At 69.4% G+C, this 57,671-nt stretch carries 47 protein-coding genes (1 of these 47 running past the window's edge); 23 read left to right on the top strand and 24 right to left on the bottom strand.

Going from position 1 to position 57,671, the window contains the following annotated elements:
• Nucleotides 1–424, top strand: partial view of a class I SAM-dependent DNA methyltransferase gene (locus ASD90_RS06285; RefSeq protein WP_056752942.1) — the 3' end only. It extends 1,073 nt beyond the left edge of the window; 424 of the gene's 1,497 nt are visible here — the last part of the coding sequence; its start codon lies off the left edge, out of view; it ends in the stop codon at nucleotides 422–424.
• The gene (locus ASD90_RS06280) at nucleotides 424–1,545 is read left to right on the top strand and encodes a restriction endonuclease subunit S (RefSeq protein ID WP_056752939.1); all 1,122 of its coding nucleotides are present in this window, start codon (nucleotides 424–426) and stop codon (nucleotides 1,543–1,545) included. The genes ASD90_RS06285 and ASD90_RS06280 overlap by 1 nt, the downstream gene beginning before the upstream one ends.
• Here the strand turns inward: ASD90_RS06280 and ASD90_RS06275 are convergent.
• A complete protein-coding gene (locus tag ASD90_RS06275; protein ID WP_200958541.1) occupies nucleotides 1,538–2,194 on the bottom strand; it encodes a RadC family protein in 657 nt (218 codons plus the stop codon). The two genes, ASD90_RS06280 and ASD90_RS06275, sit on opposite strands and share 8 nt — an antisense overlap.
• Before the next feature lie 428 nt (nucleotides 2,195–2,622).
• Here ASD90_RS06275 and mobF point away from each other — a divergent pair, with 428 nt between their 5' ends.
• The 3 genes from mobF (at nucleotide 2,623) to ASD90_RS06260 (ending at nucleotide 6,714) form a co-directional block, all read left to right on the top strand.
• On the top strand, nucleotides 2,623–3,999 hold the full coding sequence (gene mobF / locus ASD90_RS23915) for a MobF family relaxase (RefSeq protein WP_200958540.1): 1,377 nt from the start codon (nucleotides 2,623–2,625) through the stop codon (nucleotides 3,997–3,999).
• 17 nt (nucleotides 4,000–4,016) lie between these two features.
• Nucleotides 4,017–5,306 carry an ATP-dependent RecD-like DNA helicase gene (locus tag ASD90_RS23910; RefSeq protein ID WP_056752935.1) on the top strand — a complete coding sequence of 430 codons (1,290 nt, stop codon included), beginning with the start codon at nucleotides 4,017–4,019 and terminating at the stop codon, nucleotides 5,304–5,306.
• A gap of 496 nt (nucleotides 5,307–5,802) precedes the next feature.
• Nucleotides 5,803–6,714 (top strand): tyrosine-type recombinase/integrase, encoded by a 912-nt coding sequence (locus ASD90_RS06260; RefSeq protein WP_235506400.1) that lies wholly within the window; start codon nucleotides 5,803–5,805, stop codon nucleotides 6,712–6,714.
• 225 nt (nucleotides 6,715–6,939) lie between these two features.
• On the opposite strand, the gene ASD90_RS06255 is transcribed toward ASD90_RS06260, so the two are convergent.
• The 7 genes from ASD90_RS06255 to ASD90_RS06225 form a co-directional block, all read right to left on the bottom strand.
• Nucleotides 6,940–7,989, bottom strand: coding sequence for an IS630 family transposase (locus ASD90_RS06255; protein WP_082588510.1), 1,050 nt, complete (start codon nucleotides 7,987–7,989; stop codon nucleotides 6,940–6,942).
• A gap of 264 nt (nucleotides 7,990–8,253) precedes the next feature.
• Nucleotides 8,254–8,469: a KTSC domain-containing protein gene (locus ASD90_RS06250; RefSeq protein WP_056752931.1), complete on the bottom strand. Its 216-nt coding sequence runs from the start codon at nucleotides 8,467–8,469 to the stop codon at nucleotides 8,254–8,256.
• A complete protein-coding gene (locus tag ASD90_RS06245) occupies nucleotides 8,466–10,121 on the bottom strand; it encodes an ATP-binding protein (RefSeq protein WP_200958539.1) in 1,656 nt (551 codons plus the stop codon). The genes ASD90_RS06250 and ASD90_RS06245 overlap by 4 nt, the downstream gene beginning before the upstream one ends.
• 134 nt (nucleotides 10,122–10,255) lie before the next feature.
• Nucleotides 10,256–11,362, bottom strand: a complete 1,107-nt coding sequence (locus ASD90_RS06240) for an SIR2 family protein (protein ID WP_162260180.1) — start codon at nucleotides 11,360–11,362, stop codon at nucleotides 10,256–10,258.
• 452 nt (nucleotides 11,363–11,814) lie between these two features.
• Nucleotides 11,815–12,900, bottom strand: coding sequence for a redox-regulated ATPase YchF (ychF, locus tag ASD90_RS06235; RefSeq protein WP_056752927.1), 1,086 nt, complete (start codon nucleotides 12,898–12,900; stop codon nucleotides 11,815–11,817).
• A 67-nt stretch (nucleotides 12,901–12,967) separates the two neighbouring features.
• Nucleotides 12,968–13,507 (bottom strand): histidine phosphatase family protein, encoded by a 540-nt coding sequence (locus ASD90_RS06230; RefSeq protein WP_056752926.1) that lies wholly within the window; start codon nucleotides 13,505–13,507, stop codon nucleotides 12,968–12,970.
• Entirely contained in the window at nucleotides 13,504–14,352 is an 849-nt protein-coding gene (locus tag ASD90_RS06225) for a thioesterase family protein (RefSeq protein WP_056752924.1), read from the bottom strand. Before ASD90_RS06225 ends, ASD90_RS06230 begins: the two co-directional genes overlap by 4 nt.
• 143 nt (nucleotides 14,353–14,495) lie before the next feature.
• Here ASD90_RS06225 and ASD90_RS06220 point away from each other — a divergent pair, with 143 nt between their 5' ends.
• Together ASD90_RS06220 and ASD90_RS06215 are read left to right on the top strand one after the other, a co-directional pair.
• The gene (locus ASD90_RS06220) at nucleotides 14,496–15,740 is read left to right on the top strand and encodes a DNA recombination protein RmuC (protein WP_056754537.1); all 1,245 of its coding nucleotides are present in this window, start codon (nucleotides 14,496–14,498) and stop codon (nucleotides 15,738–15,740) included.
• Between the two features lie 126 nt (nucleotides 15,741–15,866).
• A complete protein-coding gene (locus ASD90_RS06215; RefSeq protein ID WP_056752921.1) occupies nucleotides 15,867–17,573 on the top strand; it encodes a substrate-binding domain-containing protein in 1,707 nt (568 codons plus the stop codon).
• 29 nt (nucleotides 17,574–17,602) lie between these two features.
• Here ASD90_RS06215 and ASD90_RS06210 read toward each other — a convergent pair whose 3' ends face one another.
• Complete coding sequence (locus ASD90_RS06210) at nucleotides 17,603–18,637, bottom strand: 4-hydroxy-3-methylbut-2-enyl diphosphate reductase (RefSeq protein ID WP_056752919.1); 1,035 nt, start codon at nucleotides 18,635–18,637, stop codon at nucleotides 17,603–17,605.
• Complete coding sequence (locus tag ASD90_RS06205) at nucleotides 18,634–19,656, bottom strand: phosphotransferase (protein ID WP_162260179.1); 1,023 nt, start codon at nucleotides 19,654–19,656, stop codon at nucleotides 18,634–18,636. The genes ASD90_RS06210 and ASD90_RS06205 overlap by 4 nt, the downstream gene beginning before the upstream one ends.
• A 61-nt stretch (nucleotides 19,657–19,717) precedes the next feature.
• Between ASD90_RS06205 and xseA the strand changes: the two genes are divergently transcribed.
• Both xseA and ASD90_RS06195 read left to right on the top strand, forming a co-directional pair.
• On the top strand, nucleotides 19,718–21,103 hold the full coding sequence (xseA, locus tag ASD90_RS06200) for an exodeoxyribonuclease VII large subunit (RefSeq protein WP_056752915.1): 1,386 nt from the start codon (nucleotides 19,718–19,720) through the stop codon (nucleotides 21,101–21,103).
• 10 nt (nucleotides 21,104–21,113) lie between these two features.
• Nucleotides 21,114–21,395, top strand: a complete 282-nt coding sequence (locus ASD90_RS06195) for an exodeoxyribonuclease VII small subunit (protein WP_056754532.1) — start codon at nucleotides 21,114–21,116, stop codon at nucleotides 21,393–21,395.
• 39 nt (nucleotides 21,396–21,434) lie between these two features.
• Here ASD90_RS06195 and ASD90_RS06190 read toward each other — a convergent pair whose 3' ends face one another.
• Entirely contained in the window at nucleotides 21,435–22,157 is a 723-nt protein-coding gene (locus ASD90_RS06190; RefSeq protein WP_082588508.1) for a DUF4245 domain-containing protein, read from the bottom strand.
• A gap of 96 nt (nucleotides 22,158–22,253) precedes the next feature.
• On the opposite strand from ASD90_RS06190, the gene glpX reads away from it, so the two are divergent.
• From glpX to ASD90_RS23380, 10 genes are all read left to right on the top strand, one after another.
• Nucleotides 22,254–23,246: a class II fructose-bisphosphatase gene (gene glpX / locus ASD90_RS06185; RefSeq protein WP_056752912.1), complete on the top strand. Its 993-nt coding sequence runs from the start codon at nucleotides 22,254–22,256 to the stop codon at nucleotides 23,244–23,246.
• 11 nt (nucleotides 23,247–23,257) lie between these two features.
• On the top strand, nucleotides 23,258–24,193 hold the full coding sequence (locus ASD90_RS06180) for a carbohydrate kinase (protein WP_056752910.1): 936 nt from the start codon (nucleotides 23,258–23,260) through the stop codon (nucleotides 24,191–24,193).
• Nucleotides 24,194–24,320: 127 nt separating this feature from the next.
• Nucleotides 24,321–26,048: a substrate-binding domain-containing protein gene (locus ASD90_RS06175; protein ID WP_056752908.1), complete on the top strand. Its 1,728-nt coding sequence runs from the start codon at nucleotides 24,321–24,323 to the stop codon at nucleotides 26,046–26,048.
• 243 nt (nucleotides 26,049–26,291) lie between these two features.
• Nucleotides 26,292–27,653 (top strand): ABC transporter substrate-binding protein, encoded by a 1,362-nt coding sequence (locus ASD90_RS06170; protein ID WP_056752904.1) that lies wholly within the window; start codon nucleotides 26,292–26,294, stop codon nucleotides 27,651–27,653.
• Nucleotides 27,650–28,810 (top strand): carbohydrate ABC transporter permease, encoded by a 1,161-nt coding sequence (locus ASD90_RS06165; protein ID WP_369793570.1) that lies wholly within the window; start codon nucleotides 27,650–27,652, stop codon nucleotides 28,808–28,810. Before ASD90_RS06170 ends, ASD90_RS06165 begins: the two co-directional genes overlap by 4 nt.
• The gene (locus ASD90_RS06160) at nucleotides 28,807–29,670 is read left to right on the top strand and encodes a carbohydrate ABC transporter permease (protein ID WP_200958538.1); all 864 of its coding nucleotides are present in this window, start codon (nucleotides 28,807–28,809) and stop codon (nucleotides 29,668–29,670) included. Before ASD90_RS06165 ends, ASD90_RS06160 begins: the two co-directional genes overlap by 4 nt.
• 146 nt (nucleotides 29,671–29,816) lie before the next feature.
• Complete coding sequence (locus ASD90_RS06155) at nucleotides 29,817–31,529, top strand: fumarate hydratase (protein ID WP_056752897.1); 1,713 nt, start codon at nucleotides 29,817–29,819, stop codon at nucleotides 31,527–31,529.
• Between the two features lie 14 nt (nucleotides 31,530–31,543).
• Nucleotides 31,544–32,062, top strand: a complete 519-nt coding sequence (locus ASD90_RS06150) for a carbonic anhydrase (RefSeq protein WP_056752895.1) — start codon at nucleotides 31,544–31,546, stop codon at nucleotides 32,060–32,062.
• 563 nt (nucleotides 32,063–32,625) lie between these two features.
• Nucleotides 32,626–33,606 (top strand): hypothetical protein, encoded by a 981-nt coding sequence (locus ASD90_RS23385; protein WP_157623017.1) that lies wholly within the window; start codon nucleotides 32,626–32,628, stop codon nucleotides 33,604–33,606.
• A complete protein-coding gene (locus tag ASD90_RS23380) occupies nucleotides 33,603–34,295 on the top strand; it encodes a hypothetical protein (RefSeq protein WP_157623015.1) in 693 nt (230 codons plus the stop codon). The genes ASD90_RS23385 and ASD90_RS23380 overlap by 4 nt, the downstream gene beginning before the upstream one ends.
• A 452-nt stretch (nucleotides 34,296–34,747) precedes the next feature.
• Here the strand turns inward: ASD90_RS23380 and ASD90_RS06145 are convergent, their stop codons facing one another.
• The 3 genes from ASD90_RS06145 to glmM all read right to left on the bottom strand — a co-directional run bounded on the left by ASD90_RS06145 (nucleotide 34,748) and on the right by glmM (nucleotide 39,449).
• The gene (locus tag ASD90_RS06145; RefSeq protein WP_200958537.1) at nucleotides 34,748–35,917 is read right to left on the bottom strand and encodes a low temperature requirement protein A; all 1,170 of its coding nucleotides are present in this window, start codon (nucleotides 35,915–35,917) and stop codon (nucleotides 34,748–34,750) included.
• A 38-nt stretch (nucleotides 35,918–35,955) separates the two neighbouring features.
• A complete protein-coding gene (locus ASD90_RS06140) occupies nucleotides 35,956–38,004 on the bottom strand; it encodes a M3 family metallopeptidase (protein WP_056752892.1) in 2,049 nt (682 codons plus the stop codon).
• Between the two features lie 98 nt (nucleotides 38,005–38,102).
• Nucleotides 38,103–39,449, bottom strand: a complete 1,347-nt coding sequence (gene glmM / locus ASD90_RS06135) for a phosphoglucosamine mutase (protein WP_056752890.1) — start codon at nucleotides 39,447–39,449, stop codon at nucleotides 38,103–38,105.
• Nucleotides 39,450–39,730: 281 nt separating this feature from the next.
• Here glmM and ASD90_RS06130 point away from each other — a divergent pair, with 281 nt between their 5' ends.
• Nucleotides 39,731–40,879 carry a hypothetical protein gene (locus ASD90_RS06130; protein WP_056752888.1) on the top strand — a complete coding sequence of 383 codons (1,149 nt, stop codon included), beginning with the start codon at nucleotides 39,731–39,733 and terminating at the stop codon, nucleotides 40,877–40,879.
• A gap of 146 nt (nucleotides 40,880–41,025) precedes the next feature.
• Here ASD90_RS06130 and rpsI read toward each other — a convergent pair whose 3' ends face one another.
• Entirely contained in the window at nucleotides 41,026–41,529 is a 504-nt protein-coding gene (gene rpsI, locus ASD90_RS06125) for a 30S ribosomal protein S9 (RefSeq protein WP_056752885.1), read from the bottom strand.
• A gap of 35 nt (nucleotides 41,530–41,564) precedes the next feature.
• Nucleotides 41,565–42,008, bottom strand: coding sequence for a 50S ribosomal protein L13 (gene rplM / locus ASD90_RS06120; RefSeq protein ID WP_020143191.1), 444 nt, complete (start codon nucleotides 42,006–42,008; stop codon nucleotides 41,565–41,567).
• A gap of 265 nt (nucleotides 42,009–42,273) precedes the next feature.
• Between rplM and ASD90_RS06115 the strand changes: the two genes are divergently transcribed.
• Entirely contained in the window at nucleotides 42,274–42,915 is a 642-nt protein-coding gene (locus ASD90_RS06115; RefSeq protein ID WP_056752883.1) for a helix-turn-helix domain-containing protein, read from the top strand.
• Entirely contained in the window at nucleotides 42,912–44,231 is a 1,320-nt protein-coding gene (locus ASD90_RS06110; protein ID WP_056752880.1) for an MFS transporter, read from the top strand. Before ASD90_RS06115 ends, ASD90_RS06110 begins: the two co-directional genes overlap by 4 nt.
• 121 nt (nucleotides 44,232–44,352) lie before the next feature.
• Here the strand turns inward: ASD90_RS06110 and ASD90_RS06105 are convergent, their stop codons facing one another.
• From ASD90_RS06105 to ASD90_RS06095, 3 genes are all read right to left on the bottom strand, one after another.
• Entirely contained in the window at nucleotides 44,353–45,294 is a 942-nt protein-coding gene (locus ASD90_RS06105; RefSeq protein ID WP_056752876.1) for an aldo/keto reductase, read from the bottom strand.
• Between the two features lie 120 nt (nucleotides 45,295–45,414).
• Nucleotides 45,415–51,186 (bottom strand): pullulanase-type alpha-1,6-glucosidase, encoded by a 5,772-nt coding sequence (pulA, locus tag ASD90_RS06100; protein ID WP_056752873.1) that lies wholly within the window; start codon nucleotides 51,184–51,186, stop codon nucleotides 45,415–45,417.
• A 159-nt stretch (nucleotides 51,187–51,345) separates the two neighbouring features.
• Nucleotides 51,346–52,446, bottom strand: a complete 1,101-nt coding sequence (locus tag ASD90_RS06095) for a MerR family transcriptional regulator (RefSeq protein ID WP_056752869.1) — start codon at nucleotides 52,444–52,446, stop codon at nucleotides 51,346–51,348.
• A 175-nt stretch (nucleotides 52,447–52,621) separates the two neighbouring features.
• Between ASD90_RS06095 and ASD90_RS06090 the strand changes: the two genes are divergently transcribed.
• Nucleotides 52,622–52,903 (top strand): WhiB family transcriptional regulator, encoded by a 282-nt coding sequence (locus tag ASD90_RS06090; RefSeq protein ID WP_056752866.1) that lies wholly within the window; start codon nucleotides 52,622–52,624, stop codon nucleotides 52,901–52,903.
• 8 nt (nucleotides 52,904–52,911) lie between these two features.
• Here the strand turns inward: ASD90_RS06090 and ASD90_RS06085 are convergent, their stop codons facing one another.
• From ASD90_RS06085 to ASD90_RS06065, 5 genes are all read right to left on the bottom strand, one after another.
• Complete coding sequence (locus tag ASD90_RS06085; protein WP_056752863.1) at nucleotides 52,912–53,442, bottom strand: YbaK/EbsC family protein; 531 nt, start codon at nucleotides 53,440–53,442, stop codon at nucleotides 52,912–52,914.
• Nucleotides 53,443–53,513: 71 nt separating this feature from the next.
• A complete protein-coding gene (locus tag ASD90_RS06080) occupies nucleotides 53,514–54,563 on the bottom strand; it encodes a nitronate monooxygenase (RefSeq protein ID WP_056752860.1) in 1,050 nt (349 codons plus the stop codon).
• A 62-nt stretch (nucleotides 54,564–54,625) separates the two neighbouring features.
• Nucleotides 54,626–56,308 (bottom strand): ABC-F family ATP-binding cassette domain-containing protein, encoded by a 1,683-nt coding sequence (locus ASD90_RS06075; RefSeq protein ID WP_056752858.1) that lies wholly within the window; start codon nucleotides 56,306–56,308, stop codon nucleotides 54,626–54,628.
• 65 nt (nucleotides 56,309–56,373) lie between these two features.
• Entirely contained in the window at nucleotides 56,374–57,000 is a 627-nt protein-coding gene (locus ASD90_RS06070) for a hypothetical protein (protein WP_157623011.1), read from the bottom strand.
• Between the two features lie 15 nt (nucleotides 57,001–57,015).
• A complete protein-coding gene (locus tag ASD90_RS06065; RefSeq protein WP_056752852.1) occupies nucleotides 57,016–57,633 on the bottom strand; it encodes a hypothetical protein in 618 nt (205 codons plus the stop codon).
• Nucleotides 57,634–57,671 lie beyond the last annotated feature (38 nt).

Below are 57,671 nucleotides of genomic sequence, written 5' to 3'. Positions count from 1 at the left end.
CCTGCACACCGTGGTGCGGCTCCCCAATGGCGTCTTCGCGCCGTACACGCTCATTCCATCCAACCTGCTCTTCTTCGAGTACGGCGGACCGACGCAGCACATCTGGTTCTACGAGCACCCCCTCCCGGAGGGCCGGAAGAACTACACGAAGACCAAGCCGCTGCGCTACGAAGAGTTTGCCGACCTCACCGAGTGGTGGGGCGGTCGTGGCCGCGTCCGAAGAGTCGAGAACGAACACGCCTGGAGGGTGGACGCCGCGACGCTCGCGGAGGACGGCTACAACCTCGACCTCCGCAACCCGCATCGTGCCGACGACCTGGCGCTTCGCGCGCCCGAGGAGCTGGTCAAGGAACTCATCGCCGTGGAGGAGCAGGTCCTCGCGACTCTCCGGGACCTTCAAGATGAACTCGGGAGCGACGGCTGATGGTGGTGCATCAGGTGCGGCTAGGAGATGTCCTCGAGCTTCAGCGCCGCAGGGTCGCGCTCGACGCGGCCGAAGAGTATGTCGAGGTGGGACTCCGCTCGTTCGGCAAGGGCGTCTTCCACAAGCCCGCCGCCACTAGTGCTCAACTGGGCAGCAAGAAGGTCTACAGAATCGAGCCCGGCGATCTGGTGATCAGCAACGTCTTCGCTTGGGAAGGCGCGTTGGCGGTCGCTTCGGAATGCGAGCGAGGACTAATCGGCTCTCACCGATTCATGACCTGGACCCCTCGCAGAGCCAACCAAGTCGATGTTCGGTACCTGTGGCACTACTTCCTCTCCGAGCCAGGCTTGTCGCAACTCCGTACCGCCTCACCCGGTTCAGCGGGCAGAAACCGAACCCTTAGCATCTCTGCCCTCGAGAACATCGTGATCGGTCTGCCAGAACTCTCCGAGCAGCAGCGCGTAGCCGCTCACCTCGACCGCCTAGCCGCCATGCGCCCGTTCCCATCGACGACGGAGCAGCTGGACCTCTCCATCCACGCCCTACTGCGAGAGGGACCCGATGCGCCGCTGGCGGCAGCATTGGACCTCGAACTGGACGACTTCCCTGTCGATCGAGAAGCAGTCTACGAGCGCGCAGGCGTTCTCAGTTTCGGTCGGGGCCTCTTCACTCATGGTCTAATGCCGGGGTCGCAAACGAAGTACGCCAAGCTCCGCTACGTTCACACGGGCCAACTGGTCATGAGTCGCCTAAAGGCATTCGAGGGCGCGGTCGCTATAGCAACTCCGGGGTTTGAGGGGTCAGTCGTATCCCAGGAGTTTGTAACGTTCACGCCGAAGGCGGGCGTTGATCCCGATTGGGTGGACTCCCTCTGTCGATGGCCGAGATTCTGGGAGGCTCTCCGGGCGACTTCAACAGGCATTGGCGCGCGGCGTGAGCGCGTTAGCGCGGACGCGCTGCTATCTCTGCGAATCCCCTATCCGGACGCGGAATCTCAGCGGCGCATCGCCGCGCTGAACCGGAGCAGGCTGCGCGTGGCGGGCTTCGAGGCAGAGCGTGAACACCTACGGGCAGCAATCCTTCCCGCCGCCCGGAACAAGGCGTTCGCCAAACTCACCTGACGCTGCGCCAGGAGCTTCGCCCGACAACCACGTGGTCCAGGAACCGCAGTCCGACCGCATCGGCGGCTTGTTCAGCCGCAGCCGTCGCCTCACGATCTTGGACGCTCGGAGTCGGATCACCTGACGGGTGATTGTGGGCCAGCGCGAACGCGCGGCCGTCGTACCGCAGCACGGCGTGCAGCACCTCTCGGACAGGCAACGGACTCGAATCCGAGCCGCCACTCGCAACAGGCACTATGCGAAGCACGCGGTTGGCGGCGTCGGCAACCAGGACAACGACCTTCTCCCGCCGCTCACGGGCGAGCGCCGGCGAAACCAGCTCAGCGATCGCGGCTGCCGTGTCCACGACGCGGTTGGTCGGCGCATCTGTGGCCCGCCCCGCCAGTTCGAAGGCGGCGAGCAGGCGCGCCGCCTCAACCGGTCCGGTGCAGGGTGATCGCATCAACTCCTCGGGAAAGGCCATCGATAGACCACGCAGTCCACCACACTCCAGTATCAGCTGGTGGCCCACGGCAACGTCGTCGCATCCCTCAACTTCGGTGCCAGCGACCAGAGCAACGAGCTCGGCGTCGCTCAGCGCGCCAGCACCCAGCCGCAGGAGTCGCTGGCAGGGTTCATCGTCGGCGAGCACCCGCACCCTCAACGACATCCCGCAACGCTAGGTCACCTGGCGCACGGCCATGAGCGCACCGAGTACACCTGTGGATAACGGCAGTAGGTGTCAGCCCTTGGGGACGCAGGTTGGGTCGGTGTGGCACACGGTGCTCTGTGCACGTGATCCCGCACCTGGGGCGCCCATGCTTCTCGCATAACCGCCGAATCAGCCCGAGGTCGGCCACCACGACAGCCATAGAACCCCGCAGCAGACACGCCCCACCCCGCACCCCATGATCAGCCCTCCGCTACGAACCCTTTGATTGACAATCATCGATTATCGTCAACGCTCGGAATCTTCCTGCCCTTCAACGGACTTCGGCCCTTCAACGCCTTCCATCCATGCGGCACCCATGCTACGAAGGACGTAGATGGGCCGCCCGTAATCGGGCGGCCCACGCGGCATTTCTAGGGGTCCGTTGGTTGTCGACGGACATCGTGAAGGCGGGGGTCCGGGTGCACGGAGGGGTGAAGTTCTACCGCGGAGCGCCGAGAGCCGCGCGGGCCTACGTCGAGCGCGACCGGTCGCGGGCGGACGACTACTACCTGGCGGAAGGCAGCGGCGTCGCGATGCGGCTGATCGCCACCCCCGACGGCGTGCGAAGCCTGGGCGGCATGACCGGGGAGCTGTACGAGCAGTGGGTCGCCGGCATCGACCTTGACACGCTGACGGCCAAGGGCCACATACGAACCGACGACAACGCGATTCGCTTCGTCGAGGTCGTGGTCAACGGTCCCAAGACCTGGTCCCTTGCGGCCGCTCTGTACCCGGAAGTCTCCGCAGCCCTGGACCGAGCCCAGGACAAGGCGGCCATCGAGATAGTCAGCTGGATCGCAGCGCACGCGACCACCCGCGTCGGCCCTCGCGGGCGCCAGGTCCAGGTTCCCGTCGAGTCCATCGAGGCCGCGGTCATCCGCCACTACACGTCTCGCGCGGGCGACCCGCACCGCCACCTCCACCTGCAGATCAATGCCCGCGTCTGGGCGGCCAGCGCCTGGCGGGGCATCCACTCCGTCGGCGTCCGGGACAGCATCGAGGCGATCAACGGCATCGGCCACGCCGCCGTCGCGACCGACCCGGAGTTCCGGGCGGTGCCGGCTGCGCACGGACTGACCGTCGACCCCGAGACGAGCGAGATCCGGGAGCTCGCGCCGTACGTCGGCGCCTTCAGTGCCAGGGCCGCGCAGATCCGCCGCAACGTAGACCGGCTCGAGGCCGACTGGCGAGACGGGCATCCCGACCAAGAACCGGGTCCTCGGATGCGTGAGGTGTGGGACCGGCGGGCGTGGGCGGAGGCGCGACCCGACAAGGTTGTGCCCATGGACGGGCGCGAGTTCGTCGACCGATGGAACGGCGAGCTCCACGAGGTCGGCTACCGAGACTCGGCCAACGCCGTCCCCCTCCGGCGGACGCTGCCGGGGTGGATCGACCGCGACGCTGCCGCTGATCTGGTCGTCTCGATGCTCGGCGCCAGGCGGTCGGCCTGGAACACGGCTGACATTCGCGGGAAGACCGAGGTCCTGCTCGCCCAGACGGCGCTCGTCGCGGACCCCGCCGCCCGGATCGAGCTGGCGGAGGACGTCACTGCCCGGGCCGTCGCGCGCTGCACCCCGCTGCTGACCCGACGCGACGTCCCCGAACACGTCCGATCTCTCACCTCGCCTGGGGTCCTGGCCGTCGAGGTGACCTCATCGCCCGGATCGCCCGGCGCGCCGATCACTCCACCAATCTGCAACATTCCGACAGCCTCGCCCCGCATCAGGAAGAGCCCGTCCACGACGACGCCCTCGGCGCGCTGACGGGCACTGCGCCCCTCGTGGTCGTCGAGGGAGCCGCCGGAGCAGGCAAGACCACCGTTCTGCGCTCTGTCCGACAGCAGCTGGCGTACCACGGTCGGCGACTGGTCGTCGTGACCCCGACGATGAAGGCCGCCGACGTGGCCGCGCGTGAGACCGGCGCCGAGGGACACTCCGCCGCGTGGCTGATCTACCAACACGGCTGGCGCTGGGACGACGACGGGCACTGGTCCCGGCAGTCCGACCCCGGACCCTGCGAGTCGGCAGCCCTTCGACCCGGGGACCTGCTCGTGGTCGACGAGGCCGGGATGCTCGACCAGGAGACCGCCCGTGCGCTCCTCACCGTCGCCGACGAAGCCGGCGCCCGGGTCGCGTTCATCGGGGACCGCCACCAGCTCCCGGCCGTCGGCCGGGGCGGCGTCCTCGACCACGCTGTCGCCTACGCGGACCCGGCGGCGGTCGTGACCCTCGAGACCGTGCGCCGATTCACCGACGAGGCCTACGCCATCCTGAGCCTCCGGATGCGCGAGGGCTACCGAAGCGACGAAGTGTTCGACGCACTTCTCGCAAGCGGTCAGATCGTCGTGCACCCCTCTGATGTCGAGCGCACAGCGGCTCTCGCGCGCCTCGGTGCGGCCGGCGACCTCGTCATGGCCGACACCCGTGAGCAGGTCGCCGACCTCAACGCGGCCATCCGCGCGCAGCGCACGGACGTCGATCCCCTCTCCGGAGGCCGCCCGACGGTGACCACCAGCCGCGGCGAGACACTCACGGTCGGCGACCGAATCGCGACGCGCCGCAACGACCCCGACCTCCGCGTCGCGAACCGACAGACCTGGACCGTGACCGGCGTGGGCGGCGACGGCTCGGTGACCCTCCAGGATCGGGGACGAGACCAGGTCGTCCCCGCCCAGTACGCGCGAGGGCACGTCGAGCTCGCCTACGCCACGACCGTCCACGGAGCCCAGGGCGAGACCGTCCCCCGAGCCCACGTCGCCCTGACCGACTCCACCGGCGCCGCAGCGGCGTACGTCTCCATGACCCGCGGCCGAGCCGGCAACACGGCGCACCTGGTCGCCGAGACCCTCGAGGACGCCAAGCAGCAGTGGATCGACGCGTTCGCGCGCAACCGGTCCGACCTCGGCCCTGCCCGCGCCCGCGACGCCGCCCTCGAGGACATCGAACGGTACGGACCCGCGCTGCGACCGGAAGCGCCCCCACCGGCCCGGGAACGACGGCACCGAGAGCGAGAACAACGGCACGGCCCGTCACGTCAGTCGGGGCTCAAGGGCCTCTCGGTCGGGCGTTGACAACATTTTCTGAACTTTCGTGGGGACGTGCCCTGACCTGCGGCGATGCCAACGTCCCTCCCTTTGTACCTCCCACGCGAAGCTCCGGGCGGGTACGAAGGCGGGTACAACGCCCTCCCATGATGACCGGCGTGAGCCGACGCTCACTGTCGCCGATAACGAGGAGCGCCACGATGACCGCACAACACCACCCCACTCTCCGCCCAAAGAACGCCGGGGACGAGATGCTCACCCTCCAGGAGGCCTGTGCCTTCCTCCGGGTGCCTGAGGGCACCCTGCGCTACTGGCGCACCTCGGGTCCGGGCCGCGCAGCTTCGAGCTCGGCCGCCACGTCCGGTACTGGCGCGCCGACCTCATCCTCTGGCTCAGCGAGCAGACCAACCGTCCACAGAACCACCGCTGAGACTGTCCGCCGTCAGATCTCGGAGAGACGATGGAGCGATCTCGGAAGGAGCATCACCATGGCGGGAAACATCGCCAAGCGAGCCAACGGCAAGTGGCGGGCGCGGTACCGCGACGAGTCCGGAAGGAGCACTCGCGACACTTCGACCGCAAGATCGACGCCCAGCAGTGGCTCGACGCGGTCACCTCGGCCGTCGTCACGGGCACCTACGCCGACCCGAAGGCCGGCCGGATCACGTTCGCGGCGTTCTTCGGCGAGTGGTCAGCCCGCCAGGTCTGGGCACCCGGCACCAGGCTCGCGATGTCGCTGGCGGCCAGATCCGTGCCCTTCGCCGGGAAGCCGATGAAGGAGGTCCGGCGCTCGGACGTCGAGACGTGGATCAAGCAGATGGATGCCGCCGGGCTCGCCCCCGGGACGATCAAGACGCGGTATTTCAACGTCCGGTCGGTGTTCCGCGCCGCCGTCAACGACCGAGTGATCGGCTCCGACCCGACCGACACAGTGCGCCTCCCACGCGGCCGCCGTGCCGACGTCGCCATGTCGATCCCCACACCCGAAGACGTCGGACAGCTCATGGTCGTGGCCGACGAGCGGTTTCGGCCCTTCATCGCCCTGTGCGCCTTCGCCGGATTGCGGCTGGGCGAGGCGGCCGGCGTCCAGCTCGGCGACATCGACTTCCTCCGGAGATCGCTCAGGGTCTCCCGCCAGGTCCAGCGCGTCAACGGTGGAGCCATCGACGTCCGGGCGCCGAAGTACGGATCAGAGCGCGTTGTCTACCTCGCCGACAGCCTCGTCACCGTCCTCTCCGAGCACGTCGCCGCTCACGGCACCACCGGCAAGCAGCGGTGGCTCTTCGCCGGGGCCGGCGAAGAGCCACCGCACCAGAACACCGTCGCTTACTGGTGGCGCAAGACCCTGCGCGAGGCCGGCCTCGTCGGCATCAAACTCCACGACCTGCGCACTTCTACGCCTCGGGGCTCATCGCTGCCGGCTGCGACGTCGTGACCGTCCAACGCTCACTGGGCCACGCGAGAGCGACGACGACTCTCAACACCTACGCCCACCTCTGGCCAACGGCCGAAGACCGAACCCGCAGGGCCGCGGAGTCAATCATGGCGACAAGCCTCGGGCTTAGAGCAGCCCGCTCGCCCGAAGACGGCGTGGCTAGCGGCCTCCGCCCGTGAGCTCACGCCGCTAGTGGTGCGTGTTTGAAGTGATCTGACGGTTGGCCTAGTTGAGGATCTCGTCGGCGGTCTTGGTCCACACGAAGGGGTGGCAGCGGTCGTTCCAGCCGTCGACGAACGCACGGATCTTGGCGTTGAGGTCCTTGACGGAGCCGAAGGTCCCCCGGTGGATCGCCTGTCGTTCGATGATGCCGAACCAGACCTCGACCAGGTTGAGCCAGGACCCGGAGGTCGGGGTGAAGTGGACGTGGATCCGGGGGTTGGCGGCCAGCCAGTCGCGGATCTCGATGCGCTTGTGGGCGGCGTAGTTGTCCATCACCAGGTGCAGCTGCACGCCGTCGCCGGTGTCGGGGTAGGCGCGGGCGACCTGCTTGAGGAACGCGAGGAACTCCTGGTGGCGGTGGCGCGGCTTGCACGCGCCGGTGACCTTGCCGGTGGCGATCTCCAGCGCCGCGAACAGCGTCGTGGTGCCGTGCCGCTTGTAGTCGTGGGTGCGTCGTTCCGGCAGGCCCGGCTGCATCGGCAGCATCGGAGCGGTCCGGTCCAGCGCCTGGATCTGCGACTTCTCGTCGATGGAGAGCACGATCGCGTTCTCCGGCGGCGCGAGGTACAACCCGACGACGTCGACGACCTTGCCGACCAGCTCCGGGTCGGTGGAGAACTTGAACGTCTCGACCCGCCACGGCGCGACGCCGTAGTCACGCCACGCCTTCGCGACGGTTCCGTTGCTGATCCCCAGGTGCCGCCCCAGCAACCGCGAGGACCAGTGCGTCACACCGTACTTCTTCGGCGGTGGCCGCAGCGTCACCGCGACGATCCTCCGGTGGTCGATCGTGCGCGGCCGACCCGAGCGCGGATCATCGTCCAATCCCGAGATCCCCTGCGCGGCATACCGGTTGCGCCAGTCGATCACCGTCGGACGCGACACCCCGACCCTCGCCGCGATCGCCGTGTTCGACTCACCGTCCGCGGCCAGCAACACGATCCGCGCCCGCTGCGCCAGACCAGCCCGACCCGACGATGCCCGCGTCAACAGCGTCAGCGCCTCCCGGTCACCAGCACGCAACCCCAACGCCACCGCCGGACGATTCGCCATGCCCCATCGTCCCAGCCCACCAACTGTAAATCAACTAACTACACGCGCCACTAGGTCTGAACTTCCGTCGACCTCGTATTCCGTCGCTGCGGCACGTCTTGTCACCTTCGGCGCACGAAACCACAGGCAGTCATCGGCTACTGCAAGGGGTTGGCAACCAGGCGGGGCAGCGTCCCGATCTTGCGGCGAGGGACGCCCGGAATGGGAATGCCAAGACTCCGCGATTCGCTCTGAAGCAGCAGGCGCAAAGCCATCCAGACAACACTACAACGGCACCGGCGGGAAGTTCGGCTTGATATACCTGTTAACAAAGAGACCCTTTGACTCGGCCATCATCAGTTGATCGTAGAGGTGCTGGGGCACTCCTGAATAGAGGTACGTTGCACCCCCCTTGAACATGACCGCCAAGGCACTGTCGACCGGGTCATATCCGACCATTTCGATAGCGGTCGACTCCACGTACTGCATCTCAGGAATCACAGCACCTCCTCCTCCGCGGCCAAGGCAGCAGCTGTTGTCGAAGTGCGCCAGGCGACGACCGCCGACGTGTAGTGGGACGGGTCGGGGCGAGGATCCTTGCGCCAACCGGTCGCGAGGTCCGGGTCTGACCCGATCGGCTTGTGCCTAGCTTCCCGAATCCGGAACCTCGAGGGCACCTTCACGGCCTCACCCGTAACGATGGCCTCGCCGGTTCGCAAGGCCGGCAGGAGGGACACCAGATCGGTCAGTTCGTCCGGGAGGGCCGCGGCAACCCGGCTTCGATCTGCCTGATTCGTAAGCCGGAGCGCAAGCATCGTCCCGCATTGGCTGAGCGCGGTTGAGTCGAGGTCGGTGGGCCGTTGGGTTACGAGCATCAGACCCACGCCGTGCTTTCGGCCCTCCTTCGCAATCTTGTCCACGGCGCGGTGTGCAGCGGAAGAATCGCCTTCTCGCACGAAGAGGTGCGCTTCTTCGAGCACGATGAGAAGTGGCTGCGCGCGGCTTCCGATTGGAAGGTCCCCTGCCCAATAGAGTCCATCGGAAACGAGTCGGAGCACAGTGCCGATGACTAAGGGAAGGACGTCTGCGGCGGCGCCGGAAAGATCCAGGACGGTGACCGGCTTGTCATGGCCCACCCAGCTACTGAGTAGCTCGTCAAGGTCGGCGTTCGTTCGTCCGTCGGCGTCGGGCGTGTAGTCCACTCCCGGCTCGAGCAAGAAAGCGAACCGGGTGTCCCGAAGCCGGTGCCGCATCATGTCAAGCTGGCGCGCAATCAATCGAGACGTGCCCTTGAAGGGGGCCTTACTCCCAGGCTCGTATGGCAGGTACTCACTTGGAGTAAGGGTCTCCGGGTCGCCTAGCGAGATCACGGCGGGAGTTGTGAGCATCATGTCGTCGTAGGTGCGGATCTCGAACTCGTTCAGGTCGAACCACAAACCCTTGGCACTGAACGGGATCGGGGTGTCGGCGGTAACGTATGTAGGCTCCGGTGGGGTATTCAGGTGCCTTGCGGCATCCTGACGACGCCGTCTCACCATGTCTCTGATGTCAGCGGAGTTCTGCGGCGAGAGTTCTCCCATGGTCGCGGCGACGAACTCCTCGAACGGGAGCGCCCAATACGGGACGTAGAGCTGCTGATGGCGTGCCGCCGATGGCGACGCCGAGAACACGGCGCCGTTGTCCCCCACCGCGTCCGCATATTCACCATGTGGATCGATAACCAACACGCGTGCAGAGGAGTAACCCTGTTCGGCGATCGACTCCAAGAGAACGGCGACCAAGTTCGACTTGCCTGCGCCGGTAGACCCGACAACCACTGAGTGTCGCGAAACCAGGGTGGCGAGGTCGACTGTCGCGGGTATGGAGCGAGCTGCGGCCAAATGTCCAACCGCTAAGGCTGCTGCCGAACTCTCGCTGTAGATGACAGCGAGCTCTGGGGTGGTTGCAATGTGCACCTCGTCATCGATGGTCGGATATTGGCTCACACCGCGCTCGAACTCATCTCCGATAGCCTCCCCGAACAACGTCACGGTCATCCAGCGGCTGTCGATCTCCTTGCCCGGCTCCGAGACGACCGAGTTTGGAATGGCCGCGGCGCCAACCTGGGAGCAGATCCCGTAGAGGTGCGTGTATCCAAGCGGGATGCGCACCATCGAACCGACCTGACCGATCCTGTGGGATTCGCCTTCGACCATCACAAGGGACGTCTGGCCCCTTAGCAAGCGCACCGTCACGATCTTCCCAGTGACGGACTGAACACGCCCGATGAGTGTCGCTGGTGCCGGCATCAGGCACGCCCAGGTCGGCTGCTGGTCATAGATGCCAGGAACTCGGCGAACACGTTGAAGTCACCGAGGTTCACTCGTCCGGTGCTGGTGGACGATCCGGAGACTGGATCTGGCGTGAAGTACTTGACCAGCCGGCCAGCGGCGACCACGCCTGGGCCTGTGTCGACTTCCCAGTCGGCCAGCTGGCCGCGGATCACCCCTGAGTTCGGACCGATAACAGTGAGATTCCAATGCTTCTCCGCGCATCTCACGACATGACTGTCGGTGTGGATGTCGTCGTAGACCAGCGCGAAGATGGCACTGCTTGCTGTTGACTCCAGCCCCGAGAGAAGAGTCGCGTTGATGTGTTGGTCGCCCCAGCTGTAGCCGCACGTGACCAGCACCGAACTCACCCTCGAGACACACATCGCGAGTCGATCCATCAATGCCAGGTACGGCATTTTTCGAGACTCGTCGTACTTCAGGTGCGAAGGCAAAATCATCGACCCGTCCGGTACTCCCTCCCCTCGGACAGTGCCCTGACTCTCCGCTGCCCAGTTCACCGAGCCGTGGATCTTCCATACCCTCGTCCACTCGGCCGCCTCACGCGACGCCACCGCAGAGGGCAGGAAGTACGGCCTATGGCTGCCCACGAATCCGTCGAAAACCGGAACCCGTGCAAGCTCGAGCGAGCGCTCGATCAGCACGTCGTAGTTCGTCGTAAACACCTCCACCGGATGACCGCGTGACGCGTTTCGCACCCAATCGGCGAACTCCCGGTGAGGCAAATCCGCTGGAATGTCCTCCTCGCTTGGCGACGCGATCGTCGCGATCGACACCTGAATGGTTCTCTCCAACGTGCCCAAATCCGCGGAACTCAGTCCAAATCCGGTCGCGGTGGGGATCATCGCCGCAGTCGTCATCCGAAGCAGGCCGAGGAGGGACTCGATGTGTGGATCTTGCTTCCGTGCAACGCAGGCTTGGACCAGCTGCTCCCACGCGTCCTCGAAGCGCGGGTTTGCATCGACGCATGCTCTTCGCACCTGCTCAGTCAGCCCAGCAATCGCTGGAATCAGCGGCGTGTAAGAGCGAGCCCCACCACCTACAGGCATCGGTGCAATGTTCACCGCGCTAGAGGTGCCAGCACCCATTAGAAATGACAACGGAGCATCAGGTGCACACAGGTGGTCGCGGAGCCTACCAATGAGGTCGTACGGGTCATAACCAACCAACGGGATCCCCCTCTCACCCACGGAACTCGACTGATCGCTCATGATCGGCCGCAGTTGGTAGCGCCGAGCCTAAGTCACCGTATAGTCGCCCGCGGGAAGGCGCGACCCAAGCTCGCCCCTCTCCGTCGGCGGCACGTTCGACGGGGCGACGCGCCGCGAGGCATGCACCCGGCCTTCCCACGAACCGCTACCCGACGTCGCCGGCCCTATGGCGCTAGCAAGTCGGGCGGGTGGCCTCGTCCTCTCCCCGGCCAAGCAACGACTGGGCACCTCTAGCGCTACTTCTTGCGGACTGTCTGCGGACTGAGAGGTGTTGCAGCCCCTCTGAACTGGGAAAACGTGCTGATTCAGACGTTGAAGCGGAACTCCACGACGTCGCCGTCGGCCATGACGTAGTCCTTGCCCTCGATGCGGACCTTGCCGGCGGCCTTGGCGGCGTTCATGTTCCCGGCGGCGACGAGGTCGTGGAACGAGACGACCTCTGCCTTGATGAAGCCGCGCTGGAAGTCGGTGTGGATGACCCCGGCGGCCTGCGGGGCGGTCCAGCCCTTGCCGATCGTCCACGCACGCGACTCCTTGGGGCCGGCCGTGAGGTAGGTCTGTAGCCCGAGGGTGTGGAAGCCGGTCCGGGCGAGCTGGTCCATGCCGGACTCCTCGGCGCCGAAGCTCTGGAGCAGCTCGAGCGCCTCGTCGGGCTCCATCTCCATGAGGTCCATCTCGAGCTTCGCGTTGAGGAAGACGGCGTCGGCCGGGGCGGCGAGCTCGCGCAGCGACTCCTGCAGCTCGGCGTCGGCGAGCTGGTCCTCGTCGAGGTTGAAGACGTAGATGAACGGCTTGGTCGTCAGCAGACCGAGCTGCTTCGCCTCGGCCAGGTCGACCCCGGCGGACGGCCCGGCGGCATACAGCGTGTGGCCCTCCTCGAGGACCTTCTGCGCGGCGACCGCGAGGTCGACGGCGGCCTTCTTGTCCTTGTTGACCCGGGCCTCCTTCTCGAGGCGGGGCACGGCCTTCTCGAGCGTCTGGAGGTCGGCGAGGATGAGCTCGGTGTGGATCGTCTCGATGTCCCCGGCCGGGCTCACCTTGCCGTCGACGTGCACGACGTCGCCGTCCTCGAACGCGCGCACGACCTGGCAGATCGCGTCGGCCTCACGGATGTTCGCGAGGAACTTGTTGCCGAGCCCCTCCCCCTCCGAGGCGCCGCGGACGATGCCGGCGATGTCGACGAAGCTCACGGTGGCCGGGAGGATCTTCTCGGACCCGAAGATCTCGGCGAGCGCACCGAGGCGCGCGTCGGGCAGCGGGACGACGCCGACGTTCGGCTCGATCGTCGCGAACGGGTAGTTCGCTGCGAGCACGTTGTTCTTGGTCAGCGCGTTGAAGAGCGTCGACTTGCCGACGTTGGGGAGACCGACGATTCCGATGGTGAGTGCCACGAGGACAAGAGTTTAGTGGCGATCGGGCCCGGCTCCGACCACGAGGGCGTATGCCGTCCCGACCGGGTCACGTGATCGTCCACTCCCAGCCGGGCTGCCAGGCGAAGGGCGCGTCGACGAGCTGCTCGAGCGGGACTCCGTCGAGCAGGTGCTGCAGGGCCCACCGGTTGGCCGAGTGGGCGATGACGAGGACGCGCTCGCCGTCGTGGATGCGGCGCAGGTCGTCGAGGAGACCGGCTGTCGCGTCGACGACGTCGCGGTAGCTCTGGCCGCCGCCGGGGAACGGCGCGTCGACGTGCTCGAGGCGGAGGCGCTCGAGCTCGGCCACGGGCCTGCCGTTGAGCGTGCCGTAGTCGCACTCGCGCAGCCGGGCGTCCTGGCGCAGGCTCACCTCGCAGTCGCCGTAGGCCAGCTGTGCCGTCTCGACGGCACGGGCCAGGTCGGAGGACCAGACGGCGGCGAAGCCGCTGGCGGGGCGGCGCTCACCGAGCTCGGTGGCGAGGCGACAGCCCTCCTCCGACAGCCGACCGGGGAGCCAGCCTGTCGCGATGCCGGCCTCGTTGTCCTCGGTGATCGAGTGCGTCTCGTAGACGAGCTCGACGCTCATGCGCCCGCCCTGGGCAGCCGGACGCCACAGAGCTGGCGCGACTGGGCCACGAGGTTGCCGGCGGAGTCCCAGATCATGGCGTCCTCCTCCATCATCCCGCCGCCGAGGGTGTCGCTGCCGAGCGTGACCTGCAGCCAGCCCGGCTCGGGCCGGCGGCGCACGTGGCCGGTGAACTCGAGCGTGGGCGTCCAGCCGAAGAGCCCGAGGTCGAAGGCGACAGGCGGGAGCGCGTCGAGCGCCATCATGAGCATGGTCGTGTCGGGGTCGCGCCCGTCACGCAGCCGCAGCCAGCCGCGCATGACGCCACGCATCGAGGGCTTGCCGAGCGCCCACCCGGCGGTGCTCGGGTCGAGGCGCAGGTCGAGGCGCTCGAGGAACTTGGCGTTCGCGAGGAAGTCGGGCGGTGCCTGCTCCGCCGAGACGCACTGCTCGGGTGGGGGCATGTCGGGCGGGCTGGCCTGGCGCTGGACGTCGAGGTCGGTGAGGTTGCCGAACGAGCCGATGGCCCGCATCCGCTCGACCGGCCGGCCGTCGTCGTCGGTCTGGTGGATCGTCATCTGCCCGGTGGAGAGCTTGCGGCCGCAGCGCATCACCTCGGTCGTCACGGTGAACGGCCCCGGCTGCGAGGCGGTCATGAAGTAGGCCGACAGCACGACGGGGTCGACGTGCTCGGTCGTCTCGGTCGGGTCGGCGGCGAGGTGCTCGCCGAGGGCGCGCAACGCCGTCGTCATGACGAGCCCGCCGTTGACGGCGTTGCCGATCATCCACTCCTCGTGGAAGGTGCCGTGCCGCTGGCTGGGGTCCTGGCCGGTCTCGAGCCGGGTCGCGTCGTCGTACTCGCTCACGGACTAGGTGTAACAGACCTCCCGGACGCGCCGCCCACCCCGGGGCGTATGCCGTCCGCCACGTCCCACGGGTCGGGTGGCGCGTGCCGTCGGGTCGGGTGTGGCGTCCCCACGGTGTCGGCGGCATCTGGGACGGTGCTGGCATGGACCTCACCGCTCTGCTCGTCGGGCTCGTCATCGGGGCACTCGTCGGCGGGCTGCTCGCCTGGCTCTCAGCCCGCTCCGCCCTCCTCGCACGGTCGGCCGGCGCCGAGGCCGAGCGCGACGTGCTCCGCGAGCGGGTCTCGGACCTCGAGGCCGCGCGCGACCTCGACGACACGACGGCCACCCTGCTCGCCCCGCTGCGCGACACGATCGGCCGGGTCGAGCGACAGGTCGGGGCGCTCGAGCGCGACCGGTCGCTCCAGTTCGGCCAGCTCGGTGAGCGCCTGACCGAGGTGAGCCGCTCCACCGAGTCGCTCCGCTCCGAGACGGCGACCCTCGCGAGTGCCCTCAACGCCTCCACGGTCCGCGGCGCCTGGGGCGAGGTGCAGCTGCGGCGCGTGCTCGAGCTCGCGGGCCTCATTGCCCGCTGCGACTTCGACGAGCAGGTGACGCGCGTCAGCCGCCACGGCGCGACGGTGCGTCCCGACGCGGTCATCAACCTCCCCGGCGCGCGCCACGTCGTCGTCGACTCGAAGGCGCCGATGGCCCACTTCCTCCAGGCGCACGGCGACACGGTGTCCGAGGTCGAGCGCGCTGAGCTGCTGGCCGCCCACGCGACCTCGCTCCGTCGCCACGTCGAGGGCCTGGCCGCCAAGGCGTACTGGACGGCCTTCACGCGCTCCCCCGAGGTCGTCATCTGCTTCGTCCCCGGCGAGGCGATCCTCGCGACCGCGCTCTCCGACGACCCCGGGCTCTACGAGCACGCCCTGTCACGCAAGGTCGTGCTCGCCTCCCCCGGCACGCTGTTCGCCGTGCTGCGCACCATCGGGGCCATCTGGCAGCAGGACGCCCTCGAGCAGAACGCCCGCGAGCTGCTCGTCATCGGGCAGGACCTCTACGCGCGACTCGCGACCCTCGGCGGGCACGTGACCACCATGGGCCAGTCCCTGTCGCGCTCCGTCGAGCAGTACAACAAGTTCGTCGGCACCCTCGAGTCCCGAGTCCTCGTCACGGCCCGACGGATGCACGAGCTGCACCTGACCACCGAGGCGCCGCCCACGCTCGAGCCGCTCGAGGTGGCCCCGCGCTCGCTCAGCGCGGCCGAGCTGACCGACGACCTCGGGCGCACGGCCCGGGACGAGGCGTTCCTCGGACGGACCGTCGGACGTGGCAGCCAGGGCTCCGTCGGGAGCGACGACCCAGTTCGCGGCGCCGACGCGGACCCGCGCGAGCAGTCCGCCTGAGCGGTCCTTCGAGCGTGCCGGCGTGACCGGTTTCTCGGGGCGCCATCTTCAGGATGTCCGATTCATCCGGGAAGTGGACACCTGCTATGGCGCCACGGACAATACGCGCGTGGGATTGGGTAGATCGTGACCGGGGCGGGGGGCCCGGGTCCCGAGGACTCCAGAGCGCCGGGACGGCGCATCGGTCCGTACGAGCAGAGCCTGCGCGAGTCGCGCGAGCGTGTCGAGGCGGCCGCGCGCGAGCATGCCCGCCGGCGCCGGCGCACCCGTGTCGTTGCCGCCGTCGCGACCCTCGCCGTCGTGGCGGGAGTCGGCTACGGCGCCTTCCGCTACCTCGGACTGCGTGAGGTCCCGACCGCCCTGCCCACCACCGCTGCACAGCCGACGTCGTGCGCCGACCCGGTCAAGGTCCGGGTGTCCGTGGCCCCGGCCATCGCCCCTGCCGTCGCCGCCGCGGCCGAGTCGCTCGCCTCGCGCTCCGACGCGCCCTGCGCCGCCTACACCATCGACGCCGAGGAACCCTTCTCGGTCGCGGGTTCACTGGGCGGCGCCGGGCGCCCGGACGCGTGGATCACCGACTCGTCCGTCTGGATCGGCCGCGCCAACGCCGTGTCACGTGCCAGGGTCACGCCCGGCGAGCCGTTCGCGACGAGCGCGGTGCTCGTCGCGATGACGGACGAGAACGCGTCGAGGCTCGGCAGCCGCCTGCGCTGGGCCGACCTGCTCGGCGGCGCCGTCCCCCTGCGCATCCCCGACCCGAACCGGTCGGCCATCGCCCGCATCGCGCTCGGTGTCGCGGCGTCGTCGCTGACCGACGCCAGGCTCCGGGCCCTGGCGGTGGCCTCCGCCCCGACCGCCAGCGGCGGAGTGAGCCTCGACGGCATCGCGAAGGCCGACCAGGGCCTCGGGGCCGTCGTCTCGCAGGCACAGCTCGTGGCATGGAACGCGGCGCAGCCTGAGGAGTCGCTCGCCGCCGTCGCCCCGGCCGAGGGAGCGCCGGCCCTGGAGTACTCCCTCGTCTCGCTCACCACCGACACGGCCAAGGCCGGCCTCGTCACCGCGCTCGAGCACCACCTCACCTCCGCCGATACGCGAAAGGTGCTGCAGGACAGCGGTTTCCGAACGCCCGACGGCAACCCGACGGATCTCTCACCGCTGTACGGGGAGATCCGTGTCGCAGGCGATGCCGAGGGGGCGTCCCTGACGAAGGCGGCCGGCCTCTGGAACGCCGCGGCGCGGAAGACCCAGGCCCTGCTCGCCGTCGACGTGTCGGGCTCGATGCTCGAGCGCACCGACAACGGCACTCGTCTCGCGATCGTCCAGAAGTCGACGGCTCGGGCCGTGGCCGCGGTCTCGCCGACGACCGTCGCGTCGCTGTGGATCTACTCGCTCCACGTCGGCAGCCGCGCCGACGACTACCGGCAGCTCACCGGCTACGCCGGACTCGGCGTGAGCAAGAGCCTCGGCGCCCTCGACGACGCCGTCTCCGGACTCGACACGTATGTCGGCGGCGGCAGCGGCCTCTACGACACGATCGCCGCCGCCTACGACCGGGCCCGGTCGGCGTGGCGGCCCGGCTACGCCAACACCCTCATCGTCGTCGCCGACGGCCCGAACGAGGACGACTACGGCCTGACCCTCGAGCTGCTGAAGAAGCGCCTCGCGTCGGCCAAGGACCCCAAGCGGCCGGTGCGGGTCGTCATCCTGGGCATCGGAGGCCGTGCCGACGACGCCGCGATGCGTCAGGTCGTCAGCATCACCGGCGGGCAGTACGTCTCGACCGAGACCGTCGAGGAGCTCCAGCCGGTGCTGGCGAAGGCGCTCGGGGGCTGACCCTCGCGGCGGCGTGACCGCCGCCGGTGTCAGTGGAGCGAGCCGGAGTCCTCAAAGGCGGCGTCGTGCCGGAGCGTGCCGGCGTCCTCACCCTTGCGGGCCTTGAGGTCACGACGCAGCTCGTTGGGCAGCGAGAAGAGCAGCGACTCCTCCGCGGCGATGACCGCCTCGACCTCGCCGTAGCCCCGCTCGGCCAGCCAGGTCAGCACGTCGCGCACGAGTACCTCCGGCACGCTGGCGCCCGAGGTGACGCCGACCGTCGAGACGCCGTCGAGCCAGGCCTCCTCGATCTCGTCGGCGAAGTCGACGAGGTGGCCGTCGCGGGCACCGTGCTCGATCGCGACCTCGACGAGACGCACCGAGTTGGACGAGTTGCGCGACCCGACGACGATCATGAGGTCGGTGTCCTTGGCCATCTGCTTGACGGCGAGCTGGCGGTTCTGGGTGGCGTAGCAGATGTCGTCGGAGGGCGGGCTCTGCAGCGCCGGGAACTTCTCCTTGAGGCGGGCGACCGTCTCCATCGTCTCGTCGACCGACAGCGTGGTCTGGGACAGCCAGACGACCTTCTCGGGGTCGCGCACGCTGACGTTGTCGACGTCGTCGGGCCCGTCGACGAGCGTGATGTGCTCCGGCGCCTCGCCCGCCGTGCCCACGACCTCCTCGTGGCCCTCGTGCCCGATGAGCAGGATGTCGAAGTCGTCGTCGGCGAACCGCACGGCCTCGCGGTGCACTTTCGTCACGAGGGGGCACGTCGCGTCGATGGTCTTGAGGCTGCGGGCCCTGGCCTCCTCGTGGACGACGGGGGCCACGCCGTGCGCGGAGAAGATGACCGTGGCGCCCTCGGGCACCTCGTCGGTCTCGTCGACGAAGATCGCGCCGCGCTTCTCGAGCGTCGTGACGACGTGCCTGTTGTGCACGATCTGCTTGCGGACGTAGACCGGCGGACCGTAGAGCTCGAGGGCCTTCTCGACCGTCACGACCGCCCGGTCGACGCCGGCGCAGTAGCCACGTGGCGCCGCGAGGAGGACCTTCTTGGCGGACATCTGGTCGGCTGGCTCGCTCATGGCCCCATCGTAGGGGGGCGCACCCGCCGTTCCCGATTCGCCGTCCGGGCCGCGACCACCCCGCAGCGAACGAGGACGTCGTGTGCCGGAACGTCCTCGAGCAGGCCGCGTACCTTGGGCAGGGCGAACGCGCGGTGCTCGGGCTCTGCCTCCGCGTCGAGCAGCACCCCGACCTGACCGGCGAGGACGTTGAGCCACACCGCCACCCCGCTCGCGAAGAGCTCGGGCCCCTCGGGCAGCGGGGCCCCTCCCGCGGCGCCGTATGCCGCCGCCAGCAGCCCCAGCGCCGCCTCGTCGGGCACGTGGTGGAGCAGCACGGTGCCCACCTCCCGGGCCGGGTCGTGCGCGCCGACGTCGTCCCAGTCGAGCAGCCACCGCGTGCCGTCCCGCTCGACGAGGGTGTTGTTCGCCTTGAGGTCGCGGTGACAGAGCACCGGGCTCCGGAGCGGTACCGAGGTCGCCCGGGCGCCGAGCTCGCCGAACTCCGCTGCCCGGGCCCTCATTCGTGGCGCCCACTCCGTGCCGACGGCCACGGCCCGAGCGGCGAGCTCGGCCCAGTCGACCGTCGACGCGGTGTAGGGCGCGTGGACCGTGTCACCCGGGGCCGGGTCGAGCGCGAGCCCGTGGATGAGGGCGCCCTGCCCCAGCACCCAGCGCTGCGCGGCGAGGTCGGAGCGGTCCGGTACGACACCCGGGGCGAAGACGTGGACGCGCCACCCCGTCCCGGACGCGTCGCGCACGAGGACCGAGCCGTCGCGAGCGAGGACGGGCCTCGGCGCGAGCAGCCCGGCACCCAGGCACCTCTCGACGAAGGCGACCTCGTGACGCGCTCTGGACTCGACCACCCCGTCAGGGTCCTCTCGCCAGAAGGCCCGCTTGACGGCATACGCGCCCGTGTCGGTGACGAGGCGGTGGACCTCGCCCACGGCGCCTCGCGCCACCCACTCCATCGACCGGACCCGAACGAGCCCGAAGTTGTCGGCCACCCAGCGTGCGGTCTCGGCGGACCCGGCAGTCACCGCGCCGACGCCAGGTGTGCGGCACGGAACCCGCAACACCTTTAGGGTGACGCGGGTGAGCATGACGAGCCCGCTGCCCGACAAGGCCGCCGACACGACGGCCGAGCAGCCGTGGCCGGTGCGGGTCCTCAGCCTCAAGATCTCCGACTACGTCGACCGGATGAGCCAGCTGTGGGTCGAGGGTCAGGTCGTGCAGTTCAACCCTCGCGGCGGCACCGCGTTCCTCACGCTGCGTGACCCCGACGTCGACATGTCCCTGTCGGTCTCCGTGCCGATGAACGCCGTCAACGCCATGCCGATCCCCCTCGCCCAGGGCGCCCGGGTGGTGCTGCAGGCCAAACCGACCTTCTGGACCAAGCGCGGCACCCTCCAGCTCGAGGCGCGGCAGATCCGTCCCGTCGGCATCGGCGACCTCCTCGCGCGCGTCGAGATCCTCAAGCGCACGCTCGCTGCCGAGGGCGTCTTCGACGCGGGCCGCAAGCGACCGATCCCGTTCCTGCCCCACCGCGTCGGACTCATCACGGGCCGCAACTCCGCGGCCGAGAAGGACGTCGTCGAGAACGCCCGGCGCCGTTGGCCCGCAGTCGTTTTCGAGATCCGTGAGGTCGCCGTGCAGGGTGCGTCGGCCGTCACCGAGGTCGTCGATGCCCTGCGCGAGCTCGACGCGATGCCGTCCGTCGACGTCATCGTCATCGCCCGCGGCGGTGGGGCGCTCGAGGAGCTGCTCCCCTTCTCCAACGAGGCGATGGTCCGTGCCGTCGCCCAGGCGCGCACTCCCGTCATCAGCGCCATCGGGCACGACGTCGACACGCCGCTGCTCGACCTCGTCGCCGACTGGCGGGCATCCACGCCGACCGACGCCGGCAAGAAGGTCGTCCCCGACGCCGCCCACGAGCGCGCCCTCGTCGACGCCGCGCGCGACCGGGTGCGCCGGGCCCTCGTGCGACGGGTCGAGGCGGAGCGGTCGGGCCTGCGGTCCCTCGTCTCACGTCCGGTGATGGCCGACCCGGTCGCCCTGGTCCGCGTGCGCCGCCAGGAGGTCGCGGCCCTCCGGGCGCGGGCCACCGCCCGCATCGAGGCCCGGCTGCACCGGGCCGCCGACCAGGCCGAGCACCTGCGCCGCCAGGTCGTCGCGCTCTCGCCCCAGTCGACCCTCGAGCGCGGCTATGCCGTCGTGCAGCACCGGGACGGCCGGATCGTCATGGACCAGGACGACGTCGGCGTCGGCGAGCTGCTGCGGGTGCGTGTCGCGCGTGGCGACTTCGGCGTGCGGCCCGTCACGGCCGGCGCCGAGGATGCACCGCCGAAGGCCGCGACGCGCGGGACCGCGGCCCGGAAGGCGACGAGCAGCCCTGCCACGAAGGCGGCCTCGCCGCGCAAGCCCCGAGCCACCCGTCGAGCCGCCACCCCGAAGCCGGCGAGCGGCGACGACGGCGCGGCGTCGTAGGGTGGCGCCCATGGCTGACGCGACGACCACCGACGGCTTCCCCGACATCGCCGGGATGCGCTACGAGGACGCCCGCGAGGAGCTCATCGCGATCGTCGCCAAGCTCGAGGCCGGGCAGGCCCCGCTCGAGGACTCGATGCAGCTCTGGCGTCGGGGCGAGGCCCTCGCGGCGCACTGCGCGACCTGGCTCGACGGCGCGCAGGCCGAGATCGAGCGGGCGACCCGTCCCCCGGCTCCGGCCGGGGAGCTCCACGCCGACGACGAGATCTTCGACGAGGACGACGAGTCCTGAGCCCGGCGGGTCCTCGCGCCGCAGCCGGTGAGACGGTCGTCAGCCGGTCGTGGTCGAGGGAGTCGGCGTGACGCCCGCGGCCGGGGTCACGCGCGCCAGGGCCGCGACGAACGCCTTGAGCTCGTCCTCCGGTGCCGTGCCGCTCGCCACGAGGGTCAGCCCCCGCGCGCCCTCACCCCGGACGACGTAGGCGACCTGGCCCGCATCGCTCGCGACGAACCTCTCGAAGGCACGGCCCGACACCGTCACGGTCCCGGCTGCCTCCCCGTCGTCCACCGAGCGGGCGACCCAGCCCTGCGTCGCACCCACGGCCTGCTTGAGGGCGATGTCGGCCCCGCTCGGGGTCGTCCACACCGTCGTGAAGGTGGGCACCTTCTCCGTCCCGGGCGCGTACGTCGCCACGGTCGGCACCCAGCCCTCGCCGAGGCCCTGGGGCAGCTGGACCGGCCAGGCCGTCTGCGCCGCGACCTGGCTCGCCTTGCCCGCCGCGTCGACGGCCGGCCGCTGCACCTGGGTGATGCGCGGGACGACGGCGACGAGCGCGAGCACGAACAGGCCGATGACGAACATCGAGCGGAACATGTTGGGAAAGGTGCCCAGCGAGTAGCGGCTCGGTGGGGCCGCCTGCACGGGGGACTCGGTCGCCTCGGGCTGCTCGGTCGCCTCCGTCGTCTCGGGCTGCTCGGTCGCCTCGGGCTGCTCGGTGGCCGGCGCAGGGGTGCTCTCTGCCGAGGGTGTCGACGGCGTCGACGGGGTGCTCATGACCCCATGCTCCCCGACTCCCGGACGCGGTCCAAACCCGGGTACGGCCACCGATAGGCTGGCGCCGACTCGTTCTGCGCCGACGGAGGACCTTTGATGAAGCACAGCCAGCCGGATCGCAACCTCGCTCTCGAGCTGGTCCGGGTGACCGAGGCAGCGGCCATGGCCGGAGGCCGGTGGGTCGGTCGCGGCGAGAAGAACAAGGCCGACGGTGCCGCGGTCGAGGCGATGCGGGCCATGATCTCGACGGTCAGCATGCGCGGCGTCGTCGTCATCGGCGAGGGCGAGAAGGACAACGCCCCGATGCTCTTCAACGGCGAGCAGGTCGGTGACGGCACCGGTCCCGAGGTCGACGTCGCCGTCGACCCGATCGACGGCACGACGCTGACGGCCAAGGGTATGAACAACGCCGTCGCCGTCATGGCCGTCGCCAACCGGGGGGCGATGTACGACCCCTCCGCGGTGTTCTACATGGACAAGCTCGCGACCGGCCCCGACGCGGCCGACGTCGTCGACATCCGCCTCCCCGTCGCCGAGAACATCCGGCGCATCGCCAAGGCCAAGAGGGAGACGCCGGCCGACGTCACGGTGGTCATGCTCGACCGGCCGCGGCACGAGCACCTCGCCGAGCAGATCCGCGACACCGGCGCCCGTATCCGCTACATCGTCGACGGCGACGTCGCCGGAGCGGTCATGGCCGCCCGCCCGGGCACCGGTGTCGACCTGCTTCTCGGCATCGGCGGCACGCCCGAGGGCATCATCGCCGCGTGCGCCATCAAGTGCACCGGCGGCGTCATCCAGGGCAAGCTCTGGCCCAAGGACGACGACGAGCGCCAGAAGGCCCTCGACGCGGGCCACGACCTCGACCGCGTCCTGTCCACCGACGACCTCGTCGTCGGCGAGTGCTTCTTCGTCGCGACGGGCATCACCGACGGTGAGCTGCTCCGCGGCGTGCGCTACGGCGCGAAGTCGGCCCGCACCAACTCCCTCGTCATGCGCTCGCGCAGCGGCACCATCCGCACGATCGACAGCGAGCACCGCTTCGACCGTCCGGGCTGGTTCGGCAGCACCGACATGATCGACGAGTGAGGGGCGCCACGATGTCCGACACCACGCCCGTCCGCACCCTCGTCGTCGGCGAGGCCCTCGTCGACGCGGTCACGACCCCAGGCGGTGACACCGACGAGCACGTGGGTGGCAGCCCCGCCAACGTCGCCTTCGGCCTCGCCGCGCTCGAGCACCCCGTCGACCTCGCGACGTGGATCGCGACCGACGAGCGCGGCCGCCGCATCGAGGAGGTGTGCCGTGGGCGCGGGGTCGCCCTGACGGCGGGCTCGCAGGGCGCACCCTTCACCTCCGTCGCGCATGCCACGCTCGACGCCACCGGTGCCGCGAGCTACGTCTTCGACCTCGAGTGGCAGGTGGCCTCGGTCCCCGGCCTCACGGCATACGGCCACGTCCACACCGGCAGCATCGCCGCCGTGCTCGAGCCCGGCAGCGGCCAGGTGCGCGAGATCCTCGCCGCCGCCCGCGAGCTGGGTGCCACCGTGTCCTACGACCCGAACGCGCGACCGTCGCTCATGGGTCGACCCGAGCAGGCCCGGCGCACGATCGAGAGCTCCATCGCGCTGTCCGACGTCGTCAAGGTCAGCGACGAGGACATCGAGTGGCTCTGCCCCGGCGAGTCGGTCGACGACGTCATCCGCGCGTGGGGCGAGCTGGGCGCCGCGCTCGTCGTCGTCACCCATGGGGACCAGGGTGCGGTCGTTCGCGTCACGCGCACCGGGGAGCAGCAGTCACTCCCGGCGCCCTCCGTCACGGTCGTCGACACGGTCGGTGCCGGGGACTCCTTCATGGCCGGGCTCGTGTCCGGGCTGTTGGACGCCGGGCTGCTCGGCGGTCCGTCGGCGCGGACCCGCCTCCACTCGGCCTCCCTCGCCGAGGTCGTGCCCGCCGTGGAACGCGCGCTGCGCACCGGGGCGCTCACGGTCGAGCGCGCCGGAGCCCATGCTCCGGCGCGAAACGACCTGGCCTGAGAACAAATCGGGCATTCGACAAGAGCCCAAGGAGTCGGGCACCATTCTGCGCGACTCGCCGGATAGTTTTGGCCGGTGTTTCACCCTGACGCCCCGGTGCCGGGGCGTCCTCATGTGAGGAAACCTCGTGTCCAACCCCACCCCTCCACAACGCCCTGTCGGCCCGTACGAGCAGAGTCTCATCGAGAGCCGCGCCAACCGTAAGGCCCTCGAGGCCCGGATCGCCGCGGCTCGGCGCAACCGAGTCATTGCGGCCGTGCTGGGCGTCGTGCTGATCGCCGGTGCCGGTGCCGGCGGCTTCGTCTGGTGGAAGGGTCGGGAGGCGGCGCCCGTAGCCGCCCTCACGGTGGCCCCGGGCAAGTCCTGCCCCGACCGCACGCCCGTCTCGGTCTGGGCGTCCGAGGCGGCCCAGCCCGCGGTGCTCGCGCTCGCCAAGGAGTACCAGGCCGACCCGGCGTCCCCGTGCGTCGACTACGTCGTCAAGGGCAAGGCGCCCATCGAGGCGATGATCGGTCTGGGGCAGGGGCAGCCGGACCGGCCCGACGCCTGGATCCCCGACTCGCCGCGCTGGGTCGAGCGCGTCAACGAGACCGCCAAGCTCAACGCCAAGCCGGCCGGCGCCTTCGCGAAGAGCCCGCTCGTCATCGCCATGGACCCCGCCCAGGCCGCCAAGCTCGACGGCCAGCCGAAGTGGCTCGAGCTCGTCGCGTCCGACAGCCCGATCCGGATGAGCGACCCCCGATCGACGACCGCCGGCATGCTGACGCTGGCGTCGGCCCTGCCCGAGCTGTCCAAGGAGCAGGGACGCGTCGTCATCCCCAAGCTCGCCAAGGTCGCGGCACCATCGATCGACGACCTCTTCGGCGACTACAACGCCGACCCGACGACCGCAGCGGCGTTCCCCGTGTCCGAGGCGGACCTCATCGACCACAACCGCCTCTACCCCGACCACAAGATGGTGTCGGTGACGCCGAGCGAGGGCACGCCGGCGTTCGAGTTCTCCCTCGTCAACGTCGCGACGGACCCGGTCCGTGACCAGGCCGTCGAGCTGCTCCGCGCCTACCTCATGACGCCGACAGCGGCCAAGATCTTCGCGCAGTACGGCATCCGCTCGACCGCCGTCCCTGTCACCATGCCGACCCCGCAGGGCAGCGTCGGCGAGGTCAAGATCGGTCCGGGCCCCGACGCCGAGACCGTGACCGCGGCCACCAACGTGTGGCAGTCGGCCACCACCGACTTCTCGATCCTGTCCGTCTTCGACGTCTCCGGATCGATGAAGGAGAAGGTCGGCGACACGACCCGCGTCGCCATCACGCAGGAGGCGGCCGGCATCGCCCTGGCGGCCCTGCCGAAGACGACGAAGCTCGGGCTGTGGGTCTTCTCCATCGACAAGGGCGGCCCTGGCCAGGACTGGCGCGAGCTCGCCCCCATCGGACGGCTCGACGACGACTCCCACCGGGCCGTCGTCGCGACGGCCGCGAGCACCCTCGCCAAGAACGTCGGCGGCGGCACCGGCCTCTACGACACCATCTGGGCGGCCTACCAGAAGGTGAAGTCGCAGTACGACCCGAACCGGGTCAACGCCGTCGTCATCCTCACCGACGGCCGCAACGAGGACCCGAAGGGCATCTCGCTCGAGCAGCTCAAGGCCAACCTCACGGCGGCGAGCGACCCGTCCAAGCCGATCGCGATCACGACCATCGGCATCGGGCCCGACGTCGACCCGAAGGCCCTGTCGCAGATCTCGAGGATGACCTACTCCGACTTCTACGCCGCGCCCTCCCCGGCCGACATGACGACGGTGCTCGCGCGGGCCCTCTTCGACCACGAGTGCAAGAACGGTCGCTGCGTCTGACCGTACGGTCCAGACGGCGTCGTCGCCACACCTTTCACAGCAGAAACACGCACGACCCCCGGTCCGCCGGGGGTCGTCGTTGTTTCGGGGCCGTCCCAAGACGGCGTTTCGCGGGTAGGTCACGGGCAGGTCACCCCCACTAGACCCCGCCTGCGGCGACGCGGTAGGAATGAGGTGTTCCACGTGACCATGGTCACGTTGATCGGTGGGGATCGACGCACAACTCAACGACGAGGAGCGACCATGAGCGGTATCCCAAGACGTGCACTGAGGGCTGGCGGGGTGGTCGCAGCCGCTGCACTCGTGCTGACCGGCTGCCTGCAGAACCCCAACGCCACCGGTGGTTCCGGCGGCGCCGGAGGTACCGGTGGCGGGTTCGCCGACGGCGGATCGGCCGACGGCGACAAGGTCGTGACGATCCTGGGCGCGTTCGGCGGCGACGAGGAGAAGAACTTCAACGCCTCGCTCGCCGAGTTCGAGAAGGCCAGCGGCATCGACATCAAGTACACCTCCGACCAGGACTTCACGACGACGATCAAGCAGAAGGTCAGCTCCGGCGACTCACCCGACATCGGTCTCTTCCCGCAGCCCGGCGGCATGCTCGAGTTCGCAGCCCAGGGCAAGGTGCAGCCGATCGACACCTACCTCGACTACGACAAGCTGCAGGGCACCCTGCTCCCCGGCTTCCTCGACGCGGGCCGCTACAAGGGCCGTGTCTACGGCGCCCCGATGCGCAACGCGGTGAAGAGCATCGTGTGGTACCCCAAGGCCGCCTATGAAAAGGGCGGCTACAACCAGTCGCCAGACACGATCCAGCAGCTGCGCGCCGACGTCGCCGACAAGATCGCCGCCACCGGCATCACCCCCTGGTGCATCGGCTGGGAGTCCGACCAGGCCACCGGCTGGGTCGGCACCGACTGGGTGGAGGAGCTCATGTTGCGGATGTGGGGTCCGGATGTCTACGACGACTGGACCTCGCACCGCATGCCGTTCAACGACCCGAGGGTCGTCAAGGCCCTCGACGAGGCGGCCAAGTTCAACAAGGACCCGCAGATGGTCCTCGGTGGCACCAAGGGCGTGCTCAACACCGCCTTCGGCGACGCCATGACCCCGGCGTTCGCCAACCCGCCGAAGTGCATGCTGCACCGCCAGGGGAACTTCGCCACGACGTTCTACCCCAAGAACGTCCAGGCCGACCTCGACAACCAGGTGGGCATCTACGTCTTCCCGAAGTTCTCGGGCGGCTACGACGGTGCGGCGATTCTGGGCGGCGGTGACCTCGCATCGCTGTTCAACGGCAACGACCCGGACGCCCAGAAGGTCATGGCGTTCCTCACCTCCGACAAGTTCGGCGGCCCGTGGGCCAAGGCCGGCGGCTGGCTCTCGCCGCACAAGACCTTCGACCTCAGCAACTACCCCAACGAGACGACGAAGAAGATCGCTCTCATCGCCAACAAGGCGAGCGTGCTGCGCTTCGACGGCTCGGACCTGATGCCCAAGTCCATCGGCTCGGACGTCTTCTGGAAGGAAATGGTCAAGTGGGAGAACGGTCAGTCCTCGCAGCAGACGGCTGACAACATCGAAGCGGCTTGGCCGAAGTCATGACCGCCGACACCAGCGCGGCAGCGCCGCGACAGCGAATGCGCACCGGGGACGACCCTGACGCACACCTGCGGACCAACCCGCTGAAGCTCGTGATCGGCCTCGTGGGGATGCTCGCGATCGTCTGGGGCCTGGCAAACCTCTTCCTCGCCTTCGCCTACTACCCGCAGTGGTTCGGGAGCAACAAGTTCATCATCGGCGTCCTCGCCATCATCGGCGGTGTCGGTGGTGCAGCGCTGCTCTTCTACTTCCTCAACATGTTCGTCGAGGGGCTGCCGCGGCGGCTGTCCGAGGGCGCGATCCCCTACGCCTTCGTCCTGCCGGGTCTGTTCTTCGTCGCACTGATGCTCATCTACCCGACGTTCCAGACGATCAACTACTCCTTCGCGAACGCCGACAGCACGGCGTACGTCGGGCTGCAGAACTACAAGACGATCTTCGGCAGCAGCGAGTTCTGGCAGTCCGTCGTCAACAACGTCCTGTGGCTGCTCGTCGTACCGGCGGTCGTCGTCGGGTTCGGCGTCATCGTCGCCGTCCTCGCCGACAAGTTGTCCGCCTCGGGCGAGAAGGTCGCCAAGAGCATGATCTTCCTGCCGATGGCCATCTCGGCCGTCGGTGCGTCAGCCATATGGCTGCTCATCTACGCCTACAACAACCCGGGCCAGGCCCAGACGGGTCTGCTCAACGCCATCTGGGTGGGACTCGGCGGTCAGCCGCAGACCTGGCTCGCGATCTCCACGGCGAAGCTCAACTCGATCCTGCTCATGGTGATCCTCATCTGGCTGCAGGTCGGTTTCGCCATGGTGCTGCTCAGCTCCGCCATCAAGGGCGTGCCCGAGGACACCATCGAGGCCGCCCGCATCGACGGTGCGAGCGAGCTGCAGATCTTCTGGCGCGTCATCATCCCGCAGATCAAGGGCACGATCATCACGGTCTTCGTGACGGTCTTCATCATGGTGCTCAAGATCTTCGACATCGTCTACGTCACGACCAACGGCGCCTACGACACCAATGTCATCGCCAACCTCTTCTTCAACAAGCTGTTCGCGCAGAGCGAAGCGGGGCAGGCTACTGCCATCGTCGTCGTCCTGCTCCTCGCGGTGACACCGCTCATCTGGTACCAGATCAAGCACTTCCGCGACGAGGAGGCAAACCGATGAGCCGCTCACTCATGAAGGACGGGCGGCCCCGCAGCCCGTTCTCGATGGTCACCATGGCGATCCTGGCGCTGCTGTGGACGATCCCGACGCTGGGTCTGCTCGTCACCTCGTTCCGCTCGCGCGACGACGCCGCGACCTCCGGCTGGTGGACGGCCCTGCTCAACCCGTTCGGCTCCGACTGGACGACGAGCAACTACGCGGGCGCATGGACCGGGGCCGACCTCAGCTCGGGCTTCATCAACAGCATCGTCGTGGCGATCCCGGCCACGGTCATCCCGATCATGTTCGCGGCCTTCGCCGCCTACGCCTTCACCTTCATGGACTTCCGGTTCAAGGAGCTCATCTTCCTGCTCATCATCGCCGTCATGGTCGTCCCCATCCAGGTGGCGTTCCAGCCGATGCTCAACATCCTGGGCCCGCGCGGCCTCGGCATCAGCGGCGAGTACATCTCGGTGTGGCTGCTGCACACGGGTTTCGGCATGCCCTTGTGCATCTACACCCTGCGCAACTACATGAGCACGCTGCCGCGCAGTGTGGTCGAGTCGGCCAAGATCGACGGGTGCAGCCACTTCCAGACCTTCTGGAGGCTCGTCGCGCCGATGTCCATCCCGGCCATCGCGGCGTTCGCCACGCTCCAGTTCCTCTGGGTCTGGAACGACCTGCTCATCGCCAAGCTCTTCCTCAAGAGCGAGAACACCACCGTCATCGTCAAGCTGCAGCAGCTGCTCGGCACGCAGGGTCAGGGCGCGGAGCTGCTGACGGCCGGCGCGTTCATCTCGATCATCGTCCCGATGATCGTCTTCATCACGCTCCAGCGGTTCATGATCCGCGGCATGACCTCCGGCGCGGTCAAGGGCTGAGGCACCCGCCTCGGCGCCCCGCACCGACCTGCTCGCCAGTCCCCTCCCGGCCGTCACTAGGCTGGGAGGGGACTGTCGTATGCCGTGGGGCTCGGCGGCATACGCCCGAACAGCTCGAGCCCACCTGTGATCGCAAGGAGCGTTTCGTGGCCGACTTCGCCTACGAGGACCTGTTGCCGATCGGCGCCGACGAGACGCCTTACCGGCTGCTGACGACCGAGGGCGTGCGCGCCGTCGACGGGCCGGGAGGGCGCACGTTCCTCGAGGTCGACCCGGAGGCCCTGCGCCTGCTCACCGAGACGGCCATGCACGACATCGCGCACTACCTGCGCCCGGCGCACCTCCAGCAGCTGCGCACCATCCTCGACGACGAGGAGGCGAGCAACAACGACAAGTTCGTCGCGCTCGACCTGCTCAAGAACGCCAACATCGCGGCCGGCGGCGTCCTGCCGATGTGCCAGGACACTGGCACGGCGATCGTCATGGGCAAGCGCGGCCAGCACGTACTGACCGCGGGCACGGACGAGCAGGCGATCAGCGAGGGCGTCTACGACGCGTACACCCGCCTCAACCTGCGCTACTCGCAGATGGCGCCGATCACGACGTGGGAGGAGAAGAACACCGGCTCCAACCTGCCCGCCCAGGTCGAGCTCTACGCCGACACGCTGCCGGGCCACGCGGCGCAGTACAAGTTCCTCTTCATGGCCAAGGGCGGCGGCTCGGCCAACAAGAGCTATCTCTACCAGGAGACGAAGGCGATCCTCAACGAGGACGCGATGATGCGCTTCCTCGACGAGAAGCTCCGCTCGCTCGGCACGGCGGCGTGCCCGCCCTACCACCTCGCCATCGTCATCGGGGGCACGAGCGCCGAGTTCGCCCTGAAGACAGCGAAGTACGCCTCGGCCAAGTACCTCGACACCCTCCCGACGTCGGGCTCGATGACGGGGCACGGCTTCCGCGACACCGAGCTCGAGGAGAGGGTGCTCGAGCTGACCCGGCAGTTCGGCATCGGCGCCCAGTTCGGCGGCAAGTACTTCTGCCACGACGTCCGGGTCGTGCGCCTCCCCCGTCACGGCGCCTCACTGCCGGTCGCGATCGCCGTCTCGTGCTCGGCCGACCGCCAGGTGCTCGGCAAGATCACCGCCGACGGGGTCTTCATCGAGCAGCTCGAGACCGACCCGGCGCGCTTCCTGCCCGACGCGGGCGCCGTCGACCTCGGCGAGCACGAGGACGAGGCCGTGGGCGTCAGCTCGACCAGCCGCAACGTCGTCGTCAAGGTCGACCTGACCCAGCCGATGGACGAGATCCTCGCCGAGCTGAGCCGGCACCCGGTCAAGACCCGGCTCTCGCTCAGCGGCCCGCTCGTCGTGGCCCGCGACATCGCGCACGCCAAGATCAAGGAGCGCCTCGACGCCGGTGAGGAGATGCCGCAGTACCTCAAGGACCACCCGGTCTACTACGCCGGCCCCGCCAAGACGCCCGAGGGAATGCCGTCCGGCTCGTTCGGGCCGACCACCGCGGGCCGCATGGACTCCTACGTCGACCAGTTCCAGGCGGCCGGCGGGTCGAAGGTCATGCTCGCCAAGGGCAACCGGAGCAAGCAGGTCACCGACGCGTGCGACGCACACGGCGGCTTCTACCTCGGCTCGATCGGCGGTCCGGCCGCGCGGCTGGCGCAGGACTGCATCAAGCACGTGGAGGTGCTCGAGTACGAAGAGCTCGGCATGGAGGCGGTCTGGAAGATCGACGTCGAGGACTTCCCGGCCTTCATCGTCGTCGACGACAAGGGCAACGACTTCTTCGCCGAGGTGAGCAAGCCGATGGCCTTCACCATCTCCAAGAGACCGGGCCTCCAGTGACCGAAGGGAATGCGATGAGCGAGACCGCTTCTGCTGACAAGGGATTCGATGACCTGCTCGCCGCCAACCGCGAGTACGCTGAGCATTTCGATATGGCCGGCTTCGATGGCATCGCGCGCGCGGGCGTCGCGATCGTCACATGTATGGATTCGCGTATCGCTCCACTCCAGATGGTCGGGCTCAAGCCGGGGGATGCCAAAATCTTTCGTAACCCCGGAGGAAGGATTGGGACGGACGCACTCGAGGCGCTCATTCTGGCCACGCACCTCTTGGGAGTAGATCGTGTCGTGATTATCCCGCACACGCGTTGTGCGATGGCACTGAACACGGAGCCTGAACTTCAAGAGCTGGTCGCCAGCAAGTCTGGACATAACGCCGCTTGGCAAGAATTTCACACTATCGACGACCAGCAAGCGGCGCTTCGCGAGGATGTCGAGAAGGTCCGAACTCATCCCCTCATCGCATCCGGTACGCGCGTGGGCGGCTTCATGTATGACGTCGACACGGGACTTCTACACCCAGCCAGCCAATAATGTCGTGAACACCATTTGCTTCCGTCAACGCGGCGCCCCGAGTAGGACAATCGAGCGCTGTGCGACCGGCGGCGAGACCGAAACCAAGCCCTGGCCCCGTGCGGAGGCGGGTCGCCTTCCCCCGACCATCGTGGCACTTCACATGCGAAGTCCACCCTCACATGCGACGCCCCTTTCACGCCGATTCCCTCCGCACTAGGGCACGACGCATCATTTCCCGCTCATCGTCCAACTAGGCGGATCGACCCAATACAGTGGGATTCACACATCAGGCAACCCCACAGGCAGGCGTCCATGGAACATACTTTCGATCGCCCGAACAATGCTGACATTTCGCCCAAACCAATAGCATCTCCATGAGCACGGAAACGCAGCCTCTAACGGAACCTACTCCGACGCCAGCGTCATCTGACATCACGGGACCCAGCCCGGAGGAACATAGGGCCTTTCTGCAGCGAGGAGAGACGCGACTTTCGACTCTTCACCGCGTTGCGGGGAGCTTCATCAGTGGCGCAGGCCTCCTCACCCTGCTTCCGGTTCTCATCAACAATGTCTTTAGTGGCATGATCGCTGCGCTCCTATTTCGCAAGGCGACCGATTTGCCGCCACCAGCAAGCTTGGAGCGATGGCTCACGCTAGTGCCTGTTCTGGCATCCATGGGCCTTCCCCTAGTGGCCCTGTACCTACTCATCAGGGACTTGACGCAATTCTACTACACGCCCAGATCATTTGAAACGAACTCGAGCAATGCCGCATACCCCAGATTCATCTTGTCAGCCCTTCGAGTTCCAGGATCCGGCCCGAGACAGAGCCAGCCCATGAAGGATGCACGGGGTGAATCATACGTCAGCAACCTCATCGTTCCAGGGACCGCGTTCATGAGAGAGCGTCTGTTGCGCGAGGCAAAGACCGTTGGGGCATTGACTCACGTAGATATTCGCGGGAATCAGGGACAGTTAGTTAGGGAACTACGAGATTATCTATTCAAGGCAACGAGTGGTGATTTCAAATCGCTTGAGCAAGAGTCCGCCAAGATGGAGGCGTCGATCGTGCGTCACCAGCGCAAGATGCTTACCTTGGTCCTCCGATACTCCAAGGCCTTTCTTCTCACGATCGCCACAACTGTAGTGACTATTGTCTCTGCAGGCGTCCTGTCCCTGCTTAACGACTCCCCTACAGCTTCGGCACCCATTTCTGGCGTTAGGCCAGACTATGTATGGCTAACGATGCTAACAGCATATGCCTTATGGTGTTGCGTAGCAATCGTCATTGTACGACGACCCGTGGACTGGGTATTCGCAGAAGTAGAAAACTCGAAAAAGAGAGAGACGCCCCCATCGCTCAAGTCTTTCGAGCGAGCCACTCTTGTCACTACCGTCATATCGTCGATTGCCGTGGCGTGGTCATTGCTAGCCTTTGCCGCCGAGACGTCGTCAGTTACCAACCGCGTCTGGGCCATCTGCGCTTGCATCATATCCACTGGCCTCGTGCTCCTGTCTGCAGTGCGCATTCTTCTCATCGAGTCCAAGGAGCGCTCGGGATGACCGAACACGATGGAATAGCGCGGGAACTGGAGGAGTTTGACGCAAGGATCGCGGACCTGGACCGCCAGTTGGATCGTCTGCAAGCCAGGTACGAGAGCGCGGGAGCAGAAGTCGGCTCTCTTGCGCAGAACGACGTCGCGATCATTGCCTCGGCGCGGGTCGAGGCAGAGCGACTCCTGTCGGTCATCCGGGGTACGTCACTCTTTGGAAGGTATAGCGCGGATGCAGACGAACAAAGGCGGATGGCTAACAGGTGGCGGGCGTTTGCCACGGCGGTCATCGGCATCCTTGGGATCACTTACATATACTTAATTGCGGTAAATCGGGTGGCGGATTTGCCAAGCGGCAGCCTCATGGCCGCATCCATTCCGGCTCTCGCGCTATTCTTCTACTTCTCCTTGGAATCCTTCAACCATCGGCGAAGAGAGGCGGACCGGCGTCGGATCGCCCTGCGAATGGCTGCTGTAGAGGCGTACATGGAGCAACGGCTCGGCGACCCATCCACTCGCGCCCAAGCCATGAGCCTTATGGATGAATTCATTCGTCAACACTTTATCAAGCCTGAACTCGACCCTAATGAAATATCATACCTCGGCCCAGGCCCAAAGTTCAGCCTCGTTAGCATAGTTCGACGCGACAGACAATCACCAGGTTCGACAGCTTCGACCGTTGGTCCACCGGCTGAATAGGGAGATGGCTGCTATGCATCAGTCTTGACTGGGAGGTGCTTGCACGGCTTCTGGGAAACTCCGAGGCTCATTTGTTGGCCGATTCGATTTGGGAGAGATCGAGGTGCCTTTGTGAGTCTGGGATCAACAATGGGTGAGGACTGTTACGGCGGATCAGCCATCCTGATCGAGTGCAAGCCGAGTGATCAGGCTTCCCGCCCCTCCCGTGGCCCTGAACCACGGTCCTTCTCTTGCAGGATCGCCCAAGATGAAATGCCATGGGTGGTGCCTTCCATGCCCCGGACGCTGTGCGGCGTTGTGGTAAGGCGATTGACGACCCTCGCTACTCACCCATTGGCGCTGCAGCTCGCATGTACCCAAGCACAACTTAAGATCACCCGGTCATCTCGCTCAGCAACGCGGCCCCGAAGTCTTTCGTTACGTTGGCTGGATGGACAGCGAGCAGTCCACGCTCAGTCGGGTGGGCGGGTGGCCCAGACATGGTGCGCGACCGCGACGGCGAGCACACAACCGGTGACCAGCACCGTGACGCCGATGGGCGGGGCCACTGCGGCGACGGCCAGGACGACCAGCCCGACGGCCACACCGACGCGGGTCTCGGCGACCGGCGCACCCGCCATGGCGTGCATGGCGGTCAGGCACCACACGTAGACCGCCACGGCGCCGGTGAGCGCGAGCCCGATGATGCGCGCCGTCGTGTGCGCCTCGCTCTGCACGAGGTCGACGGCGGCCGCGAGGGCGGCGCCCGTGGCGGCCACCGAGGCGAAGACGAGGTAGTGCCCGTAGCCGGTGACGAACGTGCTCCGGATGCTGCCCTCGAACAGGGTCGCGTGCTCGCGCTTGAAGTAGAGCCACCACATGGAGAAGACCATGAGCAGCCCGCCGACGACGATGGCGAGCAGGCCGGCCTCGGCGCCCTGCTGCAGGGCCCCCTGGACCGCCTGCACCGAAGCGAGGATGACCTCGCCCAGCACGATGATGGTCAGCAGCGCGTAGCGCTCGGCGATGTGGTGGGGGTGGAACGGGGTGATGCCGTTCCGCTCGGCCACGATGGGCACGAGCAGCTCCAGGACGACGAGGGCGAAGAACGACACGAGGAGTGCCGTGTGGCCCTCGAGCAGGAGCCGGGCGATCCACAGCACCTGCACGATCGAGATGCCCGCGGCATACGTCAGCGCGGTGCGCCGGCCCTCCGGATGGCCGCCCGCCGCCCGCAGCCACATGGCCACCATCGCGAAGCGCATCATCGCGTAACCGCCGACGACGAGGCCTGACTGGCCGGTGGCGAAGAGGTCGGGGATCCCCGCGGCGAGCATCAGGGAGCCGGCCATGATCGTGAAGGTCAGCAGTCGGTAGGCCACGTCGTCGCAGTCGTAGGACGACGCGAACCACGTGTAGTTCATCCACGCCCACCAGATGGCGAAGAAGACCATGACGAAGTTGACGAGGGCGCCCAGGTGGCCCTCGGCCAGGCCGTGGTGCCACTGCGCGGCGGCGCTCGCGATGGCCACGACGAAGACGAGGTCGAAGAAGAGCTCGAGCGGGGTCGCGACGCGGTGCGCCTCGTGGGGGTCACGGGGCTGCATGCGCCGTGACAGGGGCACGACGTTGACGTGGCTCACGAGCCGAGTCTGCCAGCAGCCGGTCAGCGGGTCGCCCCTCAGCCGAGGCCGCGCCGCTCGAGCAGGTGACGGATGTCGGCCTCGGCGCCCCGGAACTCGCGGTAGGACTCGAGCGGGTCGGCCGCCCCGCCGATCCCCACGACGTGGCGTCGGTAGCGGTCGCCGTTGGCGCGGGTCAGGCCGCCGTTGTCGCGGAACCACGCCACCGTGTCGGCGTCGAGGACCTCGCTCCAGATGTATGCGTAGTACTGCGCGTCGTAGGCGTACGAGAAGGTGTGCGCGAAGTAGGTCGACCGATAGCGTGGCGGGACAAGGGGATTCGCGAGTCCGACGGCCGTCAGGGCGTCCGCCTCGAACGTCTGGACGTCCGTGACCGCCTCGGCCTCCTCGACACCCAGCGCGTGCCAGGCCTGGTCGAGCAGTGCCGCCGCGAGGTACTCACCCGTGCCGAACCCCTCTCCGAACGACTGCGCGGCGACGAGCCGGTCGACGAGCTCCGGGGGCAGGGGCTCGCCCGTCTCGTGGTGCACCGCGTAGTTCGCGAGGACCTCCGGCCAGAGCATCCACATCTCGTTCACCTGGCTCGGGTACTCGACGAAGTCCCGGAAGACGCGCGTCCCGGCGAAGTGCGGGTAGGTGACCCGGGCCAGCAGGCCGTGGATCGCGTGCCCGAACTCGTGGAAGAAGGTGCGCGTCTCGTCGTAGGTCAGCAGCGTCGGCTCGCCCGGGCCGGGCTTGGGCACGTTGAGGTTGTTGCACACGACGGCGCTCGTCTGGCCGAGCAGGGTGCTCTGGTGGACGAGGCTGTTCATCCACGCCCCGCCCTTCTTCGTGTCGCGGGTGTGGAGGTCGAGCAGGTAGAGCCCGAAGGGCGTCCCGTCGGCGTCGTGCACCTCGAAGACGCGGACGTCGGGGTGGTAGCCCTCGAGGTCGCCGCGCTCGTGGAAGGTCAGGCCGTAGAGCAGCTCGGCCGCGTGGAAGATGCCGTCCCGGAGCACCCGCTCCGCCTCGAAGTAGGGTCGCATCGCCGCGAGGTCCACGGCATACCTCGACGCACGCACCCGCCCGGCCCAGAAGGCCCAGTCGTGTGCCTCGACGGGGTGGCCGGCCTCCTCCTCGAGGAGCGCCCGCTCGGCCTCGATGTTGCGCGCTGCGGCCGGGGCGAGGCGTCCGAGGAGGTCCATGACGCGTTCGGGGGTGCGCGCCGTGGAGTCGGCGAGCGCCGCGGCGGCATGCGTGTCGTAGCCGAGCAGCCGGGCCCGCTCGGCCCGGAGCCGCACGGTCTGGAGCACGAGGTCCTTGGTGTCGTGGTCGTTGTCGCGGTTGCCCCGGGCGCCCTGCGCCTCGTGCAGGCGCCTGCGCAGGTCCCGGTCGGTCAGGGAGGCCAGGTGGGGGTGTCCCGTCGGCAGGACGAGCGTGACGAGCCACGCGCCCTCGTGGCCGTGCTCGGCCGCCGCAGCGGCGGCCGCCGAGATCTCTCCGGCGGTCAGGCCGTCGAGCTGCGCCACGTCGTCGACGAGGACGGCGAGGTCGTTGGTGTCGGCGAGGAGACGCTTCTCGAACTGCGTCCCGAGGCCGGCGAGCCGGCCGTTGAGCTCACGCAGGCGCTCCTTCGCGCTCTCGTCGAGCCCGGCTCCGGCGACGGTCATCTCGGTGAGGTGTCGCTCGACGAGACGTCGCGACTCCGGGTCGAGGGCGGCCATCGCCACGTCGTCGTCGTGGACGGCCCGGATCCTCGCGTAGAGGCGCGGGTCGAGCCGCACCGCGTCGCTGTGCGCCGTGAGCCGGGGTGCGTAGTCCTCCTCGATCGCCTGCATCGCGTCGGTGGCGAGCGCGCTCGACGTGCCGAAGAAGGCGAGGCGCGCACGCGAGAGCAGCTGCCCCGAGCGCTCGAGCGCCACGAGGGTGTTCTCGAACGTCGGCGGCTCGGGGTCGGTGGCGATCGCCTCGACCTCGGCGAGGTGCGCGGCCATCCCGAGGTCGAACGCCTCCCGGTAGTGCTCGTCGCGGATCAGCGCGAAGGGCGGCAGCGCGTGGGGCAGCGGGCTCGGCTCGAGGAGGGGGTTGGCGGGTGCGTCAGCGGGCATGCACGCACCCTACGCAGCGAACCACCGAACACGCCGACAGGGCGGCACGGCGCGGTTGCGGTGGAGCCCGACGGACGGGCGTATGCCGTCCGGCCGGCTCAGAGCGCCAGCTCGGCCCGGACGACCCCGACGAGCCGGTCGGCGAGGGTGCGGGCCTGGTCGCCGTCGGCGGCCTCGACCATGACGCGCACGACCGGCTCGGTGCCGGACTTGCGCAGCAGGACCCGCCCGCTCTCGCCGAGCTCCCCCTCGGCGGCGCGCACGGCGTCGGCGACGGCGGCGTTGGCCTCGAGAGCGGACTTGTCGACGTCCTTGACGTTGACGAGCACCTGCGGGAAGTGGGTCATGATGCCGGCGAGGTCGGCGAGGGTGCGGCCCGTGGCGGCGACCCGGGAGGCGAGCATCAGCCCGGTGAGGGTGCCGTCGCCCGTCGTGCCGTGGTCGAGCATGACGACGTGGCCGGACTGCTCGCCGCCGAGGGCGTAGCCGCCGGACTTCATGCCCTCGAGGACGTAGCGGTCACCGACCGCGGTCTGCAGGACCTTGATGCCGGCGCCGCCGAGGGCCTGGATCATGCCGAGGTTGGACATGACCGTCGCGACGAGCGTGTCGCCGCGCAGCACACCCTGCTCCTTCATCGCGAGCGCGAGGATCGCCATGATCTGGTCGCCGTCGACCTCGTGCCCGGCCGCGTCGACAGCGAGACAGCGGTCGGCGTCACCGTCGAGCGCGATCCCGAAGTCGGCACCGGACGCGACGACGGTCTCCTTGAGGTGCTCGAGGTGCGTCGAGCCGTAGCCGTCGTTGATGTTGAGCCCGTCAGGCTCCCCACCGATGACGGTGACCGTGGCCCCCGCCTCGCGGAACGCCCGGGGAGCCACCTCCGACGCGGCGCCGTGCGCGGTGTCGATGACGACGTGCAGGCCCTCGAGGCGGTGCGGCAGCACGGAGAGCAGGTGGGCGACATAGCGGTCGGCGCCGTCGACGAGAGGCATGATGCGGCCGACGTCGCCGCCGGTGGGGCGCTGCCACTCGTCCCGCAGGCGAGCCTCGATGCGGTCCTCGAGGTCGTCGGCGAGCTTGTGCCCGCCCCGGGCGAAGAACTTGATGCCGTTGTCGGGCATGGGGTTGTGCGACGCCGAGAGCATGGCACCGAGGTCGGCGTCCTGCTCGGCCACGAGGTAGGCGATCGCCGGGGTCGGCAGCACGCCTGCGTCCCGCACGTCGATGCCGGCCGAGGCGAGGCCGGCCACCGTGGCGGCGGCGAGGAACTCGCCCGAGGCGCGCGGGTCGCGCCCGACGACCGCGACGGGGCGGTGCCCGTTGAAGGCGCCCACCTCACCGAGGACGTGCGCCGCGGCGACGGAGAGGTCGAGCGCGAGCTCGGCGGTGATGTCCTTGTTCGCCACACCACGGACGCCGTCCGTGCCGAAGAGTCGAGCCACGCTTGTGTGCCTTCCGGGTGGGTCCGGCCCTGGGCCGGGTGATGTGCTCGCACGACGATACCGCCCCGGCGCCGAACGGCCATCCGGCCGGACCGAAATGGGGTGAACCGGGACACTCCCGCCAGACGATGCCGCGAAAGTGGCAGGGAACTGGCAGGTCGCACCCATCCACTTCCCAGACGCGCGCCGCGACGATGTGCCCACCCCCGGGAGCCGCCACCGACCGGCCTTCCGGATCCGTCCCAGAGAGGAACTCGATGAGCACTCGACGTTCACGGCGCGTGGCTGCAGCCACCGCCACGGCCGCCACGGTCCTGAGCCTGGCGACCGCGCTCGGCGCGTCCGCCGCCACCCCCGACGCGGCGCCGTCCGCGCCCGCACCTGCAGCGTCGGCGGGTGGGGTGACCAACCCGTACTCACCGGCCTACGGCCACCCCTACCGTCACGGCGCGGTGCCGACCCGCGAGCTCAACACCCAGATGCACCGCTGGGAGGCCCAGACCAAGGGCGCCAGGCCGACCCAGTCGAAGACCCTCTCCTACGGCGGCGGCGTCGACGGGATCGGCGTCACGAGCGGCGGCGCCGAGAAGGTCTACCTCGTCTTCTACGGCAGCCAGTGGGGCACCCAGGGGACCGACGCCGGTGGCAACCTCACCTTCACCGGAGATCCCAAGGCGGGCGCTCCCGTGGTCCAGAAGCTCTTCAAGGGCCTGGGCACGGGGGGCGAGGCCTGGTCAGGTGTCATGACGCAGTACTGCGACGGACCGCTCGTGGCCAAGGGCGCGACGTCCTGTCCCGCGGGCGCGGCCCACGTGCTGTACCCGACCGGTGGAGCGCTCGCAGGAGTCTGGTACGACCCGTCGGTCGCCGCGCCGGCGAACGCCACGGCCAAGCAGCTCGGCGACGAAGCCGTCCGCGCGGCAGCGCACTTCGGCAACACGACCGCGGCGAGCAACCGCGACGCGCAGTACGTCGTCCTGTCCCCCACCGGCACGCACCCGGACGGCTTCAACACCTCGTCCGGCCAGTTCTGCGCCTGGCACGACTACAACGGCGATCCCTACGTCGGGTCCGCCAGCCCCTACGGTGACATCGCCTTCACCAACATGCCCTACGTCATGGACATGGGCACGAGCTGCGGCCAGAACTTCGTCAACGCCGGCGCGGCCGGCACCGACGACGGCTACTCGATGGTCGAGGGCCACGAGTACGCCGAGACCATCACCGACCAGAACCCGGCCGGCGGCTGGACCAACACGACGTCGCGCACCTACTCCGGCCAGGAGAACGCCGACGAGTGCGCGTGGATCTCGCCCGGCAGCGCGGGCGGCGCCGGCAACGTCTCGACGACCTCCGGCAGCTTCGCGATGCAGGCGACGTGGTCCAACGACACCAACCGGTGCGACCTCAGCCACGTGACGGTGGGCTGACGCGTCACCGACCCGGCCCGACGGCATACGCCATCGGGGACGACGAAGGCCCCCGAGCAGTGCTCGGGGGCCTTCGTGTGCCCGGCTGGGTCAGCAGACTCGGCGCGACTGGAGCCAAGCGGTGATGCTCGGCGCCAGCCGAAGCATCAGCGCTTGGAGTACTGGGGCGCCTTGCGGGCCTTCTTGAGACCGGCCTTCTTGCGCTCCGGGACGCGGGGGTCACGGGTGAGGAAGCCGGCCTTCTTGAGAGCGGGACGGTTCAGCTCCTCGTCGACGCCGTTGAGCGAGCGGGCGACGCCGAGGCGCACCGCGCCGGCCTGGCCGGAGGGGCCACCGCCGTGCACGCGGACGAGCACGTCGTAGGAGCCGTCGAGCTCGAGCAGCGTCAGGGGCTCCTTGACGATCTGCTGGTGCACCTTGTTGGGGAAGTACGCGTCGAGCGTGCGGCCGTTGATCTTCCACTCGCCGGTGCCCGGGACGATCCGGACGCGGGCGATGGCCTGCTTGCGACGGCCGGTCGCAGCGCCGGGGGTCGAGACCTGGCGGGCGCGCTTCGGCTCGCCGGCAACGGTGCCGTCGGACTCCGAGGTGTACTCGGTCAGCTCGGGCTCGTCGGTGTCGAGGACTTCCTCGTTCACGATGTCAGTCACGTGTCTTGTCGCTTTCTACGCAGCAGCCGGAGGGCTTACTGCGCAACCTGGGTGATCTCGAAGGGGACGGGCTGCTGGGCCGCGTGCGGGTGCTCGGCACCGCGGTAGACCTTGAGCTTGGAGAGCTGCTGGCGGGCCAGCGAGTTCTTCGGGAGCATGCCGCGGATGGCCTTCTCGACGGCCTTCTCGGGGCTCTTGGCGAGCAGCTCGGTGTAGGAGGTCGACCGCAGACCGCCCGGGAAGCCCGAGTGGCGGTAGGCCTTCTTCTGCTCGAGCTTGGCACCGGTGAGGGCGACCTTGTCGGCGTTGATGATGATGACGAAGTCACCGGTGTCGACGTGCGGCGCGAACTGCGGCTTGTGCTTGCCCCGCAGCAGGACAGCGGCCTGGCTCGCGAGACGGCCGAGCACGACGTCGGTCGCGTCGATGACGTGCCACGTGCGAGTGACCTCGCCGGGCTTCGGGGTGTACGTGCGCAATGGAGTCTGCCTTCGCTTCTGAAAATGGTGGAGCAGTGAATGCCGCTGGGCTCGGTCCGCGTCGCCCACCCCGTCCACGTGGTGGGGATGGTGGGTTCGCCTGACGGCCCGGTGCACAACTTGATCCATGTTACGGGGTCGGGTCCTCGTGCCCAAATCAGGTGCATCGCGGCCGAAAACAAGGCCTGACCTGCACCGATGCCGTTCAGAACCCATCGTGCAGAGATCTTGTGCACATGAAGTGTGCACAGGTATTATGCACACTATGGCTGCACAGGACCGCGCGACGCCCCCCACTCCGGCAACGACCGGGCCCTCCGACGACGAGAACGTCTGGCTCACCCCAGAGAGCGTGCGCGTGCTCGCCCACCCGCTGCGCTCGCGCCTGCTCGGCGCCCTGCGCCGGCACGGCCCGTCCACCGCGACCGACCTCGCCACCCTCCTCGGCACCAACTCCGGCGCCACGAGCTACCACCTGCGCAAGCTCGAGTCGGTCGGCCTCGTCCACGACACCGAGGAGGGCGAGGGCAAGCGTCGCCTCTGGCGCGCGAGCTCGGAGTACCACTCGTGGCACCCGAGCGACTTCGAGGGCGACGAGGACTCCGAGACCGCCCTCAACTGGCTGACCCGCGACTACGCGCGCCACTTCAGCGAGCAGTACGACAAGTGGCTCGACGTCTCGACGACGTGGCCCAGCGCCTGGCAGGACGCGTGCGGGTCGAGCGACGCCGCGGTCCTCGTCACCGCCGAGTCGCTCGAGGCGATGCGCGAGGAGATGTGGGACCTCATCGAGCGCTACCGCCGCGTCGGGCAGGGCAACCCGCAGGCCCGACGCATCGCGGTCTACGCCTTCGCCTACCCCCTCGACCTCGACCGTCCGCCCACCACCCCGGAGTCGTCACGATGAGCACCCCACGCGCGTATGCCGTCCTCTCCCCCACCGCCGCACGCCGGGTCTTCCTCACGCTGACCTTCACCCGCTGGTTCCCGGTCGGCCTCGTGGTCGGCCTGCTCACGCTGTGGCAGCTCGAGCGCGGGCTCACCGTCGCCCAGGCGATGACGATCTCGTCCGCAGCCGGGCTGACGATCTTCGCCCTGGAGCTGCCGACGAGCGGGTTCGCCGACGCCTTCGGACGGCGGCCCGTCTTCGTCGTCTCCGCCGCCGTCAACGTCCTCGCGAGCGGCATCCTGCTCGTCGCGCACTCGTTCTGGGCCTTCTTCGTCGCCGCCGTGCTGACGGGCATCTTCCGAGCGCTCGACTCCGGTCCGCTCGAGGCGTGGTTCGTCGACACGGTCCACGCGACGACGCCGGGCGCCGACGTCGACGGCGCCCTTGCGGCGCAGGGCACGGTGCTGGGCGTCGGCATCGCGGCCGGGGCCCTGATCTCGGGCGGCCTCGTCTGGTGGCACCCGATCAGCGGAGCCTCTGCGCTGATGCTCCCCGTCGCCGTCTTCGTGACGCTCAACGTCGTGCACCTCGTCGCCGTCCTCGTCCTGCTGCGCGAGCCCCGCTCCGCCGAGCACCTCGACACCTCCGGTGCCCGTCGCGCCCTGGCGTCCGCCAAGGAGTCGCCCGCCGTCGTCCGTGAGGGACTGGGCATGCTGCGCCACAACGCGGTGCTCCGTGGCATCGTCACCGTCGAGCTCTTCTGGTCGGTCGCGATGATCGTCTTCGAGACCTTCCAGCCGATCCGCCTCGCCGAGCTCGTCGGCGGCGAGGAGCGCGCCGGCGCCATCATGGGTCCCGTCGCGGCAGCGGGCTGGGCCGTCTTCGCCGTCGGCGCAGCCCTCGGCGGGTGGACGAGCCGGCGCATCGGCGTGGCCCGCACCGCCATCCTCGCCCGCATCCTCAACGGCCTCGGTGCCGTCGTCATGGGACTCGTGGCCGGCCCCGCCGCACTCATCGCGGCCTACGGCGTGACCTACCTGCTGCACGGCTCGGCCGGCCCGATGCACTCGGCCCTGCTCCACCGTGAGGCCAAGGCGCGCAACCGCGCCACGGTGCTGTCGATGAACTCCATGGTCGCCTCGGTCGCGTTCGGCATCGCTGCGCCACTGCTCGGCCTGCTCGCCGAGCGCACGTCGACCCAGGTCGCCATGGTCTCGGCGGGCGCGTTCAGCATCCTCGGCGCCTGGTTCTACCGGCACGCCCTCCGCGCCGAGAAGGCCCGTGCCGCCTCCTCTGCGGCACCCGCCGGTCACCACCCCGCCACCGTCGAGTGAGCGCCCCCGCACCAGTCGAGTGAGCGCCCAACCACAGTCGACTGACTAGGCGGTCACACCAGTCCCACGATCGTGGGACGGGCGCTCCTCGAGTGGGGCCGGGCGCTCACTCGCCGGAGGGTCAGACGGCGGGGGTGGTGATCCAGTCGAGCTCGGCGAGGTCCTCGGCGGTGGGCTCCCAGAGCCCCGCCCGGACGTTGTCGACGACCTGCTCGGGGCGGGTGGCGCCCGCGATCACCGAGGCCACGGCCGGCTGGGCCGCGAGCCCGCCGATGGCGACGTCGATGGGGCGCAGACCGCGCTGGGCGGCATACGCCTCGATCGCCTCGATCGTGTCCCAGTCGGCACCGTCCAGCCGGTCGGCCATGCCGGCGAGGCGCGTGCCCTCGGGCGCCGGCTCGCCGCGGCGGTACTTCCCGGTGAGCAGGCCCGAGGCGAGCGGGAAGAACGGGAGCAGCCCGACGCCGACGTGCTCGCACGCGGGCACGAGCTCGTCCTCGACGTCGCGCTCCAGGAGGGAGTACTCGTTCTGCGCCGAGACGAATCGCGGCGTCCCGGCGGCGCGCGCGGTCCAGTCGGCGTCGACGACCTGCCAGCCCGTGAAGTTGCTGCTGCCCAGGTAGCGCACCTTGCCCTCGCGGACCAGCTCGTCGAGCGCCGCGAGCGTCTCGTCGATCGGGGTCTGCGGGTCGGGCCGGTGCAGCTGGTAGAGGTCGATCCAGTCCGTGCCGAGGCGGCGCAGGCTCGCCTCGACCGCCTTGCGGACGTAGCGACGCGACCCGCGCACGCCCCAGTCGGGCCCGTTGGCCCCCTGCATGTCCATGCCGAACTTCGTTGCCACCACGACGTTCTCGCGTTCTGAACCCAGCGCGAGACCGAGCATCTCCTCGCTCGAGCCCAGGCCGTAGATGTCCGCGGTGTCGAAGAGGGTGATGCCGCTGTCGAGGGCCTGGCGCACGACGGCGTTCGTGCCGTCCTGGTCGACGCGTCGTCCGAAGTTGTTGCAGCCGATGCCGACGGTGGAGACGGTGAGCCCGCTGTCGCCGAGCTGCCGGTAGGTCATGTCAGGAGTCGCAGTCACCGGTCCAACCTATGCCCGTGCCGACGCTGCGGGCAGGGCACGCACCGCACGCCGGAGGCCGGCCCCCGCGTCGCGGGGAGCGGCCTCCGACCGGTGGTGCGCTCAGTTCGGCTGGACGAACACGGCGACCGTGCGGGCGGGCACCGAGAACGAGCTGCTGCTCGGGTCGTATGCCGCCTGCTTGACGACGCCGTCGGCGCCGTTCGCCTGGACCGGGCTCAGCCGGACCGTGCCGGTCAGGCCGGTGACCTTCTGCGACACGGCATCGGGCGTCGCGTTGAAGACGACGACCGCACCACGCAGCGCGGGGTCCACGTCGGCGCCCACCGTGTCGTCGAGCCGCATCACGATGACGCCCTGCTTCGCGTCCGCGGTGCCCGACACGGGGAAGGACACCTTGGCGTTGATGGCGGCGGCGTTGCCGAGACGGAACAGCTTGGTGCTGAAGCGAAGTCGCAGCAGGTCTTGTGCCATCGCGTCGGCGCTGCGCACGTCGGCCGCGGTCGGCTTGAGTGCCGGGTTGGCGAGCAGCGGCTTCATGAACGGCCACTTGGCGGAGTTCTGCTCCTGCGGCGGCAGACCGTGGCCGAAGCCGTTGTCGGCGCCCGTCCAGTCGAGACGGTTGAACCAGTCACCGCTGTCGTACGAGTCACGGTTGAGCGACTTGCTGCGGAGCAGGTCGGCGCCGGCGTGCCAGAACGACGGCGTCTGCGCCAGTGCGGTGGTCGCCAGCGACAGGGTGTTCATCCGCACCCGGTCCTGCATCGACGTCGCCACGGGCAGCTTGTACGTCAGCGAGTCGAAGAGCGTCTCGTTGTCGTGGGCGTCGACGTAGCTGACGACCTCGTCGGGCTGGTCGGCGTAGCCGGCCGGGGACCCGTTGTAGTCGACCTGCGTGCCGTTGACGACCGTGCCGGTCTTCTGGCTGCGGAAGGTGAACGTCTTGAGGTTGCCGGCCAGGCCGAGCTGGACGAGGTCGGTGTCGCTCCCGAGGCGCGTGTCCGCGTCGGCGTTGACCGCCGCACCGTTGGGGTCGGTGGCCTCACCGGAGCCGAAGCCCTGACGGCGCGGGTCCTCGTCGAAGGGTCCGCCTCCCCGCACGCCGTCGCGCAGGCGGTCGGAGAAGGTGCCGATGCCGGTGCCGCCGAGCTGGCCCTGCGTCGCCTGGACGAAGAGCTTGTTGTTGGCGACCTCGCCGAAGTTCCAGCCTTCGCCATAGAGGTAGATGGACTTTCCGTCGACGCCGTCCTTCGAGAGCGTCAGGGCGTCGAGGGCAGCGCGCACCGCGAGCATGTTGGCCTTGCTGTGGTGGCCCATGAGGTCGAAGCGGAAGCCGTCGACGTGGTAGTTCCGGGCCCACGACACGACGGAGTCGACCATGAGCTTCTGGCCCATCGCGTGCTCGGTCGCGACGTTCTGGCAGCACGTCGAGGTCTCGACCGCGCCACTCGCGTTGAGGCGGTGGTAGTAGCCGGGGACGACCTTGTCGAGCACCGACTTGTCACCCTGGCCCGACTGCGCCGTGTGGTTGAAGACCTGGTCGAGCACGACCCGCAGGCCGTCCTGGTGCAGGGCACCGACCATGGTGCGGAACTCGGCCACACGGGTGCCGCCGTCGGCCGCCGTGGTGCTCGACGCGTACGACCCGTCCGGGACGCTGTAGTGGTAGGGGTCGTAGCCCCAGTTGAAGGCGTCCTTGGACGCGACCGCGCCGACGCACTTCTGCTGCTCCTCGCTGTCGGGAGCGTAGGAGGCGAGGTCGCACTGCGGTGTCTGCTGCTTGGACGTATCCTCCTCGATCGAGGCGATGTCGAAGCTCGGCAGCAGGTGCACGGTGTTGAGGCCGGCCTTGGCGAGCGCCTTGAGGTGGGCCCGGCCGTCACCGTCGGTGGCGAAGGCGAGGTAGCTGCCGCGCAGGGCCGCCGGGACCTTCGCGTCGGACATGGAGTAGTCGCGGATGTGCAGCTCGTAGATCGTCGAGTCGACGTCCTGCGCGAGCGTCGGCGAGGGGGTCGTGCGCCACGCGGACGGCATGAACGTCGGGTCACGCAGGTCCACCGCGACGGAGCGGGTGGAGTTGAGCGTCAACGCGACCGAGCTCGGGTCGGTGACGACGTTGGTCTCGACCTTGCCCGTCGACGGCGCCCACACCTTGACCTCGTAGAGGTAGCGGGCGTTGCGGGCTGACGACCCGAGCGAGGTGCTCCAGGCCCCCGCGCCGTCGCGCGTCATCGCCGTGCGACGGGCGGTGTCGAGCGGCTGGTCGGCGCTCCCGGCCGGCCACGTCAGGAGGGTGACCTGCTGGGCGGTCGGGGCCCACAGGCTGAAGTCGACCCGGCCGGAGCCTGCGAAGCCGACGCCATAGGTGCGCGTGCGGGCCGACGCGGCATACAGCGCGTCGAGCGCGATGGCTGCCTGCGCCCCCGTGGCGTCGAGCAGCTGACCCGTCGATCCGTACATCGCGACGGCGACCTGGCCCTTGAGGATCTCGGGCATCAGCTTGGCCGTCGCCTTGTCGAGGCGCAGGGCCACGGCTCCGGCGAGCTCCGGGTGGGCGGCCACGAGCGAGGCGGGCAAACCGGCCGGATCGCGGGTCAGGCTCGCGACGGAGCCGCCGGTGACGGCCTCGGCGTCGACGGCGAGGCCGCCGTCGGCCGACCAGTGCAGGCGCCAGTCGAGGGTCGCGGGGTCGGTGCCGGCCGGCAGCGCCGAGGCCGGCCAGGCGACGAGGTCGGGACCGACGATGTACGCCTTGGACTTCGTGAGGTCCGGTGCCGCCCCCGCCTTGGAGGTCTTGACCGTGACCTCGTGGGTCGAGGCCTTGTAGGTGATGGTGGTCAGCACGCCGTCGGACGGGACCGAGAACGCGACGTTGTTGGCCGGGTAGGCCTCGGACCACGACAGGCCCACCGCGACCTTGAACTCGTACGCACCGGCAGGGATCTGGTCGGTGGTGAAGACGTAGGTGCCGTCACCGTCGGGGTCCTGCAGCCACGAGCGCATGCAGTCGGGCGCCCAGTCGCCGGGGCAGCCGAGCTCGCTCTGGAAGCTGCCTGGGGCCGTGATGATCGGCCCCTGCGCGTCGCTGGTCACCCAGTGCGTGCGGTGGTCGTAGTAGAAGTTGACGGCCTTGCCGCCCGGGGCCGTGTAGGGGATGTTGCCGCCACCCTTGAGGGCGCCCGCGCCGTAGTTCTCGTCCCACGACTTGTTGATCGCGGCCTTGTACTCGTAGTCACCGGCCGGGATCGAGTCGAAGGATCCCTTCCAGATGTCGTCCTTCGCGTCGAGGGCGAGCTGGGCCTGGTCGCAGTCAGGCTGCCAGTCTCCCGGGCAGCCCATCTCGGAGTTGTGGTTGCCGGGGACGCTGACGTGGTCCGGCTGCGTGACGGGGCCGACGCCACCGCCGCCGCCACCGCCCGACGTCTCGGGCTCGCCCACGATGCCGTACGTGGAGGTCGCCGAGACGTGACCGGCGAGGTCCTTGGCCACGATGCGGTACTCGACGAGCGTGCCCTTGGCGAGGCCGGACACGTCGTGGAAGACGCGGTAGGGCGCGTTGTCGTCGGTGCCGAGCGGCGTCCAGGCAGACGTGCCGACGGGGCGCTGGAGGAAGGAGACCTCCGCGAAGCTGTTGCCGGGCAGCGCCGCACCGATCTCGGCGCGGCCACCCACGACGCCGCCGGCGCTGGGGGACGTCGGGTAGACCGCGGGAGCCGAGGTCGGCTGTGCCATGGTGCTGTTCGCGCGGTAGACCGCCACGGACAGCGGCGGGACGGTGACCGTGACCCGGCCGTCGGCGGCCGCCCGAAGGTCGGAGGTGGCCCCGAGGAGCGGCACGAGCTTCGAGCCGGCCGAGTAGGTGGAGAAGGTCGCGGTCTTGGCGGTCGTGGCGTTGTTGGCGACGACGACGTACTCGCGCTTGGCCGCCTTGTCGATACGGCTGATCGCGTAGATGCCGGCGGCGTCGGACGCGTAGCGGTGGACCTGGGCGCCGTCGGCGAGCGCGGGGTTGGCCGCACGCAGCGCCGAGAGCGCCGTGATCTCACGGTAGAGCGGGGCCGACGTGTCGTAGTGCGCGTCGGTGCCCGCCGTCTTGCTGCTGCCGACGAGGACGTCGTCCTGGTAGATCGGCGTCTGCGTGGCGAACATGTCCTGGCGGGCACGCTTGTCGCCGAAGTCGCTCGTCGGGCCGGTGAAGCCCTGCTCGTCGCCGTAGTAGACGACGGGGTTGCCTCGGGTGAGGAACATCAGTGACGTGGCGAGCCGGTCGCGGGCCAGCAGGTCGTCGCCCGTGGCGCCGCCCGAGAGGAGCATCGCGCCGATGCGGCCCATGTCGTGGTTGCCGAGGAAGGTCGGCAGCTCGTAGGCGTTGGAGTCGGTGTCGGTGTAGTAGTCGTCGCCGGCGAAGAGGTCGCGCATGCCGGTCGTCGCCTTGCCCTGCGCGAAGCCGAGGGCCGCACCCTGGAAGCCGAAGTCGAGGGTCGCCGGCAGCGCACCCTTGGTCGTGAACTCGCTCGTGTAGGCCGGGTTGCCGTCGTAGACCTCGCCGAACATGAAGAAGTCGTCGTTACCGATCGCCTCGGCGTGCTTCAGGATCGCCGGCGAGAAGGCCTGCCAGAACTGCATGTTGACGTGCTTGACCGTGTCGATGCGGAAGCCGTCGACGCCGAAGTCGACCCAGGACTTGTAGATGTCCTCCATGCCCGTGACGACCATGGGGTTCTCGGTGAAGAGGTCGTCGAGACCGGAGAAGTCGCCGTAGGTCGAGGACTCGCCGGCATACGTCGAGTCACCGCGGTTGTGGTAGAGCGTCGTGTCGTTGAGCCACGCCGGGACCTTGACGTCCTTGTCGGCGTCGGCGACCTCGGGCACGTAGGGGAACGACGTCGCCGGGTCCATCTTCGGGAAGTCGGGCGACCCGGCGACGTCGACGTCGTCGAAGACCTTGCCCTGAGCGTCCTTGTAGGGGGTCGTCGCCTTGTTCACGTAGGTGTAGGTGCCTCCGTCGTAGGAGATGACGTCGGCCGTGTGGTTGGTGATGATGTCGAAGTAGACCTTCATCCCCTTGCCGTGCGCGGCCGAGATGAGCGCCTTCATGTCGGCGTTCGTGCCCAGGTGCGGGTCGATTCGCGTGAAGTCGGTGATCCAGTAGCCGTGGTAGCCGGCGCTCGCGTCGGAGCCGCTGCCCTGCACGGCGCGGTTCTTGAACGACGGCGTGAGCCAGATCGCGGTCGTGCCGAGGCCCTTGATGTAGTCGAGCTTGCCGGTCAGGCCCTTGAGGTCACCACCGTGGTAGAACCCCTCGTTCGTGGGGTCGAAGCCGGTGGCGAGCGGGCCGCCCGTGAGGCCTCCGCGGTCGTTGGTCGTGTCGCCGTTGGCGAAGCGGTCGGCCATGACGAAGTAGAACCGCTCCTTCGTCGCGAGCGACCGCAGCGACGAGGCGGCGAGTGCGGCGTCGGCCTTCGTGGCCGCGCCGGGCAGGTCGGTGGGGGCGATCCCGACGGCGTGCGTCGTGTCGTCGTAGGTGAAGCGCAGCGTGGCCGCGTCGGCGAGGACGAGCGGCACGTTGCCGCCGCCCTGGCCGTAGCTCTCGTCCCACGAGTGGTTGATCGCCACCTTGAGCTCGTAGCTGCCTGCTGGCAGTCGGAACTCGGCGGCATACGTCGTCGTGCCGGGCTGGAGCGCGAGGTCGGTCGCGGTGCAGTCGGGCTGCCAGTCACCGCTGCAGCCGAGCTCGTCCTGCAGCGAGCCGACGAGCGTCGCGGTGCGCGGGGCGTCGGCCCGGGCGGTCGGCGCCCCCGCCATTGGGACGGCGAGTCCCGCCATGACGAGGGCCGAGATGCTGGCGACGGACAGGGCCGGGCGACGGCGCATGCGCACTCCTTTGTGGGCTGGGTCGCTCACGCCCGCGTCTGGACGCTCGACCACCGGGGAGAACCTAGCGCCCGGGTCGGACACCACGCCAGACCTGAACTGCAACTTTTTGCACTCGTGCTCAGGATGTTGCGGAATCTTGCGCCGATCGGACGCGTCTCAGCGCAAGGAACCAGCAGATTTCGGGACGAGCGCAGTCACGGCCGCGTCGAAGTCGACGACCCGCGTCACCGACGCGGGTCCCCCCGGACCGGCGACACCGTCTGGCCAGCCGGGCCCACCGATGACGACCTCGAGGGGCCAGTCGATGACCTCGAGATCCCGCCAGAACGGCTCGTCCTGCGGGCGGGCGAGCGAGGCCCAGAGGAAGACGGCCCTCGGCTGCGACTCACGCAGCGCCGACACGAGGGCGTCGGACGGGACTCGAGGGCCGAGGAAGAGGCTCGCGACACCGTGACGGGCGAGCTCGGCCTCCAGCGCGAGCAGGGGGAGGTGGTGCTGCTCGTCGTCGGCGCTCGCCAGCACGACGGGCAGACCCGCCACGCGGAGCCGGTTGGCCCGCACGACGGCACGCAGCTCGGACTGCAGCAGCTCGCTGGTCAGGTGCTCGGACTGCACACCGAGGCGGCCCTCCTGCCAGAGGTCGCCGACCCGGCGCAGCGCCGGCGCGAAGACCTCGACCCAGGCCCGACCGACCTCGCGGCGGCGCATCACCTGGCGGTAGAGCAGCGACATCGTGCGCGCGTCGAGGGTCCGGGCCGCGGCGACGATGGCCTCGACGAGGTCGATGGCCTCCTGCTCGGGGCCTTCTCGCGCACCGACGGGAGCGCCGCCCCGGCCCGCGACGCCAGCGCTCTCGACGCCACCGGCAGCGTCACCGCCGGCGGAGGCAGCGGCCCGGAGGGCGGTCAGCCCTCGGTCGCCGTCGAGCCGCTCGGCGATGGACGCCGCATCCATCGCGAGCACGGAGTCGGCGGCGCTCTGCGCGGGCACTCCCTGGGCGGTGAGGCGGGACATGAGCAGCACGCGACGGATGTCGAGCTCGGTGTAGCGACGGTGGTTGCCGCGCGTCCTCAGGCTCGGGCCGACGCCGTGCCTGCGGTCCCAGGAGCGGAGCGTCGGCGCGGCGATCGCGAGTCGTTCGGAGACGGCGCCGACGGGCCAGCCCAGCTCGGGCTGCCGCTCTCCCGGCTCGGGGTCGGCGGGGTCCGTCTGGCCAGGCTCCCTCGAGACTGCCGGCTGCGGGTTCATGTCGATCATCACCGTTTCACGTTGGTCGCCCGCATCGGGCGGAGCGGCCGGTGATTCCCGTCATGGGCCGCTCCGGCGCCGATCGGGCACCCCGATCCTAAACTTATGCAGACCTCTTGTGCAATGCGTAGGTTCTGCGTAGGTTCGGCATCAGATCGCTCGACCGGACCCGACGGAGGAAGCCATGACGATCACTCGCCTTCCGCGCCCCACCTACTCCTCGTACGAGTGGCAGGAGCAGGGTCGGTGCCGCACCAAGGCCGTCGAGCAGTTCTTCGCCGACGACCATGAGCTCGACCAGCGCGAGCGCCGCGAGCAGACCGAGGCCGCCCGCATGGTGTGTGCCGGCTGCCCCGTGCGCGAGCGGTGCCTCGACCACGCGCTCCGCGTGCCCGAGACCTTCGGCATCTGGGGCGGCACGACGCCGACCGAGCGCGCCCAGATGCTCTGGGACGTTGCCGGCTGACCGAGCCGTCAGCGCACGGCGAGGGCGATGACCTGCGCCGTCGGCAGGCCGGCGAGCGCCGACCCGTCGAGCAGCAGCTTGGCGCCGCGCACCCCGGCACCCACGACGACCGGACCTGCCGCGACGACCGCCTCGTCGACGAGCACGGGCCAGTCCGCCGGAAGGCCGACGGGCGTGATCCCGCCCTGCTGCATCCCGGTCAGCTCCTGCGCCTTCGACTGGTCGGCGAACGAGATCTTGCGAGCGCCGAGGTGCTTGCGCACGACGCGGTTGATGTCGGCCCGGTCGGTCGCGAGCACCATGACGGCGGCCAGCGTCGTCTCCTCGCCGCGGCGTGCCTCGACGACGACGCAGTTGGCCGACGCCTCTGGCGCGACGTCGTAGGCCTCACAGAAGGCCGCCGTGTCCGCGAGCGTCGCGTCGATGGGGGCCACACGCACCCCCGGCACGTGCTCGAGCGCCGCCACGACCGCCGGCGCGAGCAGGTCGGGGCGCTCGGAGGCGGCCACCCACGTCAGGTTTCCTTCGGCACTGGGCATGCCCCGAGCGTATGCCGCACCCTCCCCACCGCGCCCAGGGCCCCGCTGCGGTGACGAGCGGTGTGGACCTGTCAGTGGGCGAGCTCGGCGACGACCGTGGCGGCGGGCACGGCTCGCGCCGACCGCCAGCCCGTGCCCGCCCACAGGGCGAGGAGGTCGGGCCGCTCGGCCCGCGCCGACGCCCGTCGCAGCGGCACCGTGAGGTGGTGGACCTCCGGGTAGGCCGCTGGGGCCTGGTCGTCGTGCCGGCGCAGGAAGTCGGTCTCGAGGCCGCGCGCGAGGCGCCCCGAGTAGGCGCGGGTCACCGCGGTGCGCTCGTGGGCGGGGTCGGCGAGCGCACGCCGGTAGGCCAGGCCGGTCCCCGCCTCGGGTGTCAGCAGCAGCGCCGTGCCGATCTGCACGGCGTCGGCCCCGGCGGCCCGCACCTGCGCAGCCCGCTCGGGCGTCGAGATGCCGCCCGCGGCGACGACGGGGACGTCCGTCTGCGACCGCACGGCGGCGACGAGGTGGACGAGGTCGGTGCCCGAGGGCTCCTTGGCCGGATCGAGGGTGCCACGGTGTCCCCCTCCGTCGGGACCCTGCAGGCAGAGCCCGTCGACGCCCGCAGCGAGGGCGGCGGCCGCCTCCTCGACGTCGGTGACCGTGGCGACGGTCTCGATCCCGGCACGCCGGAGCTCGCCGAGCACCGCCGTGCTCGGCAGCCCGAACGTGAACGACACCAACGGAACTCGCTCGCGCACGACGAGGTCGAGCTTGCGCTCCCAGTCGTCGTCGTCACCGGGTCTCGGCTCCCCGGGCTCGACGTCCACCGACCGCGCGTCGTCCGCGAGGGCCTCGCGGTAGGCGGCCACGGCCTCTGCGCGCTCGGCACCCGTGAGCTCGCCCGGCCCCACGGCGTACGCGTTGGCCTGGGCGGGCACGAAGAGGTTGACGCCGAAGGGTCGCGAGCTCGCGTCCCACACCTCGGCGATGGCCGCCGCGAGCTGCGGAGCCGTGAGGTAGCCGGCCGCCAGGAAGCCCAGACCGCCCGCCTCGCCGACGGCCGCCACGAGCTCGGGCGTCGACGGGCCCCCGGCCATCGGGGCGCCGACGACTCCGGTGTCGAGCGTTCGCAGCAGCATGCCCCGACGCTACTCCGCTCCCCCGCCCGCGGCACGGGCGCGTGCGTGGGGCGTGGGTGGGGTCACCGCGGCCGGACGACCCGTCCCTCGTCCCACACCGGCTCGGTGGACTCGTAGACGCGACCGTCGGCGCCGAAGACGAGGAAGCGGTCGAAGCCACGGGCGAACCACCGGTCGTGCGTGACGGCCACGACGGTGCCCTCGAACCGGTCGAGACCCTCCTCGAGCGCCTCGGCCGACTGGAGGTCGAGGTTGTCGGTGGGCTCGTCGAGCAGGAGCATCGTGGCGCCCGACAGCTCGAGCAGCAGGATCTGGAACCGGGCCTGCTGCCCGCCCGACAGCGACTCGAAGCGCTGCTCGCCCGACCGGGCCAGCTCGTAGCGGTCGAGCGCCCGCGCGGCCTGCTCGCGCGGGCGGCCCTCGCGGTGCTCGTCGCCGCGGTGCAGGATCTCGAGCAGCGTGCGCCCCATGAGCGACGGGTGCTCGTGCGTCTGCGCGAACCAGCCCGGCCGCACCCGCGACCCGAGACGCACGACACCTGCGTGCTCGACCGGGACCGGCCGCACGTCACCGACGGGCTGGTGCTCGCGCTCGGGGTCGGTGCCACCGCACGCGAGCAGCCGCAGGAAGTGCGACTTGCCCGAGCCGTTGCTGCCGAGGATCGCGACCCGCTCGCCGTACCAGACCTCCAGGTCGAAGGGCTTCATCAGCCCGGTCAGCTCGAGTCCCGTCGCGACGATGGCGCGCTTGGCCGTGCGGCCACCGGTGAGGCGCATCGTGACCGACTGCGTCATCGGCGTCTCCTCCGGCGGTCCCGCCTGCTCGAACTTCGCCAGCCGGGTCTGCGCGGCCTGGTAGCGCGAGGCCATGCCGTCGTTGAACTTGGCCTTGACCTTGAGCGTCTGCACGAGGGTCTTGAGCTTGACGTGCTCCTCGTCCCAGCGACGGCGCAGCTCCTCGAGACGGTCGTTGCGGTCGGTGCGGGCCTGGGCGTAGGTCGCGAACCGGCCGGGGTGCACCCAGAGGGTCGCCCCGGCGCCGCCGGGCTCGAGCGTCGCGACCCGGGTGGCCACCCGGTCGAGCAGCTCGCGGTCGTGGCTGATGAACAGCACGGTCTTGGGCGAGGCGACGAGCGCCTCCTCGAGCCAGCGCTTCGTCGGCACGTCGAGGTAGTTGTCCGGCTCGTCGAGGAGCAGCACCTCCTCCGGGCCACGCAGCAGCGCCTCGAGCACGAGCCGCTTCTGCTCGCCGCCGGAGAGGGTCGTGACCTTGCGCCACTGCGCCTGCTCGTACGGGATGCCGAGGGCTGCGACGGTGCACTGGTCCCAGAGGGTCTCCTGCTCGTAGCCGCCGGCCTCGCCCCACTCGACGAGCGCGTGGGCGTAGGCCATCTGGTCGTCCTCGGAGTCGCGCTCCATCATGAGCAGCTCGCTGCGGTCGACCTCCTCGGCGGCGGCGCGGATGCGCTCGGGCGCCACCGACACGAGCAGGTCGCGCACCGTCGTGTCGTCGCGCACTTTGCCGATGAACTGGCGCATCACGCCGAGCCCGCCCGATCGGGTCACGGCGCCCTCGTGGGCGGCGACGTCGCCGGCGATGATCCGCGTCAGCGTCGTCTTGCCGGTCCCGTTGGGGCCGATGAGGGCGACCTTGGCGCCCTCCCCCACCCGCACCGAGACGTCGTTGAGGAGCGGCCTGCCGTCCGGCAGGCTGAAGGAGACGGAGTTGACGTCGACGTGGCCCACGAGGGTCAAGCCTGACGTATGCCGTGTGGCCGCGTCACCCGGTTAAGCATCAGGTCGCGCACGCGTCACCCCCACGACCAGGAGTCGAGCACGGCGCGGTAGACGTCGAGGGCCTCCGGGTGTGCGGGGTCGTAGGTCAGGCGGATCGCGAAGGCCTGCTCGGTGTAGGGGACGACGTAGTAGACGTGGCGCACCTGCTCCGACTGGTCGACGACGATGCCCATCGCCCGGTAGCCGGCGATCTCCCGCTCGGGGGCGGCCATCGGCGCGAGGCCCTTGGCCTCGAAGCCCTCACGGAGCCCGTCGACCACCTCCGACAAGGAGTGGGACCCGACCTTGATCGGCCGCTCGACCGCGATGAAGGCCGGCACGCTGTCGTCGTCGGGCTGCAGGAGGGTGTCGGGCGGCGGGTCGAGGCGGCGGTCGGCCCGGCTCCACCCGACCGGCTGCAGGTAGCTGTAGTCGATGCCGCGGACGCGATCATCGCTCATCGCGACGTGACTCACTGCGGCCGGCAGCGGCTGGATGCGGTGACCGGCGCTGTCGGTGGTCGGGGCGGCGGACGTCGGCACGTGCACGACGCCGACGTCGGTCCGGGTGGGCGCCGCGGGGGCGGCGTCACCGGAGCACCCGGCGAGGCCGGGGGCGATGAACAGGGCGATCGCCGGGAGCAGGGCCACCGACGTCCTCATGCGCGCCGACATCGGCTACGTCCACGCCCAGGTCGAGAGCAGCTCGTCGAACTCGGCCATCGCGTGGGCCGCGTCGGCCTGGGACGAGCTGAGGGTGAGCAGGTAGATCCGGCCGCCGCGGGCGACGCCGTAGGAGCGGGCGAGCACCTTGATGCCCTGCTGCTCGAACGTCGTCGTGAAGCCGACGGCCGTCGAGCCCGACACGGTCTTGTCGGGCGCCGAGGAGACGGTGCGTCCGGCGGCGCCCAGCTGCTGGCGGCCCTTGGCCAGCTCGTCGTCGAGGACCGACTGGTCGCCGTCGGCCGCGGTGACCACGAGGTTGTTGGCGAAGGCGCCGACCTTCTTCGACGAGAGCAGCACGAGGTCGATGTCGGCGACGCCGCTGGCCTGGTCGGTCGCCTCGGTCCAGCCCTCGGGGGGCACGACGGTGAACCCGCCCGAGCGACCCCTGACCTCGTCGCCCTCCGCGGTCGCGGTGGAACCGGTGGCACCCGACGTGCTGCCAGCCGAGGGGGTGGCCGAGGTGCTCGACACCGACGGCGGCGAGGCGGTCGTGTCCTTGGAGCAGCCCGTCAGCGCCAGCGTGAACGTGAGGACGCCCACCGAGACGACGCGGGTGGGGCGGGCCTTCATGCGGACGATCCAACCACACGGACCGGACGGGCGCCGGT

The organism is Terrabacter sp. Root181 (assembly GCF_001428505.1).
In the GTDB taxonomy this organism is placed as follows: domain Bacteria; phylum Actinomycetota; class Actinomycetes; order Actinomycetales; family Dermatophilaceae; genus Terrabacter.
The sequence above is the reverse complement of the archived record's forward strand: the minus strand, read 5'-3'. Positions and strand labels throughout refer to the sequence as shown.

Coding starts and splice junctions, on each gene's coding strand:
- ASD90_RS06255 (WP_082588510.1), bottom strand. CDS start 7,989: ATGGCGAATCGTCCGGCGGTGGCGTTGGGGTTGCGTGCTGGTGACCGG.
- ASD90_RS06065 (WP_056752852.1), bottom strand. CDS start 57,633: ATGAAGGCCCGCCCCACCCGCGTCGTCTCGGTGGGCGTCCTCACGTTC.
- ASD90_RS23380 (WP_157623015.1), top strand. CDS start 33,603: ATGACCGAACACGATGGAATAGCGCGGGAACTGGAGGAGTTTGACGCA.
- ASD90_RS06280 (WP_056752939.1), top strand. CDS start 424: ATGGTGGTGCATCAGGTGCGGCTAGGAGATGTCCTCGAGCTTCAGCGC.
- ASD90_RS06170 (WP_056752904.1), top strand. CDS start 26,292: ATGAGCGGTATCCCAAGACGTGCACTGAGGGCTGGCGGGGTGGTCGCA.
- ASD90_RS06110 (WP_056752880.1), top strand. CDS start 42,912: ATGAGCACCCCACGCGCGTATGCCGTCCTCTCCCCCACCGCCGCACGC.
- ASD90_RS06095 (WP_056752869.1), bottom strand. CDS start 52,446: ATGATCGACATGAACCCGCAGCCGGCAGTCTCGAGGGAGCCTGGCCAG.
- ASD90_RS06210 (WP_056752919.1), bottom strand. CDS start 18,637: ATGAGCGAGCCAGCCGACCAGATGTCCGCCAAGAAGGTCCTCCTCGCG.
- ASD90_RS06245 (WP_200958539.1), bottom strand. CDS start 10,121: ATGGTGCGCATCCCGCTTGGATACACGCACCTCTACGGGATCTGCTCC.
- ASD90_RS06230 (WP_056752926.1), bottom strand. CDS start 13,507: ATGAGCGTCGAGCTCGTCTACGAGACGCACTCGATCACCGAGGACAAC.
- ASD90_RS06180 (WP_056752910.1), top strand. CDS start 23,258: ATGTCCGACACCACGCCCGTCCGCACCCTCGTCGTCGGCGAGGCCCTC.
- ASD90_RS06220 (WP_056754537.1), top strand. CDS start 14,496: ATGGACCTCACCGCTCTGCTCGTCGGGCTCGTCATCGGGGCACTCGTC.
- ASD90_RS06085 (WP_056752863.1), bottom strand. CDS start 53,442: ATGCCCAGTGCCGAAGGAAACCTGACGTGGGTGGCCGCCTCCGAGCGC.
- ASD90_RS06160 (WP_200958538.1), top strand. CDS start 28,807: ATGAGCCGCTCACTCATGAAGGACGGGCGGCCCCGCAGCCCGTTCTCG.
- ASD90_RS06090 (WP_056752866.1), top strand. CDS start 52,622: ATGACGATCACTCGCCTTCCGCGCCCCACCTACTCCTCGTACGAGTGG.
- glpX (WP_056752912.1), top strand. CDS start 22,254: ATGAAGCACAGCCAGCCGGATCGCAACCTCGCTCTCGAGCTGGTCCGG.
- ASD90_RS06070 (WP_157623011.1), bottom strand. CDS start 57,000: ATGAGGACGTCGGTGGCCCTGCTCCCGGCGATCGCCCTGTTCATCGCC.
- ASD90_RS06165 (WP_369793570.1), top strand. CDS start 27,650: ATGACCGCCGACACCAGCGCGGCAGCGCCGCGACAGCGAATGCGCACC.
- xseA (WP_056752915.1), top strand. CDS start 19,718: ATGACGAGCCCGCTGCCCGACAAGGCCGCCGACACGACGGCCGAGCAG.
- ASD90_RS06195 (WP_056754532.1), top strand. CDS start 21,114: ATGGCTGACGCGACGACCACCGACGGCTTCCCCGACATCGCCGGGATG.
- ASD90_RS06140 (WP_056752892.1), bottom strand. CDS start 38,004: ATGCCCGCTGACGCACCCGCCAACCCCCTCCTCGAGCCGAGCCCGCTG.
- ASD90_RS23385 (WP_157623017.1), top strand. CDS start 32,626: ATGATCGCTGCGCTCCTATTTCGCAAGGCGACCGATTTGCCGCCACCA.
- ASD90_RS06080 (WP_056752860.1), bottom strand. CDS start 54,563: ATGCTGCTGCGAACGCTCGACACCGGAGTCGTCGGCGCCCCGATGGCC.
- ASD90_RS06150 (WP_056752895.1), top strand. CDS start 31,544: ATGAGCGAGACCGCTTCTGCTGACAAGGGATTCGATGACCTGCTCGCC.
- ASD90_RS06105 (WP_056752876.1), bottom strand. CDS start 45,294: ATGACCTACCGGCAGCTCGGCGACAGCGGGCTCACCGTCTCCACCGTC.
- ASD90_RS06115 (WP_056752883.1), top strand. CDS start 42,274: ATGGCTGCACAGGACCGCGCGACGCCCCCCACTCCGGCAACGACCGGG.
- ASD90_RS06275 (WP_200958541.1), bottom strand. CDS start 2,194: ATGTCGTTGAGGGTGCGGGTGCTCGCCGACGATGAACCCTGCCAGCGA.
- ASD90_RS06190 (WP_082588508.1), bottom strand. CDS start 22,157: ATGAGCACCCCGTCGACGCCGTCGACACCCTCGGCAGAGAGCACCCCT.
- pulA (WP_056752873.1), bottom strand. CDS start 51,186: ATGCGCCGTCGCCCGGCCCTGTCCGTCGCCAGCATCTCGGCCCTCGTC.